Origin of the sequence: Blautia sp. AF17-9LB (genome assembly GCF_003479185.1) — a bacterium.
Taxonomy (GTDB): domain Bacteria; phylum Bacillota; class Clostridia; order Lachnospirales; family Lachnospiraceae; genus Fusicatenibacter; species Fusicatenibacter saccharivorans.
The window spans coordinates 1-57399 of the sequence record NZ_QUGU01000004.1 but is presented as its reverse complement, the minus strand read 5'-3'; the positions used below and the strand labels follow the sequence as shown (position 1 = coordinate 57399).

Annotated in this window: 55 protein-coding genes, 3 tRNA genes and 1 pseudogene (1 of these 59 only partly in view); 13 read left to right on the top strand and 46 right to left on the bottom strand. The window is 48.2% G+C overall.

What is annotated here, in order from left to right; translation table 11 throughout:
- Both essC and DWX00_RS05745 read right to left on the bottom strand, forming a co-directional pair.
- A protein-coding gene (essC, locus tag DWX00_RS05750; RefSeq protein WP_118594808.1) for a type VII secretion protein EssC crosses the window boundary here: on the bottom strand, positions 1–2244 show its beginning. 2274 nt of this gene lie to the left of the window's left edge; 2244 of the gene's 4518 nt are visible here — the first part of the coding sequence; the start codon lies at positions 2242–2244; the stop codon falls past the left edge of the window.
- A 95-nt stretch (positions 2245–2339) separates the two neighbouring features.
- Complete coding sequence (locus DWX00_RS05745; RefSeq protein WP_118594807.1) at positions 2340–3743, bottom strand: WG repeat-containing protein; 1404 nt, start codon at positions 3741–3743, stop codon at positions 2340–2342.
- Positions 3744–3901: 158 nt separating this feature from the next.
- Between DWX00_RS05745 and DWX00_RS05740 the strand changes: the two genes are divergently transcribed.
- On the top strand, positions 3902–4264 hold the full coding sequence (locus tag DWX00_RS05740) for a helix-turn-helix domain-containing protein (RefSeq protein ID WP_227094231.1): 363 nt from the start codon (positions 3902–3904) through the stop codon (positions 4262–4264).
- A 48-nt stretch (positions 4265–4312) separates the two neighbouring features.
- Here DWX00_RS05740 and DWX00_RS20300 read toward each other — a convergent pair whose 3' ends face one another.
- The 12 genes from DWX00_RS20300 to DWX00_RS05685 form a co-directional block, all read right to left on the bottom strand.
- The gene (locus DWX00_RS20300; RefSeq protein ID WP_264466122.1) at positions 4313–4435 is read right to left on the bottom strand and encodes a hypothetical protein; all 123 of its coding nucleotides are present in this window, start codon (positions 4433–4435) and stop codon (positions 4313–4315) included.
- An 84-nt stretch (positions 4436–4519) separates the two neighbouring features.
- On the bottom strand, positions 4520–5236 hold the full coding sequence (locus DWX00_RS05735; protein ID WP_118594806.1) for a LytR/AlgR family response regulator transcription factor: 717 nt from the start codon (positions 5234–5236) through the stop codon (positions 4520–4522).
- A gap of 44 nt (positions 5237–5280) precedes the next feature.
- Positions 5281–6567 carry a hypothetical protein gene (locus DWX00_RS05730; RefSeq protein ID WP_118594805.1) on the bottom strand — a complete coding sequence of 429 codons (1287 nt, stop codon included), beginning with the start codon at positions 6565–6567 and terminating at the stop codon, positions 5281–5283.
- Positions 6564–7325, bottom strand: coding sequence for a GHKL domain-containing protein (locus tag DWX00_RS05725; protein WP_118594804.1), 762 nt, complete (start codon positions 7323–7325; stop codon positions 6564–6566). Before DWX00_RS05725 ends, DWX00_RS05730 begins: the two co-directional genes overlap by 4 nt.
- A 105-nt stretch (positions 7326–7430) precedes the next feature.
- Positions 7431–8840, bottom strand: coding sequence for a Sapep family Mn(2+)-dependent dipeptidase (locus DWX00_RS05720; RefSeq protein WP_118594803.1), 1410 nt, complete (start codon positions 8838–8840; stop codon positions 7431–7433).
- A gap of 101 nt (positions 8841–8941) precedes the next feature.
- Entirely contained in the window at positions 8942–9700 is a 759-nt protein-coding gene (locus DWX00_RS05715; RefSeq protein ID WP_117802335.1) for an ABC transporter ATP-binding protein, read from the bottom strand.
- Positions 9701–10483, bottom strand: a complete 783-nt coding sequence (locus DWX00_RS05710; RefSeq protein ID WP_118594883.1) for an ABC transporter ATP-binding protein — start codon at positions 10481–10483, stop codon at positions 9701–9703.
- Between the two features lie 28 nt (positions 10484–10511).
- Entirely contained in the window at positions 10512–12089 is a 1578-nt protein-coding gene (locus tag DWX00_RS05705) for an ABC transporter substrate-binding protein (RefSeq protein ID WP_118594802.1), read from the bottom strand.
- An 18-nt stretch (positions 12090–12107) separates the two neighbouring features.
- Positions 12108–12971, bottom strand: coding sequence for an ABC transporter permease (locus tag DWX00_RS05700; RefSeq protein ID WP_118594801.1), 864 nt, complete (start codon positions 12969–12971; stop codon positions 12108–12110).
- Positions 12968–13912, bottom strand: coding sequence for a nickel ABC transporter permease (nikB, locus tag DWX00_RS05695; RefSeq protein WP_117802332.1), 945 nt, complete (start codon positions 13910–13912; stop codon positions 12968–12970). Before nikB ends, DWX00_RS05700 begins: the two co-directional genes overlap by 4 nt.
- Entirely contained in the window at positions 13905–14168 is a 264-nt protein-coding gene (locus tag DWX00_RS05690; protein ID WP_118594800.1) for a hypothetical protein, read from the bottom strand. The genes nikB and DWX00_RS05690 overlap by 8 nt, the downstream gene beginning before the upstream one ends.
- A 43-nt stretch (positions 14169–14211) precedes the next feature.
- Complete coding sequence (locus tag DWX00_RS05685) at positions 14212–16680, bottom strand: methyltransferase domain-containing protein (protein WP_118594882.1); 2469 nt, start codon at positions 16678–16680, stop codon at positions 14212–14214.
- Between the two features lie 144 nt (positions 16681–16824).
- On the opposite strand from DWX00_RS05685, the pseudogene DWX00_RS20685 reads away from it, so the two are divergent.
- Positions 16825–16980, top strand: a pseudogene (locus DWX00_RS20685) (electron transfer flavoprotein subunit beta); the annotation flags it as partial.
- 120 nt (positions 16981–17100) lie between these two features.
- Here the strand turns inward: DWX00_RS20685 and DWX00_RS05675 are convergent.
- From DWX00_RS05675 to DWX00_RS05660, 4 genes are all read right to left on the bottom strand, one after another.
- The gene (locus DWX00_RS05675) at positions 17101–18375 is read right to left on the bottom strand and encodes a transglutaminase domain-containing protein (protein ID WP_118594799.1); all 1275 of its coding nucleotides are present in this window, start codon (positions 18373–18375) and stop codon (positions 17101–17103) included.
- Entirely contained in the window at positions 18272–19063 is a 792-nt protein-coding gene (locus DWX00_RS05670; RefSeq protein WP_330410121.1) for an N-acetylmuramoyl-L-alanine amidase, read from the bottom strand. The genes DWX00_RS05675 and DWX00_RS05670 overlap by 104 nt, the downstream gene beginning before the upstream one ends.
- Before the next feature lie 82 nt (positions 19064–19145).
- On the bottom strand, positions 19146–20228 hold the full coding sequence (locus tag DWX00_RS05665; RefSeq protein WP_118594798.1) for a hypothetical protein: 1083 nt from the start codon (positions 20226–20228) through the stop codon (positions 19146–19148).
- Between the two features lie 60 nt (positions 20229–20288).
- Entirely contained in the window at positions 20289–21989 is a 1701-nt protein-coding gene (locus DWX00_RS05660) for a glycosyl hydrolase family 18 protein (RefSeq protein ID WP_158578761.1), read from the bottom strand.
- 695 nt (positions 21990–22684) lie between these two features.
- Between DWX00_RS05660 and DWX00_RS05655 the strand changes: the two genes are divergently transcribed.
- Positions 22685–23434, top strand: a complete 750-nt coding sequence (locus DWX00_RS05655; RefSeq protein WP_022461617.1) for an adaptor protein MecA — start codon at positions 22685–22687, stop codon at positions 23432–23434.
- A gap of 68 nt (positions 23435–23502) precedes the next feature.
- On the opposite strand, the gene DWX00_RS05650 is transcribed toward DWX00_RS05655, so the two are convergent.
- A complete protein-coding gene (locus DWX00_RS05650) occupies positions 23503–23673 on the bottom strand; it encodes a DUF362 domain-containing protein (RefSeq protein WP_022461616.1) in 171 nt (56 codons plus the stop codon).
- 206 nt (positions 23674–23879) lie between these two features.
- On the opposite strand from DWX00_RS05650, the gene DWX00_RS05645 reads away from it, so the two are divergent.
- A complete protein-coding gene (locus DWX00_RS05645) occupies positions 23880–24083 on the top strand; it encodes a DUF1858 domain-containing protein (RefSeq protein ID WP_022461615.1) in 204 nt (67 codons plus the stop codon).
- A 63-nt stretch (positions 24084–24146) separates the two neighbouring features.
- Here the strand turns inward: DWX00_RS05645 and DWX00_RS05640 are convergent, their stop codons facing one another.
- From DWX00_RS05640 to srtB, 10 genes are all read right to left on the bottom strand, one after another.
- The gene (locus DWX00_RS05640; RefSeq protein WP_118594796.1) at positions 24147–24743 is read right to left on the bottom strand and encodes a MerR family transcriptional regulator; all 597 of its coding nucleotides are present in this window, start codon (positions 24741–24743) and stop codon (positions 24147–24149) included.
- Positions 24744–24900: 157 nt separating this feature from the next.
- Positions 24901–26235, bottom strand: coding sequence for a replicative DNA helicase (gene dnaB, locus DWX00_RS05635; protein WP_022461614.1), 1335 nt, complete (start codon positions 26233–26235; stop codon positions 24901–24903).
- Between the two features lie 4 nt (positions 26236–26239).
- The gene (gene rplI, locus DWX00_RS05630) at positions 26240–26686 is read right to left on the bottom strand and encodes a 50S ribosomal protein L9 (RefSeq protein WP_022461613.1); all 447 of its coding nucleotides are present in this window, start codon (positions 26684–26686) and stop codon (positions 26240–26242) included.
- 1 nt (position 26687) lies between these two features.
- Positions 26688–28733 carry a DHH family phosphoesterase gene (locus DWX00_RS05625; protein WP_118594795.1) on the bottom strand — a complete coding sequence of 682 codons (2046 nt, stop codon included), beginning with the start codon at positions 28731–28733 and terminating at the stop codon, positions 26688–26690.
- Positions 28734–28922: 189 nt separating this feature from the next.
- Positions 28923–29171, bottom strand: a complete 249-nt coding sequence (rpsR, locus tag DWX00_RS05620) for a 30S ribosomal protein S18 (RefSeq protein WP_022461611.1) — start codon at positions 29169–29171, stop codon at positions 28923–28925.
- Positions 29172–29191: 20 nt separating this feature from the next.
- The gene (locus tag DWX00_RS05615; RefSeq protein ID WP_055220137.1) at positions 29192–29653 is read right to left on the bottom strand and encodes a single-stranded DNA-binding protein; all 462 of its coding nucleotides are present in this window, start codon (positions 29651–29653) and stop codon (positions 29192–29194) included.
- Between the two features lie 11 nt (positions 29654–29664).
- Complete coding sequence (gene rpsF, locus DWX00_RS05610; protein ID WP_022461610.1) at positions 29665–29952, bottom strand: 30S ribosomal protein S6; 288 nt, start codon at positions 29950–29952, stop codon at positions 29665–29667.
- A 147-nt stretch (positions 29953–30099) separates the two neighbouring features.
- Complete coding sequence (locus tag DWX00_RS05605) at positions 30100–30291, bottom strand: DUF951 domain-containing protein (protein WP_022461609.1); 192 nt, start codon at positions 30289–30291, stop codon at positions 30100–30102.
- 32 nt (positions 30292–30323) lie between these two features.
- Complete coding sequence (locus tag DWX00_RS05600) at positions 30324–31058, bottom strand: NAD-dependent protein deacylase (RefSeq protein ID WP_117761939.1); 735 nt, start codon at positions 31056–31058, stop codon at positions 30324–30326.
- Between the two features lie 26 nt (positions 31059–31084).
- Positions 31085–31936: a class B sortase gene (srtB, locus tag DWX00_RS05595; RefSeq protein ID WP_117802324.1), complete on the bottom strand. Its 852-nt coding sequence runs from the start codon at positions 31934–31936 to the stop codon at positions 31085–31087.
- A gap of 207 nt (positions 31937–32143) precedes the next feature.
- On the opposite strand from srtB, the gene DWX00_RS05590 reads away from it, so the two are divergent.
- On the top strand, positions 32144–33208 hold the full coding sequence (locus DWX00_RS05590) for a PTS transporter subunit IIC (protein ID WP_117509767.1): 1065 nt from the start codon (positions 32144–32146) through the stop codon (positions 33206–33208).
- Positions 33209–33295: 87 nt separating this feature from the next.
- On the opposite strand, the gene DWX00_RS05585 is transcribed toward DWX00_RS05590, so the two are convergent.
- From DWX00_RS05585 to DWX00_RS05570, 4 genes are all read right to left on the bottom strand, one after another.
- Positions 33296–35179, bottom strand: coding sequence for a serine hydrolase domain-containing protein (locus tag DWX00_RS05585; protein ID WP_158578759.1), 1884 nt, complete (start codon positions 35177–35179; stop codon positions 33296–33298).
- Between the two features lie 177 nt (positions 35180–35356).
- Positions 35357–36925: an extracellular solute-binding protein gene (locus DWX00_RS20045; RefSeq protein ID WP_242856747.1), complete on the bottom strand. Its 1569-nt coding sequence runs from the start codon at positions 36923–36925 to the stop codon at positions 35357–35359.
- Complete coding sequence (locus DWX00_RS05575; protein ID WP_117804869.1) at positions 36813–38408, bottom strand: response regulator transcription factor; 1596 nt, start codon at positions 38406–38408, stop codon at positions 36813–36815. Before DWX00_RS05575 ends, DWX00_RS20045 begins: the two co-directional genes overlap by 113 nt.
- Positions 38409–38474: 66 nt before the next feature.
- A complete protein-coding gene (locus DWX00_RS05570) occupies positions 38475–40106 on the bottom strand; it encodes a glycoside hydrolase family 13 protein (RefSeq protein ID WP_118594793.1) in 1632 nt (543 codons plus the stop codon).
- A gap of 101 nt (positions 40107–40207) precedes the next feature.
- Here DWX00_RS05570 and DWX00_RS05565 point away from each other — a divergent pair, with 101 nt between their 5' ends.
- From DWX00_RS05565 to DWX00_RS05555, 3 genes are all read left to right on the top strand, one after another.
- Positions 40208–40630, top strand: a complete 423-nt coding sequence (locus DWX00_RS05565) for a cupin domain-containing protein (RefSeq protein ID WP_117802319.1) — start codon at positions 40208–40210, stop codon at positions 40628–40630.
- A gap of 721 nt (positions 40631–41351) precedes the next feature.
- Positions 41352–41558 (top strand): DUF6199 family natural product biosynthesis protein, encoded by a 207-nt coding sequence (locus tag DWX00_RS20535; RefSeq protein ID WP_334291862.1) that lies wholly within the window; start codon positions 41352–41354, stop codon positions 41556–41558.
- A gap of 17 nt (positions 41559–41575) precedes the next feature.
- On the top strand, positions 41576–42598 hold the full coding sequence (locus DWX00_RS05555) for a hypothetical protein (protein WP_055221986.1): 1023 nt from the start codon (positions 41576–41578) through the stop codon (positions 42596–42598).
- A 198-nt stretch (positions 42599–42796) separates the two neighbouring features.
- Here the strand turns inward: DWX00_RS05555 and DWX00_RS05550 are convergent, their stop codons facing one another.
- The 7 genes from DWX00_RS05550 to DWX00_RS20040 form a co-directional block, all read right to left on the bottom strand.
- The gene (locus DWX00_RS05550; RefSeq protein WP_055221983.1) at positions 42797–44437 is read right to left on the bottom strand and encodes a recombinase family protein; all 1641 of its coding nucleotides are present in this window, start codon (positions 44435–44437) and stop codon (positions 42797–42799) included.
- A 72-nt stretch (positions 44438–44509) separates the two neighbouring features.
- Positions 44510–44677: a hypothetical protein gene (locus DWX00_RS19840; protein ID WP_164468434.1), complete on the bottom strand. Its 168-nt coding sequence runs from the start codon at positions 44675–44677 to the stop codon at positions 44510–44512.
- Between the two features lie 267 nt (positions 44678–44944).
- Positions 44945–46303, bottom strand: a complete 1359-nt coding sequence (locus tag DWX00_RS05540) for a virulence-associated E family protein (protein ID WP_055221981.1) — start codon at positions 46301–46303, stop codon at positions 44945–44947.
- A complete protein-coding gene (locus DWX00_RS05535) occupies positions 46263–46967 on the bottom strand; it encodes a CHC2 zinc finger domain-containing protein (protein WP_055266766.1) in 705 nt (234 codons plus the stop codon). Before DWX00_RS05535 ends, DWX00_RS05540 begins: the two co-directional genes overlap by 41 nt.
- Positions 46964–48208 (bottom strand): hypothetical protein, encoded by a 1245-nt coding sequence (locus DWX00_RS05530; protein WP_055266764.1) that lies wholly within the window; start codon positions 48206–48208, stop codon positions 46964–46966. The genes DWX00_RS05535 and DWX00_RS05530 overlap by 4 nt, the downstream gene beginning before the upstream one ends.
- A gap of 474 nt (positions 48209–48682) precedes the next feature.
- The gene (locus DWX00_RS05525) at positions 48683–48988 is read right to left on the bottom strand and encodes a hypothetical protein (protein WP_055222220.1); all 306 of its coding nucleotides are present in this window, start codon (positions 48986–48988) and stop codon (positions 48683–48685) included.
- Positions 48972–49451, bottom strand: a complete 480-nt coding sequence (locus tag DWX00_RS20040; protein ID WP_226906287.1) for a hypothetical protein — start codon at positions 49449–49451, stop codon at positions 48972–48974. Before DWX00_RS20040 ends, DWX00_RS05525 begins: the two co-directional genes overlap by 17 nt.
- A gap of 175 nt (positions 49452–49626) precedes the next feature.
- Between DWX00_RS20040 and DWX00_RS05515 the strand changes: the two genes are divergently transcribed.
- On the top strand, positions 49627–50475 hold the full coding sequence (locus DWX00_RS05515; protein ID WP_055266762.1) for a helix-turn-helix domain-containing protein: 849 nt from the start codon (positions 49627–49629) through the stop codon (positions 50473–50475).
- A gap of 80 nt (positions 50476–50555) precedes the next feature.
- Here DWX00_RS05515 and DWX00_RS20035 read toward each other — a convergent pair whose 3' ends face one another.
- Genes DWX00_RS20035 through DWX00_RS05500 form a run of 3 tightly spaced genes read right to left on the bottom strand, consistent with a single transcriptional unit; the run spans position 50556 to position 51445 of the window.
- A complete protein-coding gene (locus DWX00_RS20035) occupies positions 50556–50858 on the bottom strand; it encodes a hypothetical protein (RefSeq protein WP_055219875.1) in 303 nt (100 codons plus the stop codon).
- A 12-nt stretch (positions 50859–50870) separates the two neighbouring features.
- Entirely contained in the window at positions 50871–51053 is a 183-nt protein-coding gene (locus DWX00_RS05505; RefSeq protein ID WP_055219873.1) for a hypothetical protein, read from the bottom strand.
- Positions 51054–51067: 14 nt separating this feature from the next.
- Complete coding sequence (locus DWX00_RS05500; protein ID WP_055219871.1) at positions 51068–51445, bottom strand: TnpV protein; 378 nt, start codon at positions 51443–51445, stop codon at positions 51068–51070.
- Between the two features lie 93 nt (positions 51446–51538).
- Here DWX00_RS05500 and DWX00_RS05495 point away from each other — a divergent pair, with 93 nt between their 5' ends.
- From DWX00_RS05495 to DWX00_RS05485, 3 genes are all read left to right on the top strand, one after another.
- Positions 51539–52108 (top strand): helix-turn-helix transcriptional regulator, encoded by a 570-nt coding sequence (locus DWX00_RS05495; RefSeq protein ID WP_158565884.1) that lies wholly within the window; start codon positions 51539–51541, stop codon positions 52106–52108.
- Positions 52109–52322: 214 nt separating this feature from the next.
- Positions 52323–52394, top strand: a tRNA-Glu gene (locus DWX00_RS05490).
- Between the two features lie 3 nt (positions 52395–52397).
- A tRNA-Cys gene (locus DWX00_RS05485) sits at positions 52398–52469 on the top strand.
- A gap of 108 nt (positions 52470–52577) precedes the next feature.
- Here the strand turns inward: DWX00_RS05485 and DWX00_RS05480 are convergent.
- Together DWX00_RS05480 and DWX00_RS05475 are read right to left on the bottom strand one after the other, a co-directional pair.
- Positions 52578–53462, bottom strand: a complete 885-nt coding sequence (locus tag DWX00_RS05480) for an SH3 domain-containing protein (RefSeq protein WP_117802317.1) — start codon at positions 53460–53462, stop codon at positions 52578–52580.
- A 197-nt stretch (positions 53463–53659) separates the two neighbouring features.
- Complete coding sequence (locus DWX00_RS05475; RefSeq protein WP_117804868.1) at positions 53660–55855, bottom strand: alpha-galactosidase; 2196 nt, start codon at positions 55853–55855, stop codon at positions 53660–53662.
- Between the two features lie 245 nt (positions 55856–56100).
- Here DWX00_RS05475 and DWX00_RS05470 point away from each other — a divergent pair, with 245 nt between their 5' ends.
- Positions 56101–56958, top strand: a complete 858-nt coding sequence (locus DWX00_RS05470) for an AraC family transcriptional regulator (protein ID WP_117802316.1) — start codon at positions 56101–56103, stop codon at positions 56956–56958.
- A gap of 158 nt (positions 56959–57116) precedes the next feature.
- On the opposite strand, the gene DWX00_RS05465 is transcribed toward DWX00_RS05470, so the two are convergent.
- A tRNA-Asn gene (locus DWX00_RS05465) sits at positions 57117–57188 on the bottom strand.
- Positions 57189–57399 lie beyond the last annotated feature (211 nt).

Below are 57399 nucleotides of genomic sequence, written 5' to 3'. Positions count from 1 at the left end.
TCCGGAAAGATTGGAAATTGTAGCTGACACATGCGGTGCCTTCAAAAATGGACGCGCCATGTCGCCGCCCTTAAAGTCAATTAAAATAAAAGCAATGTCATCCGGACTGTAATTCAACATCAAAGACAGAATGTATTCCTGTAAAAACTCGCTTTTTCCTGATCCTGTCATTCCCGCAACCAGGCCATGACATCCATGATATTTTTCATGAATATCCAGGTAAAATAGTTCTCCGTCCCGCTTCATTCCAATCGGAGCCGCCATAGAACGACTGATTTTACTTTCTCGCCATCGTCTTTCAATCTCCAGCATGTGAACATTTCCTACCTGATACATGGAAAGGAAAGAAATTCGCTCTGGAATTCCCACTTTATGGTTCCAATGACGGTTTTCTATTTTTTCAAACAACTGCATCATTTTCTGGATCTGCAGGTAATTCAATTCATCAGGAACAAATGGAATCAGCTGATTATCATCTTCATTTTTTCGATAAATACCGCTTTGTTCCGCATCATTTAAAATAATAGCTTCTGCTTCCCTGGGAATTCTGGAGAAAAACTCTGCAGCATACACGATGGTTACCCCTTTAAAGTTCTCCGCAATATAAGAACTCTTTCCCAGAGAAATACTTTCCAGTAATTTTTCATTCAAAACAAATACTACATAATGTGGTATATTTATTTCACTTTTTTCTTTTGCTGTTTCTTCCAAATACAACAGAAATTCTTTCACCTCTTCTGGATCAGAAGCAAAAAACCGTTGTTCTCCGATTTCATTCCAAATATGTGGAAGATTCAAAACCCATTCAAAATCCAGAGCTTGATTTTTATCTGCAACAATCCCAATCTTCACCTCATCCGGCGCATGCATAACGACAATTCCTGTAATCATGCACCAAATCAGTTTATTGATTTTTTCTTTATCGCCGACAATTCCAACCATCTTCCTGTCTCGAAGGGAAAGTGCAATTGGAACTTCTGACAGCCGCTGATTTTCTTTTCCCAGCTGAATTGCCTGTTCCAGCAATGCATCATCTTCTAAACAAAAATGGTCTTCCGGTACTTTTACCAGAAGTTCTGATGATCTTTCTCCTATTCCCAGCCGCACAGAAAGAAAATCCTGATCTGCCGGTGATTTTTCCCAGATTCTTCGGTTTTTCCTCTCTACATATCCAAGCATTTCTTCAATACCTGGATAGTAATCCACATTCCAGATTCTGCGATTATATTCTCTGCAGCCTTCTATTTCTTTTCTTTTTTCTTCAAGATAAGCCGTATACTTCTCTTTTCGATAAGTTTCTTCTTTTTTCTCCTGTTTTTTATAATATTTTCTGGATAAAAACGGCCATAATACAGCGCCAGCCAGCAGACTCACTGTCATGGTTCCGTTGCTGATGATCGATGAAAAGTTTCCGGTTTCTTCCAGCCTCGCCAGTGCCAGTCCCAATTGTGCCATCATAGCCAATGACATTGTAAGTGTTGGACCTGCTGCCAGAATAAACGGCTGTTGTTTTCTTGTCTGACACGCTGGCGGTGCATCGATCCGAATTTCATCCGTTATCAGTGATTTATAAATTCTGGGATTTCTTTCAAATACTACTTCCGCACGGTTCTTTCTGGGGGCCATGTTCTGGGTCTTTTTGCATGGTTCAATCCCTTGTACAGAAATCTGTTTCGGCACCATCATATATTCTTTTAAATATACGATGGTGTATCCCATGATCATGATTTGATCACCGCATTGTAACCGCGATGCGGTGATCTTTTTGCCATTTAAATACACACCTGCTTTTTCGGAGATGTCCTGAATATATCCTTCTCCTGCTTTCATCCGAAGCACAGCATGTTTTCTTGAAATATTTTCATTGATATCCAGAATGATATTTGCATCATCTGCCCGTCCTATCTGTAGTTCCGCTTCTAACGGCAAATGATACTTTTTCATCTCTGCACTTAAATATCGCTCTGCTAAAACCAGAAACTGGTAGGGACATTCTGTATCCTTCACGGAAAAGAAGTCTCCATCCTGCAGCTTTCTCAGTTCAGCCTCTCCAGGGCCAATGATTTCTTCCGTCTTCTGCAGATAATACGTGCCATTCTGTTCATATACTGGAAATTTTAATTCCCGGCGCATATTTAACAATTCTCTGCTGATAAAACCATTTCTGGTTTTGTCCAATACCGTTTCTATTCCTGTCTGCAAATATTGATTTTCCAGAAAAAACAGTATTTTTAGACTTTCCATATGCGCCCTCCTCAAATGTCTCTGCCTGTAAACAAACTCTTCCTTGTTTCTTCTGCCTTTTCTTTCTCAGCAGAACTCAAAATTCTATTGCTTGTTTAAAAAATATGCAGATTCAATAAATCATCACGAGTTTTTTCTGTCACAACATATAACTTTCCTGCAACAGCGCTCATTGCCTTTATCTCTTCACCCTGATATGTCTCATCATAATCCACTTCGTACAAGTCGCCAAAAGGGATCACTACATTTCCTTTTTCATCGATCACGCCGCATTCACCATCCATATTTTTCAATTCTAAAAATTCACCAATGAATCTGACATCTTGAAATCTTTCTCCCATTAAATCATTTCCGTCTTCATCATATACTCGCCAGGTTTCTCCATATTGAACCACAATAAGTGAACTATCATATTCATATTGAATAGATTCATAGTCACTTAAATCAAAAGAGTGTATTTTATTTCCATCTTCGTCATAAATATCAATACCATCTTCTCTTTTCCCTAAAAATTCATGATTCGCAATTCCATAAATAGATGTATACGATGTATCTATTTGTTTTTGTTCTTTTAAATTATAGAAATACGCAGGACCATCTGTGTATAATGAATTATAAAAAAATACACTTCGTGCGATCTTAATCATGTTCTTGCTTAACGACGATATAATATATGCTTTCTCATCACTTTCACGGTTCGTTACTTCATATACGATCTCACCGTTTTCGTCTATTAACTGATATGTTTCCTGCTGCTCAGGATCTTCTGAATATTTTAAGATATTGTAAATTCCTGTTTCCGAATTATACTCTATAGAATCTGCATCCGTTATGTTTTCATTCATATCGAAATACCTTATTCCTTCTGACAAACTAATTTTTTTAAGATACAAATCTCCGATCACACTATCATAGCCATAATCGTTCAATTCTTTTATACAGTTTCCATTAAAATCCCATACACTTTGCGTTTTATCTTTTGTTACCAGATAATTGATCTTACCAGTTCTTATCAAATCGTATTCCATAGGAATCACTTTCTGATTCTTATTATCATATACGCCATATTTTCCTTCCATTTTGACAATAACTTCTATTCGATCTTCTGTCCTTCCTGCAAATTCCATCTCATCATACTCTGCCGGTATCACAAAGTTTCCTTCTGCATCTACCAGTCCATACAAAGACGATTTGCTTGATTCTACAATATAATAACCATTTGCGGCAGCCCCTCCACTCTCATACGTATATCCGCTGATTGAAAAACCTGCCATATTGTTTTCCATCTCTGCTTCCGGCATCTCTTCTATGTTTTCATCTGATACTGTTTCTGTACTTTCCAGGCTGTTATCGACTTCTTCTGTCTGCTCTTTCTCCACGCTTCCACTGTCTGTAGCCTCCACGCTATCGCTCATACTAACTTTTTCTTCCTTGCCACAGCCCATTACAGAAAATGGTATGGTTAAAGCGAGTATCAATACCAGTATTCTTTTTTTCATATTTTTTCTCCTCTCTACAAATAATTCTTATTTTCGATTTTATTTATAAAATTTTAACACATTATATTTATCAATGCAATATGCATCTATAGTTGGTTGTTGTATATTTTTTATACTTTTATAATATATAAATTACATTAATTGTGGAGGTTTTACTCATGCAGCCGGAAATCAACTATAAAACCGTCGGACAACGCATCCGCACCGCACGTCTGCAAAAGAAGCTCAGTCAGGCAGAGCTTGGAGGCTTGGTCGGCTGTTCGAATAACCATATTAGTCACATCGAAACCGCACAGACAAAAGTTTCTCTTTCCATGCTCTCCAAACTGGCGCTTGCTCTGGATCAGGATCTTGATTATTTTCTTCTTGATACCCAATATGCCAAGCGTGATCGCCTGATTGATGAAGAAATTGCGGAAAAACTCAGCCGTTGTAATACCTCCACGCTGTTGACTGTAAATCAAATGCTGGATCTGCTTCTCAAACAGCAGGAGATGAATGATTTGGAGAAAAATTTGTAAATAATTTTGATAGTTCTCTCAATTCTCATGTAATATCTTTTTTGTATATTACATGAGATTTTTTTCGGTTCTCATAAGAAAAATTGTATCATATCTCATATTTTTTCCTATACCCGCTGCACAATCTGCACTTTTTTCGTAATAATCAGCATTTTTCTGCATTTTTTCCATATTCGCTCCCATTTTTCTGCAACAAAAAAAATACCACACCATTCCCGTGCAGTATTTTTCCTCTTTTCTATCCCTATTCTGTTTCTACCTCGCCCACCTCTTCACCCATTCCACATACGCCTCTTCCGTCTTTTTCCAGTAGCTCCTGCTGATATCCACAATTTTCCCGTTCTCCAGCAGCATTTTCTTCTTCGTACATTCCTTCACATAAGAAAAATTAACCAGGAAACTCGTATGGCATCGTACAAAATCATCGCTGGCGATTCTTTCTTCTATCTCCAATATTTTATCATCCACTGTATATTCTTTTTCCGTTGTGGCCACATACGTGACACGCTTATCCCGCTCAAAATACAGAATATCATCCAGCTTCAGATTTGCTTTCACGCCTCCATGACATTGGAGAACAACTCTTCTGTTCTGTTTCCGCAGCTGTTCTATCGCCTTTTCCAGCACTCCCGGTAGTTTTTCCTCGAATTTTTCTTTTACTATATAGTAGACGTGGCGTGTCTCGTAAACTTCCATTGCATAGGACCAGAAATTTGTCAGGTAAACGACCTGACATTTTGGCCATTTCCGATTGACTTCCATCGCCAGGTCAATTCCATTTTCATCCGGCATTTCAATGTCCATAAACAGGATATGCATGGGGGGATGTTCTTCTGACAGCAGTTCGTTTCCATTCTGAAAGGAATAAATTTCTACGCTATTTGCCATCTGGTCTGTACAATGTTTCACAGTTTCTCTCGTTTTTTCCCGCCAGTCCGGCGCGTCATCGCAAATTCCTATTTTTAAATCCATGTTTTTTTCTCCAGTCGTACTTTCTGTTTCTGTCTGTTCTCATATTAAAGACTGACGTACCTGGATAAAATAACAGTCAGACCAAATTTCCCGGTCTTTTCTTTTTTCTCCTGTATTTTTCCATTGTACTTTTTCACGAGTCCGCGAAACAGCTTCCGGCTCATCGGATTCTGGCGTCCGGATGAGGTCTGGCATTCCAGAATCAGCTGATTTTTCACTCCTGTGATCTTCAGCCGGATTTCCCGGTGTTCTTCTTTTTTTACGAGATTTTCTCCCCAGTTTAAGATTCCGATCAGGATTTTTGCCAGATCCTGTTCTTCGATTTCTCCCCGATCGTATCCCTCAATCTCATAATGCAGTTCGATTTTTTTCTTCTCCAGATTTGATTTCCATGCGCACAAAACCGCATCTGTCATTCGATCTTTACAGTAAATCCCCTGCCGCACCTGATGACTGATCGCTTTGAGACTGTCTGCATACTGTTTCAGCGTCTCCCCGGATATCTCGGCAGTTCCGGCCATAATTTTTTCCATCTGCTCCGAAATGGTCTGCTGATATTGTTCCATTTGGGGAATCTGCTCTGTCAGAATCTGGTAATGGTATTCTGCCATTTTCTGCTGTTCGGAAAGAAATTTATAATCCTTCATTACCCGGCGCTGACGCTGCACTATGCTTAAAATGCTGAATACCATAATCAGAATAACCAGAATATCATCCAGAAACATCACCTGTATGTCCGTCAGTCCGTTCGGCACATAATATAGAACCGGAAGAAAATAGACAAAAACCCAGATAATTTTCAGGTACCTGGCCTCAAAATCTCTATATCTTCTCAGAACATGGAGGATTGTTTTTTTCTCCAGCCTGTAAAACAGATATTCCAGAACCGGGATCAGTAAATCCCATGGTTCTACCGGGCATTTCAGGATATAGAGCGGACGCCCTGACAAAAGATCCACAATACAGATTGCCGGATAATGAATCATGGACGTTACGATATCGGCCAGCATCGCGCCCAGCACAACCTTGGGAAGGCTGCCTTCAAAGGTGTAGTAAATGAGAACGGTGTTTGCTATCATGATGACAACCGAACAGAACATCATCAGAATTCCCCACCAGCTCTCATCTCCATAGTATCCCCGCAGAATGATGTCGCTGATGCCACCGATCAAGAATACCCGCAGAAGCTGCCAGATCATCAGAGGCTTTATGCTGTTTTTTCTCCGCATAAACATATCAAACAGGTGAATGCCAAGAAACGCCTGTGGAACCAGATACAGCCAGCAGCGAATACAGGTCCGGACCAGTTCACTAAGGTTAGGATCTTTCATTCTTTTTCCCTCTTTTCTGTCGGATGTTCGATCGAAAAGACAATGGTCTGTTCCAGGCTGTGTCTTTCTTTATCCCAGAAGGTTTTGCTGGTTCCGTGGTATTTTTCAACAATGGCACGAATGATTTTGGTTCCCACGCCGTGTTCTGCTCCATCTGTTTTCCAGGTTGATAAGTTGAAAACCTCTTTGCTTGCAAGCGCATTTCTCAATTTCACCGTACAGAAATCGGAATCTTCTTCTATCCAAAAAGAAAGCTCTTTTCTTTCCTTTTCCGGAATTCTTCCGTTCGCTTCGATTGCATTATCCAGTAAATTATGTAAAAAACCGATTCGTTCTACGGGCATCATCCATTCCATGCAGGTTTTCGATACCTGGATCTGAAAGGGAATCTCTTTTTCTATACAGACCTGTTTCTCCATCATCAGAAATGCATCTGTGATCTCATCCCGGCAGAAGGTTCCTTTCTGAATTTTCCGGTATGTTTCTGTCAGCTGATCCGCATATTTTCGAAGCTCCCCATCCGGATTTTTCTGCTTTTCTATCAGATACTCCAGCGTCTGCACATGGCTCAGAAGATCATGACGGAATTTTCTCGTCACATCCATTCTCTGCCGGATCACTTCATAAATCTCCTGAAGGGAATCCATATAGCTTTCCAGAACTTCTTTCTCCTGTTCCTTCTGCGCGATTTCTGAAATCAGATAGCCAAGTACGGCTGCCAGAAAAAATCCCAGCAAAACTCCCAGTGTTTCCCTCATTTGTCCGCCCTCATCTATTCCTTCTTCTTTGGTAAGAGAGTCCCACACCGCTCAAAATGGTTCACAGCATAAAGACTCTGCTTTCATCTTGTACTGACGGGATTTTTATTCCCCGCAGATCCGCAGAATCGCCTCTGCAAAGATCACAACACACTGTTTCAGGCATTCGATTTCTACAAATTCATCTGCCCCGTGCATGCGATTGTCAATTTCAAGGTCCGCGCAGCCGAACGCAACACCGTTTTTCAGGTGATGGACATACGTTCCGCCGCCGATTGCAAAGGCTTTTCCCGGTTTGCCGGTGACATCGGTATAGCACTGCAGCAGCGTCTGAACGAACGGGCTGTCTGCCGGAACGTGGTGTGGCGGGAACATGGCACTGCCTTCCATGGAAAAGCCGCCTTTTTTCATATTCTGTTCGGCAGTATCATACAGGTTTTCTTTTGTCGCGCAGATCGGGGCGCGGCAGTCGTAGGAACCGGTCAGGGTTTTGCCATCGTAGTTCATGAGGTCGAGGCTTAAGGTGAGCTCGCCGGACTCTTCATCTGACATGGCGACACCGAGGCCTGCGCCTTTGCCGTCGCCGTGCGGGTAAACTTTTGCAAGGAAACTGATGTCGTTTTTCAGTTCACTCTCTTCCATTCCAACGGATGCGAGAAGCTGCAGCAGTGCAGTCAGTGCGTTGTTACCCATTTCCGGGGTGGATGCGTGGGCGAAGGCACCGCAGGCGGTGATTTTTACATTGCCGTTTTCGGTGTCTTCCAGAACGAAGGAAACGCCGGTCTTCTGCTCAGTCTCGTCAGCGCAGGTTTTCAGGTCTTCTTTTGCCATGCCGGCAAGCTCTGCATATGCTTTGCCTGGTACAACGTTCAGTTTGGTGCCGGCCTGTAAGGATACGAGGCGCACGCCTGTCGTTCCGGCATCGGATGTTTTTTCGAAGTGGCCACGCATGCCGCCTTTTTCAATGTTGATGACCGGGAATTCGGCATCCGGTGAGAAGGTGCATGGTGCTTCCACTTCTTTCTTATAATAATATTCGAGGTCAGAGCTTCCACACTCCTCGTCGGAACCGAGGACAAGACGGACATTTTTCTTTAATGGGTAACCGAGTTCTTTGACAGCGCGCATTGCGTAGATAGCTGCGATCGCCGGTCCTTTGTCGTCTGCGGTTCCGCGGCCGAACATTTTTCCTTCTTTGATGAGCGGGGTGAATGGATCGGTCTCCTGCCAGCCTTCGCCTGCCGGTACGACATCGAGATGGGCGAGAATATCAAGGCCCTTTTCTTCCTGATTAAAGTCAGCTGCAATCGCGTAGTTGTCGTAGTTGGTTACGGCAAAGCCATATTTTTCCAGAATTTCGATTCCCTGCGCCAGTGCTTCTGCCGCCGGTGTGCCGAATGGTTTGCCTGGCTCTACCGCCTGTTTTTCGCTTGGAATCCGGATCAGGCTTTTCAGGTCTTCGATCATCTCCGATTCATGGTTTTCGATATATGTTTTTAACTCTTCTTTTCGCATCGCAAGTTTTCTCCTTTTCTTTTCCGGCGCTCTTGCCGCTTTTCTCTATCATAACGCAGAAAGAGCAGAAAATCCACATTTTCTGCTCTTCCTTTCCAAACTTATAACACGGAATCTACCAGTAATTTGGTATACGGATGTTTCGGATGCCAGATCACTTCCTCCGGTGTTCCTTCTTCTACCATTTTTCCCTGCTTCATGACGAGAATCCGATCGCAGAAGGACTGTACCAGTGCCAGATTGTGACAGATAAATAAAATTGTCAGATGTTTTTCCTTCCGCAGCAGATCCAGAAGCTCCATGATCTGTTTCTGCACGGCGACATCCAGTGCAGACGTCGCCTCATCACAGATCAGAATCTGCGGCTCGATCGCCAGTGCTCTTGCAATCGCTGCACGCTGGCACTGACCGCCGCTTACCTCATGCGGATATCGTTTTGCAAACTCTTCCGGAAGACCGCACTGCTCCAGCAGCTGCCTTACCCTCTTCTCTGCTTCTTTCCGGGGAACTCCGGCATTTCTGAGACTTTCCCCGATCCCTTCCCCCAGCGTCCGGCGCGGGTCGAAAGAGCTGACCGGATCCTGAAAAACCATTTGAATTTTCCGGCAGACCTCTCGATTTTTTTTTCGTTTCGTATCTCCGATCTCTTGGCCGCACAGGGAAAGTACGCCGCCGTCCGGCTTTTCAAGACAGCACAAAAGTCTGGCCAGCGTACTTTTCCCGCTTCCGGATTCACCCACAATTCCAAGCGTCTGCCCCGGCATCATCTGAAAGGAAACATGATCTACCGCATAAAATTTTTCCTTTTTTCTGTCTTCAAACGTTTTGGTCAAATCGGAAACTTTCAAAATTGGTTCCATTTATTTCCTCCAAAGTCTGGGAACTGCCGCCAGCAGATTTTTGGTGTACTCCCGGCACGGTTCCTTTAGCACCTGTTCTGCAGTACCATACTCTGCCACGCAGCCGTCTTTTAACACAAGCACGGTATCTGCCATGGCTGATACAACCCCGATATCATGTGTCACCAGAACGATTGCGGTTCCAAATACTTCCCGCAGATGGAGCATCTCCTCTGCCACCTGTTTCTGTACGGCCACATCCAATGCGCTTGTCGGTTCATCGGCCAGCAGAACCGGCGGCTCCATCAGCATGGCAAGGGCAATTCCCACTCTCTGCTTCATGCCTCCCGAAAGTTCAAACGGATAGCTTCTCCAGATTCTTTCCCCGTCTTCCAGGCCAATCTTTTCAAACAGCTGCAGTGCCTGCCTTTTCGCCTCTGCTTTCGTTATTTTTTTATGGACGGCCATGCTCTCCCGGATCTGCGCACCAATGGTACGTATGGGACTTAACGAAGCGCCCGCATCCTGGAAGATCATGCCGATTCCTGCTCCGCAGATGGTCCGTAGCTGTTTTTCCGGCAGATCCGGTATGTCCTGCCCGCGGAAAAAAATATCTCCCCGGGTTACCATTCCGTCCCTTCCAAGCAAACCCATTGCAGCCTTCAGCAAGGTACTTTTTCCGCTTCCGGATTCGCCCACAATGCCAAGAATTTCTCCCGGATGAAGTTCGAAACTGACGTCATGTACCACGGTGTTTCCCCGAAAAGCGATATCGACATGCGAATAAGACAGCAGTTCTTCCATTCTTTCTCCTTTTTGCTCTTCCCACATATTATTCTGCCGGTTTCAGGTCTGCAGTAATCTCATAGAAATCGCAGGGATGCGCCATCAGTCCGGTTACATCTGACCGTGAAATCATGCTCATTTTCAGATGTGAACAGAACACAAAAGCATGATCGTCCAGGATCGTCTGCTGCATCTGGACCGCCAGTTCTCCTCGTTTTTCTGTATCAAAGGTAACTGCCATTTCTTTTTCCAGCTCTTCCAGCCTGTCAGAATGGTAATGTCCGTTGTTGACCGCCGAACTGTCCAGACAGTGTGTCGTAAAGAAATACTCCGGATCTCCCGTCGGCGCCGTTACCATTGCACTTGCATAAACATCCCATGCCGTCGGATCTTTTCGCAGACTGTTATGATTTGCCGTGCTGTTGATGGACACATCGATTCCGATTTCTTTTAAGGTTGCCTGAGCCGATTCTGCAAGAAGCGGCAGTTCCTGACGGCTTGGATACGTCAGCCAGCGGATCGACAGTTTTTCTCCGTCTTTTTCCCGGATTCCATCTCCATCACGGTCCACCCATCCGGCATCCTCCAGCACTTTTTCGGCTCCCGCCGGATCATAGGATTCTGCCTGTACGGCGTCTCCTCCAAAAGAGAAATTATCCGGATACGCACCGACTGCCGCATAACCGTTTCCATCCAGAAGCGTCTCGACAAACCCTTCTTTGTCGATTCCCATTGCAATTGCTTTCCGCACTGCCTCATCCTGGATGATCGGGCTTTCAAAGTTCATATGGGCAAAGAACGCACGGCTTGTGGCACAGCTCGAAAATGTGTAATCATCATTCTCAAACAGCGGGTAGCTTGCATACGGCATTCCATAGGCGCCATCAATCTCTCCGGACTGAAGTGCCATGGTAAGTGTGTCGCCGTCCGAGATGGTGCGAACCGTAATCTGATCAAATCCCGGTTCCCCATCCCAGTAGGTTTCATTTTTTTTAAGCTCCAGTTTTTCCCCGGATGTAAGAGATACGACTTGATACGGTCCGGTTCCTGTTACGATGCCATCCTCTGTAATGCCCGCCTGCATATCAATGATACATCCATACGGGTCGGAAAGATAGTTCAAAAGCGTCGGTTTTGGAACCTGCGTTTTGATTGTGACCGTCTGACCTTCTGCCGTAATGGAGTCAATCATCAGATCTCCTCTGGCACGCTCATGAACCTCGATCAGATGTTCCAGACATTCTTTTACTGCTTCTCCATCCATTTTTCGTCCGCTGGAAAACGAAACATCGTCCCGCAGCGTGATGATCCAGGTCAGATCATCCGGATTTTCATATTCGGTTGCCAGCCATGGCTCAATTTCCATGGCATCGGAATAATGAAACAGCGTTTCCCCAATTCCATATCGGATGCAGGCCCAGCCGGCATAGGTATTATGCGGATTGACATCGGCTTCCTCATTTTCCGGGTTAAAAGTGGTATCACCAAATACAAATGTTTTTTCGCTGTTCTCTGTCTGCGTACTGTCCGCACTTTTCTGACTTCCACATCCGGCAAGCAGACTGCCGCTTAAACAGACTGCCGCTAAAAATGATATCGTTTTTTTCCAGTATTTTGTTTTCATGTTCCTCTCTCCCTTTCTTTATTGTTTCCGCCCATTGTGTGGATCCAGATAATCGCGCATGGCATCACCAAGCAGATTAAAAATAACAACCGCTGTAAAAATAGCAAGTCCCGGGCCAATTACAACCCATGGATACGTCTGCAGCATACTTCTTCCGCCGCTCATCATATTTCCAAGCTCCGCCGTAGGTGGCTGCGCGCCAAGTCCCAGGAATGACAGTCCGGCAAGCTCCATCATCATCGTTCCGATATCGAGCATCGATGTTACCAGAATCGGTCCGGCAATATTCGGCAGGATATGGCGCCAGATCATCTGCGCCGCAGTACATCCGGCAAGCTGGCTGGCCGCCATATAGTTTGTATTTTTTACCGTCAGCGTCTGGCTTCTTGCAATTCGGGCATACTTCGGCCAGCTGATTAACGCCAGCGCCAGAACTGCATTACTGATTCCTCCATTTAAAAGAGCTGCGATTGCCATTGCAAAAACCAGTCCGGGAAACGCAAGACAAATATCGGAAATCCGCATAATAACGGTGTCTGCAATTCCGCCGAAATATCCGCAGATCAGCCCCAGGATACTTCCCGTCACGGTAACGACAACCACCAGAATCAGTGTAGAAGTAACACTGGTTTTTAAACCCACCAGAATTCTGGACAGCATATCCCGCCCGAACCGATCTGTTCCGGCAAGATGTCCCGCTCCCGGCGGCAGTAACGCAGCCCCTGTATCCTGCGCATTGGGATCATAGGGACAGATCTGCTCCGCAAAAACAACTGTCAGCAAAAGCAGTGCCGTCAGAAACACAAAAAAACACAAACGTTTTTTGGTCCGGTCCGGCTGAATTTTCTGTCTGCGCACGGTAATGGTCTTTTCTTTTTTCATCCTTCCATTCCTCCCAGGCGAATTCTCGGATCCAGAAAACGATACGCCAAATCCGTAAGCAGGTTAACCCCGACATAAATGATCGCCATCCACATCACATATGCCTGGATCATCGGATAATCACGCATACTGATAGCATCCACCGCAAGTTTTCCAACTCCGTCCCACAGAAAAATAGATTCTACAATCGCTGTTCCTCCAAGAAGGCTTCCGATGGACAGCGTAAGCAGAGTAAGAATCGTCACAAGCGAAGCGCGGAGCACGCTCTTTACCAGCGTGGTCGAAAATGGAATACCTCTTGCTTTTGCGCCGGTTACATAACTTTGCCCCAGCTCATCCAGAACAGTTGCCCTTACCTGCCGCAGATACTTGGCAGACATGGCGATCGCAAGGGTCAGTGCAGGCAGTGCCACGCTTTGCAGACTGACTCCGTCCGAAATAACCGGAAACCACTTCAGGCGAATCGCAAAGAACAGCATCAAAAGCAGTGCCACGAAAAAATTGGGCATACTGTTTCCCATAAAGCTGCAGAACCGAATCAGGTAGTCGATCATCCGATTCTGTTTTACCGCCGCAAGCACGCCAAGCGGGATGGAAATGACAATCGTCAGTCCAATCGAAACGACGGTCAGAAGCAGGGTCGCCGGAAGTTTTGCCAGAAAGGTATCAAAAATATCTTCTCCTGAGATATAGCTTACGCCCATGTCCCCATGCAGCAGATTTTTCAGCCATACAACGTACTGCACCAGAAACGGCTTGTCCAGTCCAAGCTCCTTTTGTGCCTGTTCGATCACATCCTGTGACATAACCATGCCGGTATTTTCCATCTTCTGAAGTACCGCATCGCTTCCTGCCAGCCGCATCATTCCAAAAGACAAAAAGGTAATCACAAAGAGAATCGGTATCAGCTGAAGAAGCCTTTTCATCACATAGTTACGCATCTTTTTTTACTCCTTCAACCAGGAACATCGGGGTGGAAGCATTATTGATCCGTTCTTCTTTTGTCCAGACCGCTTTCCAGATTTCGGGATCGGCTTTGGCTTCCATGCCCGCCACCCGCAATACGGTAAGATCCCATTCCGGTCTCTGTTTTTCTGACAGCAGTGTCTGCCGTGCAATTGCCTCCATTGCTGCCACATCGGTTCTTCCGGTCCAGTAATGAATATTTTCTTCCTCAAAGTTTTGAAACTGTTTCATATCCTTTTCCTCCGCAAATCATTTCTTTCCGGTATGAAAACCTTCATTTTTTTACTGCACAGATCGAAAACATCGGTGCAGGATTGTAAAATTCATCTTTTTCCAGATAAATCCGTTTTCCAAGATCCGGATCAATGTGAATTTCCCCTCTGGTATTCTCACACAGCACGGCCACATCATATGCCGGCCGGTTTTTCCGGCTGATCGGAAGCTGTGCTTTGATCCGTTCGCACTCTTCAAGCATTTCATTTCCCACTTTAAAATGGGCGTGCTGTTCCGGCAGATCTTTCGTGTCAGAAGCATCGTCTTTTCCGTAATTGGCATCGAAGTTCAGCAGGATACCGCCCGTTTTCAGCACACGCATCCATTCGCTGTAGGCATGCTCCGCATTCGGCAGCGTCCATGTCAGATTTCGGGAAATGACAACGTCAAACGTTTCATCCGCAAATATCGGTTTTTCCGCGTCCATAACCTGGAACCGGCAGTCGGCGTTTTCCTCCTCGGCAAGCTGGATGGCATTCTCAATCATCTCCGGTGTCAGGTCGATGCCGAATACCTCGTGGCCCTCTTTTGCCAGCAGGATCGAGAAAAATCCGGCTCCGCAGCCGACATCAAGGATTTTTAACCGTCTCTTTTCCGGAATCTGTTTTTCGATCTCTTTCATCCAGCGCTTCGCAATCGGGTTGGCAAGCTCCGCGCGTCTCTGCTCCAAAAAGCTCTCACCCCGCTTTTCCCAGTAATGGACAATCTGTTCTTTGCGGTCGTCATATTCCGGCTCGCGCACGATCCGTCCGTAGGCAACAACAGATCCTCCCTCGATTACCTGCAGGCTGCCCGTCTGGTACAGCACAACACCGGTGTATTCGGCGCGGCATGTCTCCCGGAGTTTTCCATTATAATCACGGATGATTCCAAGCAGTGCGCCCTCCGCAACCATGTCTCCCGGTTTCGCCGCCGGATACCACAGGCCGCTTTCCGAAGCCGCCTGATAGCGGACATCCGTCACTTCCATCGGCACGTAGTTCCGCACATCGCGGCGGATCTGATACATCCCGAGACTGCTTAGGATATTGCGCACATCGCGCTTGTCCGAATTGACTTCCTCGGATGTCCATGCGCCCATGCCGCCGCGCTCCAGGAGAATACTTGCAATTCCTCTGGACGCCGCATAGTTGTAAGCTCCGCCCGATGATACCATGGAGCGCACCATGTACGGTACATCCACCTGCTCCGCCATTTTCCGCGAAGTCTCCATCACTTCCTGCGCCGCTTTTCCGGCGTAATAGACGTACGGCGTCAGATCCTCAAAATCGTCGCCGCTGTGGAGGTCGATATAGTAATCTACTTTCGGGAAAACTTCCTTTGTCATCGCCCACGCCAGACGCTCCATCTCGGTTCCGTTTGGGTTGCCCGGGAATACGCGGTTCAGGTTTTTGCCATCGGAAAGTCCGAGACTGCCCGCACGGTTTTCAAAAGCAGGACGGTTTAAGACCTTTAAAATCACGATCGTTCCAACCGTTTTTTCCGGCTGAAGCTCCGCTCCCAGTTCCACACACGCCTGAATGCCGACGTATTCCCCGGAATGAACGCCGCCGGTGATCAGCATTGTTTTTCCCGGAAGTTTTCCACAGATAATCGTTCCCGGAAGCACGATATCCCCATTCGCAAAGGAGATATCCCCCTGATATTTTTCGCCGCGGCGGACGGTCACATCACCAAGCTGGAAGGACTGCTCTGCGCTTTTTTCCGCGCGCACCAGAAACATCGGTGTCGATGCATAGTTCAGTCTCTCTTCCTCGCTCCAGACGCGCTTCCAGATTTCGGAATCGGTCTGGATGGAACAGACGCCGAGGGATTCGAGCAACTTCGTATCCCACGCCGGCCGTTCCATCGCAGAGAGCGGCACCTGGCGCGCAATATTTTCCATGCGGTCAATGTCCGTGCACAGATAATGGTCGTCGAGCTGCTGCTCTTCCACTTTCTTCCGGTCTGCCTCGTACGCTTCTTTTTTCTCCTCGTCATAGAGATAACCGTACCAGTTCGCATCAAAATTGAGCAACACGCCGCCCGGTTTCAGGACACGCATCCACTCTTGGTATGCCTGCTCCGGCTTTTCCAGATTCCAGGTCAGATTTCTGGAAATGACAACATCAAAGGTCTCATCCGCAAACTCCAGATTCTGTGCATCCATCCGCTGCAGCGTCACGCGCTCCAGACCGTATTTCGTATATTTTCCCAGATTCTCTTTCGCCTTTTCCAGCATCTCCTCCGTGTAGTCAACAGCCGCCACCGTATAACCTGCCTCCGACAAAATCATCGGGAAGAATCCCGGGCCGGTTCCGATATCGAGAATCTTCATCTCTTCTTTCTTTTTCTCTGGAAACTGCTCCTCTAATACATGCAGCCACGCTTCTCTCTGGCTTCCCGCCAGTTCTTTTTCATTGACCTCAGAATACCCCTCCGCACGGGTTCCCCAGTAGGAGGCAATTTCCTGTAATAATTCCTGTTCCATATCTTCCGCTTCTTTCTTCTTTTTCTTAACTTTCCCGGCGCGGTCGTTCTCCAACCGCTCAAATATCCCTTTACTCTACCAAAAATCGGCCTTTTTCACAAGCCCCCACGGGGGATATTCTTAACGCCGGCGCAGGGTATTCAGGTGATCGGCGGCGCGGATCTGATTATCTGCGGACGTCAGACAACCGACGGCGATACCGCGCAGGTCGGCCCTTTGATTGCGAAACATCTGACGATCCCGCATGCCGCCTGGGTCGCAGAGGTTACCGATGTCACGGATCATTCCATCACCGTCCGTCAGGATCTTGTGAGTGTTTCCCAGGTTTCCGAACTCCCTTATTCGTGCCTGATTACCATCGAGTTTCTCGAGCGCGAGCTGATCGACATTTTGTTTCCGGATATTTTTAAAGGAGAACCGTCATTCACTCGGTTCTCCTTTATATTGCCAGAATACCATCAGCTTTCTTGTCGCCGTATCCTCACTGTATGTATATTTTACGGACCCGAGTCCGTAATAGCTGCAAAGATAGCCGGAAGCCTTATCGAGAAGCTCCGGTCGGGCTTCCATGACCTGTGCCATCAGATCATCGGTGGCAAATTTAAATTCGGAATACTCTTTCGTCTCTTCAATATCCGTCTCCATTTCCCACAGAATCTGTTTTGCATCAAATGTATCCATGTACCGGCCGATCTGGCGGTAATACTCGAGGTCATCTGCATTGCACGCCGGGAGCGGCAGATTCGCATCCGCCTGATGCGTGTCCGAAAATTCCGCATCGGAAACGCAGAGAAAATCGTAGTAGATCAGGTCGTCCGGCAGATTGTACTCGCCGCTCTCGCCCTCTGCGAATACCGGATCGCCCCAGGTTACATCGACGTTGTAATAATTGTCTCCACACTTTACGATATTCCAGCCGTGCGCCTCGCCGGTGTCTGTCGTTCCCGTCACATAAATGACCGGGATGTCCAGGCGGTTCATCAGATACTGGAACGTTCTGGCATAGCCTGCGCAGACCGTCTGTCTGTTCACAAGTCCGCTGTAGAGTGTCTGATTCTCCGGCGCATCTTTCACATAATCAATCTGCCGGATACATTTTTCAAAGACAGCCTTGATCTTCCCATAGTCATCCATCGAACGGTCGATATCACTTAAGAAATCATTTCCCGCCCCTTTGACCTGGGTCTGGCGTCCTGTAATCTCCTCCGCAGGAATCGTGTATTCTGGAACTACCTCGCAGTAGTTCTTCGGCTCGCCGTATCCCGTGACATGTGATGCTCCGTTGATCCAGCAGTACTCCGGGTAATCCATATAGACCCATCCATAAACCTCCGCCGTCACATCGGGATCGCCGCCTTTTGTGATGATGGTTTCCTGGTGTTCCGCGATTCCCTGCACCAGTTCGCGGTAAATCATCTGTCTGTTTTCATCGAGCTGGCTGTAATAATACCGCTTCGCCAGCTCCTCCTCATCTGTATTTTCCGCCTGAAACTGTGTTGCGCCATTTTCTGACAGACCATTGTTTTCGTCTGCCGTCTGTGAAGCAGTGCTGCTGTCCGCTCCGTTTCCGTTCTGCGCGGGATCGCTCTCATCAAATTCTCCGAATACCAGATAAGCCGCCAGCAGGGCAAGCATAAGCGGAAGCAGCGCCCGCAGCGGTCTCTTCCGTCTTCGTCTGTGTCTTCTCTTTGCCATTCTTCTTTTCTCCCAGATACGTTAAAACGCCGTCACACAGTGCATCCGCCACCTTTTTCTGGTACTCCTTTGTGTTCAGGAGCGCTTCCTCCTCCGGATTTGAGAGGAATCCGCACTCGCAGATCACCAGCACTGCGTCTGTCTTCTTCAGCATGTAATACGTTTTGTTTCCCTTGGCTTTCCTGTGATTCGCCGGATCGAGCCCCGCGACCAGTGCAGCCTGCATGCAGAGCGCCAGTTTTTCGCCTTCTTTTGAATCCGTATAATAAAACACCTGCGCCCCTTTGACCGCCGCATCCGGGTAGCTGTTCTGGTGAATGCTGATCACACAGTCCGGCTTTTTTTTATGAATCAGCTGCACGCGCCGCTGCAGATCCTGCACTTTCGCATTCACGGCTCCCGGATCGGAGAGATCATCCTCCCCTTCCCGCGTCATCACCACAAGGATTCCCTGCTTTTCCAGCTTCTTTTTCAGCAGACGGGCAATCGCAAGGTTGATGTCCTTTTCTTTGACACCGTTTGCCCCGATTTTGCCGGGATCGTCGCCGCCGTGGCCGCTGTCCAGCACCACTACTTTTGTGGCTGCCTTCTGTGCTGCCACCAGCCGTGCGCCCTCGCGGGACAGAACATACGCCGCCGAAAGCAGAATCACCGCCATCAGCCATTCCAGTTTTTTCCCTTTTTCCAAATGAAAAGCCCCCTGCTGCAAATTTCCTTTCTTGGTCATTTTATGCAGCAGCGGGGCAGGTTACAACTCTTATTGCTTCCGGTTACTCTTCCTCATCTTCTTCATCATGCGCGCGATTCGGGATTTCATCCTCTTCTTCGTCGTTGTCATCATCGAGATAATCCGGCTCATTTTCGAAATCGATGACTGCGGAATTTTCGACGATTTCGTCTTCTTCCTCTGCTTCTTCTGCGGTATCTTCACTGCCTGGCTCTGCGGCTGTTTCTTTTGCCTCTCCGGGAAAGATACTTTTTACCGGATCTTTCATGAAGGTTTCCACTTCCGACGCAGAACGTTTCATCTCCTCACGCATTTTTTCGATGCCGGCAAAGGTCTCCTCAAAAATTCTGCGGTTCTTCTCGAGTACACTTGTCATGGTTTCCATCTCGGCGTAAATCTTCTGGTATCTGGTGTTGGCTTTCTGCAGTTCCGCGTCCATATGGCTCTGGATTTCTTCTGCTTCGGCCTGCAGTTTTTCTTCATAAACAGCAGCCAGTTCCTCGCCCTTCTGACGTGCGCTCTCTACCATGTATTCGCACTGTTCCTTCGTCTCGCGGCGCTGCTTTGCACAGGATTCCTTTGTCTCCTCCCTCTGTTTCCGGCAGGACTCGTTTGTCTCCTCTTTCTTTTTGCAGCACGCCTCATCCGTTTCCTCCGTTTTCTCGCGGCAGGACTCGTCCGTTTCTTCGTTTTTCCGGCGGCAGGCTTCCTCGGTCTCTTCTTTTAGCTTTCTGCAGCTCTCCTCCGTTTCCTCCGTCAGCTTTCTGCACGCTGCATCGGTCTCTTCCGTTTTCTCGCGGCAGGCATCTTCTGTTTCCTGTGTCAGTTTTTTCGCTTTCACCTGTGCCTCAAACACAAGGCCGCTGATGCTGTCATAATTGTCGATATAGCTCTGGTATTTCTCATGAATATTTTTTTCGAGCTCCTCGATTTTATCCTCACGCTCGCGGATCTTGCGGTTCAGCTTCTCGATTTCCTGCTCTTTTTCCTCGATCTTCGCTTCCAGTTTCTTCTGAGCGGCATACGCCTGATCTTTCAGGTTCTGCACTTTCGTCATGACATCGTCCTTATCGAAACCGCCCATCAGCGTTGTTTTAAATAATTCTTCGTGATTGTTTTCTGACATGTATACTCCTCCTTCGTGCCCGGGCTTTTATCATTCCCCTTATCCTTCCCGGACTCCTCGTCAACTGTTTGTTTCAATATATTCTGAAATCAGACTCCAGACGTCTGCGCACTCGAATCCGAGCTTCCACTCTGCCACTCCGGCGAGATCAGCGCTTTGGATCACTTTCAGTTTTTCCTCCATGGACTGCTCATCCTCCATCCAGATCGTGTATCTGGCATCGGAAGTTTCTACCGTTGCCACATTCTGGCCAAGGGATGCATCCCAGGTTTCTGTCATCTGATTCTCTTTGGCATAGTTTTTGGCGCCATCCATGCCCAGCACCTCGCTGGTAATGGCGCTCTGTCCGAACTTTTCCGTCCAGACACGGGTATAAAACGGGATTCCGCAGATCACCTGATCGGCAGGCATCACCCGCGTCATCTCCTCCACGGCCTGCTGTACGAACGGGAGGGATGAAACAGAGCCTGCCTCCTCGCTTCCCGCGAAATGCTCGTCATAGGCCATGACAATCATATAGTCCACAAATCTTGCCTGCTCGCCGCGCTGATAATACATCGTGTAAGCCTGCGGTACCGGCGTATCGACCGACACCACAAGATTCTGTGCATGCGCCGCGCTCGTCAGTTCCCGCAGAAACTGCAGGTAATGCGGGATTCCGGCCTCTTTCAGATTCTCGAAATCCACGTTGATGCCGTCCATGCCGCACGATGCTGCCTCGGCGAGCAGCTGCTCAATGATTCTGCTGCGCACGGATGCGTAGGCAAGATCGGTTGTTTCGTCAAATGCTTCATTAAAGTTATCAATCAATCCCCAGACTTCCCGTCCCGCGTCATGCGCCAGTTTCACGTAATCGGCGCTCGCAAGGCTGGAAATCGTACCGGTTTCGTCTGTCACGGAAAACCAGGTCGGTGAAATCACGTTCACGCCGGTCATTTCTGCTGTCATCTCTGCCATCGCGTCGTTCGACTCGGTCGATGTGCTCTGATGCCAGACCAGATTGATTTTGTGATCCCGTGTAATTCTTTCATAGGAATCTTTCTTTGCCGTCCGCGCTTCGATGGTCTCCGGCTCGGAGATATCCTCTGTCTGGATGTAGCCGGTATAGCCGTCCGCCGTCATGACTTTGCACCAGTTGTCCAGATTTTCCAGATACAGCAGGGTGTCTCCCTTCTGTACATCCGCAAGAATCAGACTCTTGATGCCGCCCTTCTGGCGCACCTGCGCGGTGTCTGACTGTACCGTCGCCTGCTCCACGCCGTCCCATTCATTCCGGATTACAACACGGTTGGGATCGCTGTAATATGCATAGTCGAGATCTGTGTATTCTTTTACGACATCCAGCGAAATGTAAACCGTTCCGTCGCTCTCCTGCTGTACGGCAGGCTGTCCGCCCGGTGTTTTGGCAATGGCCGCATCGCCCGGAAGCAGTGTCTGCACGCCGCCGCTCGTTGTAAGCAGGATTCCTTTTGTTTCTTCATCCCAGTAGAAGCAGCTGTTCAGCTGGGATTCTACATATGTGTACGCCGCATACGGCTCTCCTCCGATAAGGACGGCCTGCTCTTCCAGAAGTTCTCCGTTCTGGATCAGCGCAACGCTGTTTTCGTCTGTCAGGTTAAAATATTCGTTCCCGGCCATGTATTCGGTTCCGGGTTTATATCGGTTTATCAAAAATGAAACAACGCCTGCTGCACCGACTAGCACGATCAGAATCAGTACGACCAGTACCGGCGCTGCTTTTTTCTTCTGTTGCTCCTTCATGTGTTCTTTTCCCCTTTTCTTCGCTCTGAAGATCTCCCCACTTGCGCCCATTATAACAAAAAAAATACCCAATAGCAACCGTTATGCGCAAGGGAACCGCATGCGAGTCAGAAAGTATCGTTACAGTTCACTGGTTCCCAGCGAACTGTAACATTCGCAGCCCTCATTTAAAGTTTTGCTTCGCAAAAGGAGGGCTGCTCACACCTGAATCATGTTCTTACGCAGCGAAACAGCAGGTGTTTCACTGCTGATTGAACAGTAACGAACGTATCGTTGCTTTTTGCTATTGGGTATTTTTCAGAAAATCTGTTTAAAAAGTTTTGTCGATTGTTTGTTTCATGGCTTATTTGCAGTTGTGACGTACAAAAAAGAAAGCCCCATAGATCCGTATGAAATACTTTTGTTTTTAGTTTCAATGATCATGTTTCAAGGGGACGCCTTCTTATCCGATCCGTTTTTTCTGTGCCTGCTTCCGGCCGGAGTATGCACCCTCCGGGCAGAAGCAAAGGTTTCCCCAACTCCTATTATACTTCAAACCGGGGGAATTACAAATAAAGTTTGTCCCTTCATTTCTGAAAAAATTATGCGAAATGTAAAAAAAATCTTAAGTTCTTTACTTCTTTCCGTGATGTGTTATACTATATCGTAAGCAGCCCTATTTATATAAGTAAAGAGTAATTAAGGACGTGAGAGTTATGAAAATAGAAAAAATCAATGATAACAAGATCCGCTGCACACTGACCAGCGCCGATCTTGCCGAAAGAAATTTAAAGCTCAGCGAACTGGCTTACGGCACGGAAAAGGCCCGCAGCCTGTTTCAGGATATGATGCTTGAAGCCAACCAGCAGTTCGGCTTCAATGTGGATAATGCCCCGCTCATGGTCGAGGCCGTTCCGGTGGCTCCGGACAGCATTGTCCTCATTATCACCAGAGTCGAGGATCCACAGGAGCTCGACACCCGCTTCGCCAAATTTGCTCCATCCGGCGACGATACGGACGGACCGGAACCGGTACAGTATTCCGGCGCGGACGACATCATCGACCTGTTCCACAAGCTCTGCGATGTGAAGAACAAGGCACAGGAAATCGCAAAGAAAGCGGCACAGAAGGAAAACGAAAAAGAGCCTGCAGCATCCGAGGAAAAGAATGTGGATCTGGTACGCACCTTCCACTTCTCAACCCTCGACGATGTCATCAGCTCCGCAAAAGCGCTGAACCAGTATTTTACCGGCAGCAATTCCCTCTATAAGAACACGGCAGATGCCAACTATCAGCTCGTTCTGCACCAGTCCGGCTGCAAACCGGAGGAATTCAACAAGGTCTGCAACATTCTTTCCGAGTACGGCAGACAGGAATCCTTCTCCCTGGCCGCTGAAGCATTTCTGCTGGAACATGGAAATGCAATGGTAAAAGAGAATGCTCTGCAGGAGCTGGCTTCTCTGTAAGTTTTGAAACGTATGCATAAAAAAAGGAAGTCTGTGAAAGACTTCCTTTTTTGTACGTTCCGTACAAATTACTCTTCTGTGATAGCCTCGGTTGGACATACGCTTGCGCATGTTCCGCACTCAACGCATACATCCGGGTTGATTTCGTAATGGGAATCTCCCTCAGCGATAGCCTCTACTGGACATTCTCCAGCGCAGGTTCCGCAGCTTACACATTCGTCTGTGATTACATATGCCATGATCTTATCCTCCTTGTAGATTTTTTGGCCCTTTCGGTACTATCCACATTGTAAACGATTGCCCCCTGAAATACAAGTACAAAATTATAAACATTCTATAATCTTATGAATTTGTTCTTGCATTCCCCCCGGGGGTACGCTATAATCAAAATAGCCGTCAAAATCGGAACGACGGGTATATACACATTTAAAGGAGGAACTTTAAGATGGCAAAGATCTCGAAAGACATGACAATCGGCGAGTTAATCGCAATGGATACAAATATCATCGGAATCCTGATGGGAGCCGGCATGCACTGCATCGGCTGCCCTTCTGCACAGGGTGAGTCCCTGGAAGAAGCAGCTATGGTTCACGGCCTGGACGCTCAGGTTCTGGAAGACCAGATCAACGATTATCTGGCTGCAAAATAAGCCGGATTTCCGCGTGGATCCAAAAAGAACGCCTCTCACAGGCGTTCTTTTTTTCTGTCCAATTTACCCTTTGGTTCGATGGCTCCGTTTTGCTTTCGTCCGTTTTCCTTTCTGCTCCAGCGTCGCCGCTGCTTCTCTCCGGCTCTGCTGGTGGCGGCGGATCGCCTCGTCCACGCGGCGGCTCCGTTCCTCCTGACGCCTCTTCTGTATCATCTGGTCAAGCAGACGGCCGAGCACGCGGTAAAATTCCGTCTGACGCTCCTCCTCTTCCTGCCGCATCACGGTGTCCGCCAGCTGTTCTGCTTCCCGCTCGGGCAGAAGATCGACAACCACCTCCGGCACTTCGTCCGCTTTTCCCGGTATTGCCGGATCCGGCTTCTCCTTTGCCGTCTCTGCCGCTTCCGCCGGAAACGCTTTGATCTCCGCCGTTGCCTGCACCAGCTTCGGCATCAGCTCGCGGATCGCTTTCAGATGAAGCCCCTTTTTCTTCAGTTCCCGGATTCCCAGAAAAATCTGAATGTCCTGCGCAGTATAGCAGCGGTGTCCCAGCGAATTGCGGTGGATTTCCATGCCGAGCTCGTCCTCCCAGTACCGGAGCACATGCGCTTTCTCCCCGGTCAGCTTCTCCGCCTCCGTGACCAGATACGTTCTATTTTCCATACGGCAGCCACTCCCTTCTTCCCTTTATTATAGGATCTGTTATCCCCTGCCGCAAGAAAATCTCATCGTAATATTCCGACAATTTCATACAATTATACACAAAGAACGTGCCGCAGGACTATCCCACGACACGTTCTGACACATAAAATATTTTCTTTTATCTCTCTGCATTCGCAAATTTCGTATAATCCGGCAGCCAGACCAGATTGACAGTTCCGATCGGGCCGTTTCGCTGTTTGGCGATGATGATTTCCGCGATTCCCTTATTCTCGGAATCCTTATTATAGTAATCATCTCGATAGATAAACATAACAACGTCGGCATCCTGCTCGATCGCTCCCGACTCACGCAGGTCGGAAAGCATCGGACGGTGGTCGGTACGCTGCTCAACAGCCCGGGAAAGCTGGGACAGTGCAACAACCGGCACATTCAGCTCTCTCGCGAGTGCTTTTAAGGAACGGCTGATATCCGAAATCTCCTGCTGACGCGATTCCGAGGAGCTCTTTCCGCTTCCCGACATCAGCTGCAGGTAGTCAATGATGATGATATCAAGACCGTGCTCCAGCTTGTATTTGCGGCATTTCGACCGCATCTCTCCGATCGAGATACCAGGTGTATCGTCAATCATCAGTCGGGATTCACCGATCATGCCGGCGCTCTCGATCAGCTTGCTCCATTCGTCGTCTTTCAGGTTTCCGGTTCTCAGATGCTGGGAATCTACTTTCGACTCCATCGAGAGCAGACGGTTCATCAGCTGCTCCCGCGACATCTCGAGACTGAAAATCGCAACGGCTTTGTCTTTCTTAAACGCCATATACTGCGCAATGTTGAGGACAAACGCCGTTTTACCCATAGACGGACGTGCCGCAATCAGGATAAAGTCAGAGTTCTGCAGACCCGATGTCTTGTAGTCCAGATCCGTGAATCCGGTCGGAATACCCGTGACATTTCCCTTCGTCTTCGATGCACGCTCGATGTTCTCCAGCGTATTGATGACGACCTGGCGGATCGGCATGAAGTCTCCGGAATTCCGCTGGCCCAATAACTGGAACATCTTCTTTTCCGTCTCCTCCATGATGACTTCCACCGGCTCTTTGTTCAGATAGCAGTCATTCTCTATCTCTTCTGTCAGCTTAATGAGACGGCGCAGCACCGCTTTCTCGCTGACGATGTTCGCATAATGGCGCACATTCGCCGAAGTCGGCACCGCATTTAAAAGATCGCGGACAAACTCCATCGAACTGATCTCCGGCGGAACATCCTTTTCACGCAGGCGGTTCTGCAGGGTGACCAGATCGACCGGTTTTCCCTCATTGAACAGCTCCACCATGGCATCAAAAATGACGCCGTACTGGTGCTGGTAAAAATCGTCGCTCGTCAGGATTTCCGATGCCGCCATGATGGCTTCGCGCCCCATCAGCATGGAACCGATGACCGACTGCTCCGCCTCGATGCTGTGCGGAAGGATTCGTTTAATCAGTGCTTCTTCCATAGAATTATGCTTCTTTTACGATAACTTTCAGCTTTGCAGTTACTTTGGTATGCAGGCGGATCGGCACTTCTGTCGTTCCAAGAACCTTGATCGGGTTCGGAAGCTGCATTTTCTTTTTGTCGATGTCGTATCCGAGCTGCTCTTTTGCTGCCTCAGCGATCTCTTTTGCCGATACGCTTCCGAATACTTTTCCGCCCTCGCCGACTTTGATTGCTACGGTAACCTGTTTGTCCTCAATCTCTTTCGCGAAAGCCTGTGCCTCAGCGAGCTGCTCTGCTGCCACTTTGTCCTCGTGTGCTTTCTGGAGTTTCAGCTCATTCAGGTTTTTTGCGGTTGCCTCGATGCCGAGTTTTTTCGGCAGAAGCATGTTTCTTGCATATCCGTCACTTACGTTTACAGTCTGTCCTTTTTTACCAAGTGCTTTTACGTCTTCCAGTAAGATAACTTTCATATCAGATTTCTCCTCCATCCTGCATTTCTGTTAAGGTTGATTTCAGAAGGTTTCTCGCCTCCTCCATGTTGACGGTCTCGAGCTGGCATCCCGCCATATTCAGATGACCGCCGCCGCCCATCCGCTCCATGATGATCTGTACATTGACCTCATCGATCGCGCGGGCGCTGATATAGATCACGCCTTTGTACTCGGTCAGTACAAAGGACGCCTTGACACCGACAATGTTCAGCAGCTCGTTCGCCGCTTGTGCTCCGACCACCGTCGGGCTGTCCACATAGTCGCTCGGGCATTCGGAAATCGCGAACTGGCCGCGGAACAGCTCCGCATTGCGGATCGTCTCTCCTCTTGCCTTGTAATCGTTCATATCCTCACGGAACAGCTTGCGCACACGCGTCACATCCGCACCGCAGCGGCGCAGGAACGCTGCCGCCTCGAACGTGCGGACACCTGTTTTCTGCATAAAGTTGTCGGTATCGATCATGATGCCGGCATAGATGCTGTCCGCCTCCACGTTCCGGATGCGGATTCCCTCGGTAAAATACTGGAGAATCTCGGCAACCATCTCGCTCGCGGATGATGCATACGGCTCAATATAGGAAAGCACCGAGTTGCGGATCGTATCGCTTCCCTGCCGGTGATGATCCAGCACGACGATCATTTTCGCCATGTACAGCAGATCCTCACACTGTGTGATGCTCGGCTTGTTCGTATCGACCACAACGAGCAGCGTGTTGTCGTCCATGATCTCTTTCGCCTCATGGTTGTTGACAAACATGTCCGCCTCATAATCCTGGTTGTCGCTGAACGTATTCATCAGCGGAATGATCGAGCTGGTCGGGTTGTCGATGACGATGTACGCTTTTTTATTCAGCGTTTTCGCCGCACGGTAGATACCGATGGCCGCACCGAACGAATCGGCATCCGGCAGTCGGTGTCCCATGACAACGACCTTCTCTTTCGTGTTCATAAACTCTTTCAGCGCGTGCGCCTTGACGCGGGCTTTGACTCTCGTATTCTTTTCCACAGCCTGCGTTTTTCCGCCGAAATACTGAATCTTCGAACCGTCCTTTAAAACGACCTGATCGCCGCCCCGGCCAAGAGCCAGGTCGATCGCGATTTTCGCATACTCGGAGTTTTTCGCAAACGATCCAGCATCTGCTCCGATACCCATACTGATTGTGACCGCCATCTCGTTTCCGATGTTGATGGTCTTGACGTCCTCGAGGATATCGAACTTTTTCTCTTTCAGTTCATTTAACGAACTCCGGCGCATGACCACGATGTATTTGTCGTTCTCATACCGCTTCACCAGTCCATCGAGATCGTTGAAATATTTGTTGATCTTTCGCTCGACCAGTGCGGTCAGAAGGGAACGGCGGACCTCCTCGACGCTCTCCAGCGCCTCGTCGTAGTTGTCCAGATACAGAAGACCGGTGACCATCGTTTCGTCCTCGAATTTCCGCATATACTCGCGGAGCTCCGTCTCATCGAACAGATACAGTGCCTGAATAAAATAGCCTTTGATATCTGTGTTGATCATCTCCGAATTCTGGATCAGCTCGTCGATGCAGACGCTTTTTACATGGGCACGGAAATTCTTTTCGCCGTAAGCCACGTTGATGTCGGTCTCCTCCTCATTTTTCGGCAGCCGCTCGACCGTCAGCTCCGGAAAAATGGTGGCGATACATTTATGATACTGTGTATCCTTCCCTGTGATTTTTGTAAACTCTTTGTTGACCCAGAGAAGTTTTCCCTGCGAATCCATAACGGCATAGGGCAGCGCCAGTTCCTGGATCAGATGCTTCTGAACCTGGCCGTATTCGGTCGCAAAGGTAATCAGCTCGTTGATCACCTGCGGACGCTGTCTGTAATAGAGAACTGCGGCTGCGATCACATAGACTGCAAAAAACAGCGTGAACCACATTCCTGCCATCACATCCACAAAATACATGCCGATATTCATCACAAGCATCAGGATGGACAAAATCAGCGGCCATCGAAGATAGCTCCGCAATTGGCCGCTCAACTTCATTTTGCTTTTCATTTCCTAACACCTTTCCAACGTTGCGTGTTGTATTTCGCTCCTGTCCTTCCGATTATACCACTTTGACCTGTACTTTGGCAACAAGATACTTCTGGATACAAAAAAGGTACCCGCCCTTTTCGGGCAGATACCTCCATTTATTTACCGATTCAAAATGAACGTTCGGACAGTGCTTAGCGCAAGTCAGAATCAATCATCTACGTACGGCATAATAGCCATATGTCTTGCTCTCTTAACGGCTACTGTTACTGCTCTCTGATGTTTTGCGCAGGTTCCAGTTACACGTCTCGGCAGGATTTTACCACGCTCGGATACATATTTTTTCAGTTTAGCTGCATCCTTGTAGCTGATCTCTTCTCCACCACAGAAAACACAAACTTTTCTTCTTCTGCGGGCCGGTCTTCTGGAAGCTGGTCTTTCACTATTATTATAAGCCATGATCAATCTCTCCTTTTCTATCAATTAAATGGCAATTCTTCGTCAATGCCATCGGGAATATTCATAAAACCATCGGCGCTGCCCAGGTCAGATGTATTCGCGGACGGAGCCGGATTGTTATGCTGCGGTGCGGAGTATCCTCCGTTGTTTCCACCTGCATTTTTGCTCTCTGCAAACTCCTGCTCTTCTACAACTACGTCTGTCGTGTAGACCTTCTGGCCTTCACGGTTGGTGTAGCTTCCGGTCTGAATGCGGCCGGTGATGGCGATCTTCGTTCCCTGACGCAGGTATTTCTCTGCAAATTCTGCCTGGCGGCCGAAAGCAACGCATCCGATAAAGTCTGCGGTTGCGGAATCGCCGTCTCTGCGGAATCTGCGGTCAACAGCCAGTGTATAACGGGCTACCGCTGTGGAGTTCTCTCCAGCAGAGTATCTGACATCGGGATCTCTGGTCAATCTTCCCATCAATATAACTTTATTCATTCGCTTACCTCTTAAGCTTCCTTTTTAACGACTAAGTATCTCAGTACGTTATCCATAATACGCATATGGCTCTCGATCTCTGCCGGAGCTGTTGCGTCTGCTTCAAACTGAATAAAGTAGTAATATGCTTCACGCATATGCTGAATTTCGTATGCAAGGCGTTTTTTGCCCCACTCTTCTACTTCGCCAACTGTTCCGCCGTAACGGGTTACATAACCTTTGGCTTTCTCAACTACAGCTGCGCGTTCCTCTTCTTCAAGTTTTGCATTCACAACCAGTGCTAATTCGTACTTGTTCATGCTTTACCTCCTTTTGGACTTTTTGGCACCCCATTTTCATTATGGGGAGCAAGGAATTATTTTTATACGTCACAATTTGTTATTTTAACATAAAAAAGGGCTTATAGCAAGCCCTTTTTCGCGTGTTTTCTTGTTTTTTTCACGATATTACGCATCTTTTTTTCGTAATCCGCGGGTGTTTTTCTCGACCAGCTTGCGTGCTACCATGATCTGGTGGCCGCAGCCGGTGCATTTGAGACGGAAATCTGCGCCGACACGCAGGATTTCCCACTCGCTGCTGCCGCACGGATGCGGCTTTTTCAGTTTTACAATATCGCCTACTTCGTAATGTTCTGCCATGTTTCTTCCGCCTTATATTTTCTAATTAAAATCTATCTTACTTTGATGCTGCCGAGCACCTGCCCGATCGGCTGCTGGATCAGAAGATCCGCGTTTTTATCCATCGGCGTTGCGCCCTTGTTGATGAGAACCAGCGCATCGCCCTCAAAATACTGGAGAAGGCCTGCCGCCGGATAAACCGCAAGTGACGTTCCGCCGACAATCAGAAGATCTGCCGCCGCAATCGAGCGGATCGCACCGTCGAGCACTTTCTCATTCAGACTCTCCTCGTAGAGTACGACATCCGGTTTGATCATGCCTCCGCATTTTTCACATCTTGGAACGCCGCTGCTCCTTCTCACCAGCTCTGTATCGCAGAATGCCCCGCATTTCATACAGTAATTGCGGTGTGTGCTTCCATGCAGTTCATACACTACTTTACTTCCCGCCGCCTGATGCAGTCCGTCAATGTTCTGCGTCACAATCGCTTTTAATTTTCCCGCCGCTTCGAGCTCTGCAAGTTTCTTATGCGCCGCGTTCGGTTCTGCGCCGACCGGAAGCATTTTGTCGCGGTAAAAAGCATAAAACTTTTCCGGGTACCGCAGGAAATAGCTGTGGCTTAAAATTGTCTCCGGCGGAACGTCATACTTCTGATGATAAAGGCCATCCACGCTCCGGAAATCCGGAATCCCGCTCTCCGTGGACACGCCCGCGCCGCCGAAGAATACGATATTTTCATGCGTATCAATCAATCTCTGCAGTTCTTCGATTTTTCTTTCCTCTTCCATCTGTCATTCCTCCTCCTGACCAATCATTACCGGTTCCGCCGCACGCCCAGAACGACGAACCGTCCAGTCGTATCGCTCGCCGCACAGGTGGACAGCACAATAATATGGCTGTTTTCATCCATCTCCGGCTGCTCCACCGGGATCTCTGACCGCGCCGCCATGGTATTCAGATACTGTACAAACGCTTCACCCCCGCCGGAATACAGCGTGTAGACATCACTGTCTGCCTCCGTATAAAAAGCAGAAAAAATCTGGTACACATCGTTTGATTCCGGCGTCAGCATCCAGAAATAGACGCTGTCCCTATATTTTTCCTGCTCCTTCATCTGTTTCAATTTTCCGAACATGGAGAGATTCTTCATATTATGACCGTAAACGATTGTGTTTCCATCACTGAAATCATCCTGATTCTGGTAATCGAGGAAAATGGAACCCGCAAAGTTGCTCGTTCCCTCATACGTCGTATGAAGATACGCAACATTGTCCGGCCCCTGTACGACCGGGTAACTGATGTCGAGAGCTTCGATATAAAGCCATCCCTTCACATCCGGGTTAATCGCTTTTAAGGATTCAAAATCGACGGCAAGCGGCGGTTCTGTCGGATACGACAGTGGTTCCGGCTCCGGTTCGGAAGGCTCCGCCGGTTCGGATTCCGCCTGTGGCTCCTCTGTTTTCGTCGTTGCCGGTGTCTCTGGTGTTTTTGTAATTTCCGTCGTATACTGCTGCAGATCCCGGTATTCATCCGTGCCGGTCTTGTAATCCAGGTAAATGCCGATCAGCTTGTACCCGGAAAAGCAGAAAACAGCAAGTGCCGCTAAAAATACCAGAGTCCAAAGCGGATTGCCGCGTTTTTTCTGTTTCTTTTTCTGTTTTCCCATGCGTCTCCTTTATCACTTTTTTACTGTCTGAGCTGTTTTCTCGAAGCGCTCTGAATTTGTCTCAATTATAAGCGTGCCCCTTTCTTTTGTCAACTTATGCCCCCGGAAAAGGATTGCACCCGCCCCCATCTTATGATAGACTAAAAGTCGACTGACAAGTCACTTGTGAATACAGTAACACACCACATACATGAGGAGGAATTCCATATGCGAACAATCAAAAAAGTCGCCTCGCACATCTTCATTGATGGCTTCGGCGGCATGACGCAGGGTCTTTTTGCAACCCTGATTATTGGTACGATGATTCAGCAGATCGGTCTTCTGATCGGCGGTTCGACCGGAAATGTGATCTATCTGCTTGGAAAAGCTGCCGCAGCCCTGACAAGTGCCGGTATCGGTGTCGGCGTGGCAGTGAAATATGGGGAAAGCCCGCTTGTCACGGTTTCTGCAGCCGTCGCCGCCATGGTCGGCGGTTATGCCGGCAAGATCACCGGCGGCACATTCTTTGTGGACGGAAATGCCGTTCTGGCAGGACCTGGCGAACCGCTCGGCGCTTTCATCGCAGCTTTCGCAGGCATCACCTGCGGCCATCTGGTTTCCGGCAAGACCAAGGTTGATATCATCGTGACACCGGTCATCACCATCGGAGCCGGTTCCGTTGTCGGACTGCTCGTCGGACCGCCGATCTCCCAGATGATGACAGGCCTTGGAAGCATCATCAACTGGGCAACGGAACAGCGGCCGTTCATCATGGGCATCGTTGTTTCGGTCGTCATGGGTATGGTTCTGACACTGCCGATCAGCTCCGCTGCACTCGGCATCATTCTGAATCTTTCCGGTCTTGCCGCCGGTGCCGCAACGATCGGCTGCTGCTGCAACATGGTCGGATTCGCGGTTGCAAGTTATCGGGAAAACAAATTCGGCGGCCTTGTCGCACAGGGTCTTGGAACCTCGATGCTCCAGGTGCCGAACATCATGCGTCATCCACTGATCTGGCTGCCCGTCATCTTCTCGAGTGCGATTTTAGGACCCGTCTCCACAATCCTCGCCAATATGCAGAATAATGCAACGGGAAGCGGCATGGGTTCCGCAGGTCTTGTCGGACAGATCACAACGTATCAGACGATGATCGCTTACGATGATCCGAAGCTCGTCATCATCAAAATCATTCTGCTCCACTTCGTGCTTCCGGCTGTGATCACCTTGTTCTTCTCAGAGGTATTCCGCAAGGCAAACCTGATCAAATCCGGCGATATGGCTTTGAATCTGTAATCTGTATTTTTAAAAGGGAATGGAACTGCGCATCCGGCAGCTCCATTCCCTTTTTTATCCACATTTCTCTTCTGATTTTTTCTGTTTTTACACCGTTTCTTCTGCGTTTTCCGCATTTTCCACTGCCGCGGCCGATTCAGCTTCCGCTGCCGCTTCTTCTGTCTCCGTTTCTTCCCCCGGCCGCACGCGGTGTGCCTCTACCATTGGCTCAATGGTCTGTGCCATCAGCAGATGGATCATGTCAAGGCTCCGCTCGCGGAACCGCGACGGCAGAAGCGGTGCGATCGCCACATCCGTCACGAGGGATTCAAGGCCCTCGATAATCAGATCCTTGCCCGGCGTCTCATTCCACTCCAGTCTGATCCGCTCGAAATCACGCTGGAAAATGATTTTGACCCTCCGTCTTGCGGCCTCTTCCAGAAATGCAAACTCAAGCTTCAGCACCAGTTCGCCGTCTTCATTCTCCGCAAACTGTCCCGTCGTTCCGAGCAGATACGATTCCTCGTTTTCCACCCATTCTACAACTTTGGACCCCGTAAGACCGATCTCAATGCGCTGTGTTTTTTCTCCCTCGGTCAGCGCTACAAAGAAACGGCCTTTTTCATAGAAGAAACCGATGCGGCGGATGCCGTCGGAAAAGTTGTTGTGGAAGACCTGCAGCGTCAGCGGAAACATGCCGACATGCGTGTCTTCCATTTTATATTCTTTTCCGTGCAGAAGCTGCGCCATGTCGATCTGACGCGGTGTTCCGCTGTTCCGCGGCCCCGGTGTTCTCCGCTTCCAGCCGCCGCGCAGGATTCTTCCCGGTGTCTCTTTCGCGCCCTCCAGATCACGGCAGGTCTGCACCAGCTTCTGATATGCCATCGGGCTTTCCGCCTCGCCGGATTTCAGCTCTGCACCAAATTCCGCGCCGAAATACTTCCGCACAATGTCGAGCATCTCACACGTCTGGAACAGCTCGTTGCTGCCCGCATTCGTCACAATCACCACGCCGGTATCCGGATAACCGAGCACGTTCTGCCCCAGCATGCCATTGAACGCAAAGCTGCCCGGCCGCTCCTCCATCCAGACCTGGTAACCATAGCCATATTTTCCCATCTTTTCCGGCGGTGTCGCATGAACGGAGGTGGACGCTGCGACCCATTCCGCCGGGACGATCTGTTTTCCTTCGAATTTTCCGCCGTTCACGTACATCACCCCGAGCTTGGCCGCGTCCTCCGGGCACAGGAAGAGGCCCCAGCCGCCTTTCGTAATCCCTGCCGGGCAGCTCTCCCAGAAAACTTTCCGGATGCCGAGAGGCTCAAACAGACGCGACCGCAGGTAATCTACCATTTTCATGCCGGTGCGCTCCTGTATGATTGCAGACAGCAGATACGTGTTCATACTGTTGTACTCAAACGCTTCGCCCGGCGTTCCCTTGACCGGCGCATTTAAGAAGCTGTCCACCCAGTCGTTGCCGGAAACAACGCCCATCTCGTTGAACTGTACGCCGCTCTTCATCGTCAGAAGATGCTTCACGGTCAGATTCGGGCGCAGGATCTTCTGCAGCAGACCGTTTCGTTTTTCAAAAATATCATAGACGTTCTCGTCCAGGGAAAGTTTTCCTTCACTGATCAGAAAACCAGCCGCCATGCCAGTGATGCTCTTACACATAGAATACGTCGCATGCCAGATGCCGCTGCGGTATGGGGCGAAATTGCATTCGCAGATGACATGTCCGTTCCGCAGGACCAGCAGATGATGCATGTCCGTATGGCGCGCAGCGGCGAGCTCACGAAGCATCTGCGTCAGCTTTTCCGATGAGATGCTCTCGCTCTCCGGCACCACGCGCGGAAAATACGTTTCCGGAGATGCAAAATCCCCGAACGCTTCCTTCTGCGGCGCAAAGTCCGTCTTTCCCATATGTCCTGTCGTCCCACTCATAAATCCCCAGATCATTTCCATTGCGGTTAACTGTTCTTTCGCTGCCATGTACGATGCCTCCTGTCTCATGCGGTTGGATTTCCCTGTTTTTCCAGTTTTCCTCATTATATCCAGATTCCTTGAAAATCGCAATGCTTCTTCTGATAAAAAAGAACCGACATAGAAATCTGTATTTCAATTTCTGCCGGTTCTTTTCCGTGTGTGATTTTTTTATTTTACTTTAGCTTACTCATTCCAGAGTTTCATACGCTCCTGATAATTCTGCGTGATAACTTTTTCTACATCTTCCAGTCCTGCGTCATTCATTTCGGAAATCATCTTGTCGTACTCTTCCATTGCCGCATCGTGGCTGTCTGCATTCACAATCTTCGGATATTCCTGATCGTAGATATCCTGAATTTTCTGCCATTTCAAGCCATCCGGAGTGCTTCCTGCCGGGGTAAGGCCTGCAAATTCTGCGGTATCCCATCTGTCGTTCTCACCAAAGTGATTCATAGCCACCTGCCGGGTCTCTTTTACTTTATACTGTGATACATCGTATGGAGTTCCGTCTGTACCATTTCCGTTCTTTACAAACCAGGTCCATTTGCGGACGCCGGTATCCAGTTTTGTTTTGTCAAAATCCGTCTGGAATCCTTCAATCAGATCATCGTTCGGAACGTGTTTTCCATCTTCCATATTCCAGTTGGTTCCCTCAATACCCCACATCAGAAGATACTGTCCTTCTTCGCTTGCAAGGTAGTTGATCATCTTCATGGCTGCTTCCGGATTTTTACAATTCTTGGTGATCGCGATTGCATCCCAGCCAAGTGTACTTCTTCCGGAGTAAGTAGTTTCATCTGCACTGATTCCGTTTCCAAGGATTTTATAGGAATAGAATTTTGCATCTTCTCCTACAGAAGAAGCAAGTGCTGTATTTGCTGCATCGGTATCCCAGTAGGAAGCAAAGGTACTGAATACGTTGCCTGCAGACAGTTTCTGCGTCCACTGATTTTTCTTGTTGACAACCCACTCTTTGTCCAGAAGGCCTTCGGTATACAGTTCATTGGCAAAGGACATCATCTCTTTGAAGTTTGGTGCTTTGGCAACATGTTCCAGATTGTCCCCATCCTGATAATATGTTTTCAGACCATACATTCCTTTTAATGTTCCATCGTAGTTTTTGGATTCTGCATCAAAGGTAATGGCAATACTCTCTTTTCCGTCAATGGTCGGATGAAGTTCTTTGAATTTCTTACAAATGTCAATATACTCTTCCTGTGTAAATGGCTCATCGCTGTCTGCGCGGTCTTTTCCAACGATTTCGCACAGATAATCATAGCGCATCAGAACACCGGCTACCGGATCCGGATCTTCTCCGTACCAGTTATTCAGATAGTAATTTTTTCCATCGGTATAACGACTCTTGTTTAAGGTTTCCCCGTACATCTCTTTTACATCCGGGCCGTACTCATCGATCAGATCATTCAACGGAAGCAGTGCGCCTGCCTCAATGTAACGGTTTACAATATCATTTCCACGATCCATCAGGACGATATCCGGGTAATTCTGACCGGTCAGCATCAGGTTCAATTTTTCCAGCGGATCTCCGGTTGGATTTTCTACCTGAATTTTGACACCTGTTTTTTCCTCAATTGCTTTTGCAACTGGATCATCAAAGGTATTGCTTCCGGAGTTTTTGTCAAAGATAGAAATCGTAACTCCGTCTGTTGATACCTCGCCCGATGCAGATGATGCACTGCCGGATGCAGTACTTGATGATGTACTGCCATTTGATCCGCATCCTGCAAGCATTCCCGCTGCCATCAGGACACTCATCGCCATTGCGATACACAACGCCAAAGTAAGAAACATTTTCATATCCAACCGCCAGACTCACTTCCCGTACTTTATTTTTCTTATTCTTTAACAGTTCCGCCGCCCTCTGCAGACGCATTTCCGTATTGTATTCCAAAATCGTTTTTCCTGTTGCCTCTTTAAACAGGCTCCTCAGATAATTCGGAGACAAACCGACCTCCGCGGCCAGCTTCTCGATATCTGCGCTTTCCGAGCAGTGCTCCTGAAGATATGTTTTTACCTGATAAACGGCATAGTAATTTGGATTTTGATTCTGTTCTTCAAAAAATGCCAACATCCGTTCCAGATACTGCTTCATCTTTTCCCGCATCTGATAACTGTTGTTTGCTTCAAAAATTTCATTTTCTCTCAAAATTTTTTCTGCTTCCATCCAGTTTTCCAGCAGTTCATCGCTCAAAACAAGACGGTTCCATAGATACATATAGAGATTATAAACTTCTCCCGCAAATGTTTTCGGCGCAAGCCCCTTTAGCTGTTGAAAATAATCTTTCATGGTCTGCAGCGTTTCCTGCTTTTTCCCGCTGCTGACCAGACGACAGATTTCTTCTCTCCGCTCCTTCTGTTCCCGGAAATGATATGCTTTTTCCTCTTCCGTTTCTTTTTCATCTGCACAGAAAAGTTCCGGTGGATCCATATGAAATGCCAGAACACAACAGTTCCGAAGTTTTTCCGCCTTTTCGTACAGGCAGTCAGCTGTCCATGCTCCACTGCACCATCCAACGGCTCTCGGTGCGTCTTCTTTCAAATCATTCCAGATCTGAAATGCCGTATCTTTCACCGACAGATACCCCGCCAGCAGCAGAATGCTGATCCGTTCCGTTTTGCTGATGTAACGGATGCCCTTGTATTTTTCCTGAATTTGGCTACAGATGTTTTCTTCCGTTTTTCCATAAACCGCTATGATTCCAAACCTGCACTCTTCCAGTTCTTCTCCAAATACACCACGGAAATTTTTCCGTAAAAGCTCTGTTTCCTGTTTTTCCCGCAAAGCCATTTCCAGCAACTGCTTCGCCGCCGTTTTCCGCGACCAGTCTGCTATCTCACTTTTCTCCAATTCACTTCTCACTTTTTTCAGACATGCTTCTACTTCTTCAATCGTAAATGGCTTTAAAAGGTAATCCACGGCATTCACCTGAAAAGCGGAATGGATATAGGAAAAATCATCATATCCTGTCAGAAAAACAATTTTGCATGGATACCCCCGGCGTACGATCGTCTCTGCCAGTTCAATTCCACTCATTCCTGGCATCTGAATATCCGTAATCACAATATCTGCCATATTTTCTTCCAGGCACTCCAGTGCCCTTCTGCCATTGCGCGCGGTAAATACTCTGGAAATCCCGTTCTTTTTCCAGTCAATATAATCCCGCAATGTCTCCAGTTCAATTTCTTCATCTTCTACAAGAAGAACGCGATACATTTTCTCCCTCCTGTTTCCAGTTGCTCCTGCAGTTTTCTTCTCCTGCTGCTTTTCATTTCTGTCTTTTTACTGCAGAAGTTCAATCATATACGCCTCATACGGCTGTAACTTCCACACTTCTTTTGTGAGACTTTCTGTATCATTATGAATCAGAACCGTTCCTTTTGTCAAATCATATCGGGCTTTCATCTCTGCCGCGGTATCCCGGAAATTGCAGAGCACAATCAGCTTTTTCTCTCCCAGATTTCTCTCATAAGCAAAAATATCCGGATTTTCTTCCTCAATCAGACGGAAATCCCCATAAACAAGAGTGTCATTTTTCCTACGCAGCGCAATTAGTTTTTGATAGAAATAGAAGAGGGAATCCGGATTTTTTCTGCTGTTTTCCACATTGATCTCCTCGTAATTCTGATTTTCCGCCATCCACGGTGTTCCCGCTGTAAATCCGGCGTGTTTTTCCGCATTCCACTGCATTGGCGTCCGCGCATGGTCCCGGCTGTTCCGTGCAAGATAGGTACGAATTTTTTCTTCCTCCCAGCCTTCTTTTTTACGGTCTTCGGCAAAATTTACAGACTCGATATCCTGATAGTCCTCGATCCGAAGCCCTGACACATTTGTCATACCGATTTCTTCCCCCTGGTAAATATAAGGAGTTCCTTTCATCCCATGGAGAAGGACAGCCAACATTTTTGCTGATTTTTCCCGATACGGTTCCCTGTCATTTCCAAAGCGCGATATGACACGCGGAAAATCATGGTTTCCCCAGAACAGACTGTTCCATCCTTTTTCTTCCAGTCCCGTCTGCCATTTTTCAAAGAGCTGCTTCAGTTGCGGCAGCGTATACGGTTTCGGATCCCAGTTTCCACTTCGGATGCCGTCGATTCCCATCAGTTCAAACTGAAAAATCATACTGAGCTCCTGGCTTTCCGGATCAGAATACTGCTGTGCCATTTCTACCGTAGCACCTCCGGTTTCCCCCACTGTCAGGATCTGTTCTGATTTTCCATACGTATTCTGATTCATTTCCATTAAGTATGTATGAATCTGCTCTGAATGAGTATCATTTCCTCCATGTCCATCTTTTACAATATTGTCAATTGCATCCAGCCGGAAACCACGGATCCCTTTATCCATCCAGAACTGGATCATCCGGTACAGCTCTTTCCGAAGCGACGGATTTTTCCAGTTCAGATCCGGCTGCATTACACTGAAACTGTGATAATAATATTCCTGAACCTCCGGCACCCATTCCCAGGTGCTTCCTCCAAAGAATGCTCCGCCGCCTTCTGGCGGCTGCTCCTTCGTTCCTTCCTTCCAGATGTAAAAATCATGGTATTTACTGTTTCGATCCTTTCTGGCTTCCAGGAACCATGGGTGCAGATGGGAACTATGATTTAAAACAAGATCCATCATGACCACAATTTCCCGCTTTTCACAGGCTGCGATCAGTTCTTCCAGCTCTTCCATTGTGCCCGCTTCTTCCATTACTTTATAATAGTCACTGACATCATATCCATTGTCGTAATTAGGAGAATCGTTAAAAGGCGAAAGCCAGATGGCTCCAACACCAAGCTCCTGCAGATAGTCCAGCTTCTGCAGAATCCCTCCAAAATCGCCGATGCCGTCTCCGTTGCTGTCACAGAAGCTTCTGGTGTAAATCTGATATACGGTTAAGCTATGCCACCACTCTCTTTTCATTTTCTGTCCTCTCTTTCTTTTTTCCTATAAGAGCAGTATAATGATATTATCTTATATTTTCTAACCTGATTTTCGTATTTAATGAAAGGATTTTGACTTTTATGAAAAAAGAACGTTCAAAAGAGCTCTTTTCTCCTGAATCTTGTTCCCCTGTTCTTTCTGGCGGAATCCGGGATTTTACCGTGCATGGAACCGAACCTGTTCCGCTCCATATCTATCATCAGGATTATGCGCATGGCGGGCTCTCTGTTCCTTTTCACTGGCATAAAGAATTAGAATGGATCTGGGTTGAAAAAGGTACTCTCACTCTGACACTGAAAACTGAAACCCGGACAATTTCCGAAGGTACTTTTCTTTTCATCAACAGTCACGAACTGCATCAGCTCTGCAGCATTGGAACTACCCCTTCGATTCACCATGCCCTTGTATTTCTTCCAGAAATTCTCTCATGTGCCTATCTGGATTCCTGTGAAGCAGACTGGATTCGTCCGCTGCTCTCTCATCTTTGCCACATTGTCAAGTGATGAATTCAAGAAAACGGCAGCCGCAAAGAAAAATCTTTGTGGCTGCCGTTCTAATTGGCGGCTTGAAGCAAAAAAATCCCCGGTTGTACCAGGGAAATAAAAACTTTAGTATAGCCTAAAAGAGAAAGCTAGCGCCTTGAGGCGCGGCCAAGTAGAGTGGGCTTAAAGCCTGCGTCCCGAGCCACCCGTTTTACGGGTGGCAGCGACTCCTTGTCTGTTTATCTTATACTTGTCAATTTATATTATCCAATAATGTGAATTATAATATGACAGTACGGATGCATATTATAGAAACATAACTTTGAAAGAATCAAGCATAACCTGTGGAGTGACTCTTCAACGGATAAACTATTTTCACTTCATACAGTTCCGACATATGGAATAAGGAACACCAATCGCCCTCAATACAACTTTCTTTCTATTAGTTAAAAATGCACATAATCAAAAAAGAAAATCGACTTATTTTAGACAAATTCATTGACAAGTTCTGCTTTAGGTGATAAAATAAAAGTGAAAAGTCGAAATTTATATTGTTGGGAGGTAAGACCGATGATTTGTTTTAAGGTTAAGTTGCCTAACTTAATAATGGAGCATTTTTACCGGCGCTGCCAGCTTTGGAGGCTTAGAATTAAAATTGTTTCTATTTGCGCATAAGTTAGGCATGATTATTTGTCTACTTATGCGCTTTTTTATTTGAATTTTCAGTATTAGCAGAAAGGAAGTGTTATACATAGATAACATATGGCTTATCCTTTTGCTTCTATTAAGTTTTTTTATGATTTTTAAGCCGGAACTTTTATGGAAAATTGAACACTTCTTTTCTGTAAAAGGCGGTGAACCTACAGATTTATATCTTGGTTTGATGCGGGTTGCTGGAGTATTCTTTTTTATTGCATCCATCATTTGCATTATTGTTTTGGTTTTATAAGAGAAGGGGGGCTTTTAATGAAAAAGCTAACACGTAAGATTGTTGCACTTACTCTTTCCTTGGTTATGTGCATAAGTTTTTCTAACACTACTTTTGCTTATGCCGACAACGAGAATATCAGTTCTTCTGCTGAAGCAAGCAAAGTGAATTGGTGGAAGATTGGCTGGATTATCCTTTCAGATTATGTGGAAAAGCTTATCGATCTCGATGGACAGAGTGAAAAGGATAGTAGTTGGGCCTATCTTGTTTCACCTAGCATAGAATATAACACGGGTGATATGGGGCCTGAGGTTTATTTTCGTCCAGAAGTAGATAACAGCGTTGGTTCTATCCGTATGCATGGACATAGGATTATCTTTGTCGATATTTTTACACAGATTGCACTCATCTTGTCAGATGCCTCTGGTGATACGGTAAGTCAAGCAACTACTGGTACAAATCAGTATATGTTTTATACAAAGAAAGCAGGAGACAGTTCTGGTACATGGAAAGCACAGTTTGTTTCAACTGAGACATACAAATGGCAGTTGTATTATGCCCATTATTACAATGCCAATGCTCGTTCAAGTGTTCCTATGACGGAAGATGGATTTTACTTTGGGGATAATAACAGAGTTTATCAATTCTCTGTTGCAGAATCTTACAGACTTAATTCTCTTCCTCCAGAGGTTGTTGATATGACACAACTTAATGCTCAATTTATTAATCCTGCTGATGGAAAAACTGTAGATTATCTCAAAGACTTTAATGCTGGAGATCAAGTTCATTTCTCTGATATAATTATTGACATTAGTTATGATGCGACTGAGGATGCGACTACATTTTATTTTACCGAGGATACTTATGAGGAAAACATAGGATGGAAATTTGCAGGAAATCTTCTTGACCAATATTCCGCTGGTGATGTTCTGAATCTAACTTTTGATGTGTTGAATGTCGGAAACTATCAGGGCATTACTTTTGAAAGCCTCGACTACTTTGAAGCAGCTTACGCGCATAATAACGGTGCCGCTTATCCCAATATTCAAGATTACCAATAATTTGATTTTGACATAAGGACTTATAGAAGAGGGCGTGTTGCGGATAATTTTCTGCAACGCGCCCTTTTTAGTATGCTTTAGCAAAATAAAGTTATCCCTTTTACTCTGGCCAAAGGAATAACTTTATTGCCTGATAGCATTAAAAGAAAATTGTTGTATCACTTTTGATATAAATTAAAAGTATTTAGCGTCTAAATTCTACCTTGACATTTCCCCAACAAAATTGTAAATAATCTTAACCTCCTGTGTCCTCTGACCATCAATCTTCTTGATTTCTCCAATCAGAATCCGGCTAATGAGCCGGTTCAGCACCGCCTCGTCCAGTTCCTCGATGGCGGCATAGCGCCGGATTTCCTTGATAAAAGTGCGGACTTCGCTTTCTTGCGCATCGGCACGACCTTGCATCATTGCCAGGTCATGCAGGCGTTTCTGGTTGGATTCCTGCTCCTGTTCCAGCGCCGCCGTCAGCTTCACAAACCGCTGCTCGGTCAGGATGCCTTTGGCCTTATCGGTGTACAGGCTCAGGAACATCCCGTCAATTTCCTGATTTCGGGCTTCCAGCCGCAGGCGTTCCTTTTCTGTCTGGGAGGCGTCCACCAGATACCGGTGCTCCATCCGGCGGCTGAGCCGCTGGTAGAACGCATCGGCATCCTTCATAGCCTGCGCCGCCAGTTCCTGAATGTCTTTCAGCACCAGATTGTATAAATCCCTGGCCTCGATCTTGTGGCTGGAACAGACCTTGCAGCCCATGCGGTTGTAGGTCTGGCAGATATAGTACGCCTTGTCAATCGGCTCCCGCATTTCGCCGGTGAAGCGGTTCTTCCCGGTTCGGCCCACTTTCTCATACCGCACCTGCATGGACTTCCCGCAGGTGGCGCAGTAGACCAGACCGTGGAACAGATTATAAAAGGGGCAGGAATTCCCCTGAATGGTCGGCCTGCGGTCAATGAGTTCCTGCACCTGTTCCCATTCCTCCGGCGTCACAATGGCCTCATGGCAGCCCTCGATCACTTCCCACTGGTCACGGGGAATAATGTCATAGGTGTTGGAGCGGATGCCTTTCTGATGCGTCCGAAAGACCAAATGTGCGCCCTTATAGAATGGATTTCTCAGGATGTGACTGATTCTGGCTCCGCCCCAGAAATAATAGTTGGCGTCAAACTCCGTGTTGGCTTTGACATGGGTGATTGGGATTTTTTCTTCCATCAGACGTTTGGAAATCCTCATGCAGCCCAGCCCGTCAAGGGCATAGTCATAGATTTTGCGGATGATTGGCGCTGTCTCAGGGTCAATGATGAGATGCCCCTTGTCCTCCGGGTCACGCATCAGGCCGAAGGGCGGCGTCCCTCCGCAGAACTTCCCCTGCCGGGAGCGGGTGGTGATGCCTGCCAGCACCTTTTTAGAAATATCCCGGCTGTACATATCGTTCAGGATATTCTTAAAGGGCGTAATGTCCATCTCCTGACGGGTCAGGCTGTCCACGCCGTCCGTGATGGCGATATAGCGTACATTGTGTTTGGGGAAAAAGATTTCGATATAGCTGCCAGCTTCAATATAGTTCCTACCAAGCCTGGATAGGTCTTTGGTGATGACGCAGCCGATCTTCCCCGCCTCAATGTCAGCGATCATGCGCTGGAAGGCAGGGCGGTTGAAATTGCGGCCCGTATAGCCGTCATCCACATAATATTCATACTGGAACATTCCATGCTTTTCAGCAAAGTCCCGAAGCATGATTTTCTGGTTGCTGATGCTCATACTCTCGTTGTCGCCGCCGTCATCCAGAGAGATGCGGCAGTAGAGAGCGGTGATTTTCTCATAGACTTGTTTTTTCCTGCTCATAGCGTTCTCCTTCTATGAACAGGGACACGATACCATTATAGTACCATGTCCCTGCCCCTGAATCAACCGTTTTTACGCAGCGTTTTCGGCCATTTCCCGCTGTTCCAGCCATTCCTCGAAGTGTTCGCAGGTCTGGCGCTCGATCAGCTGCTCAAAGGCTTCCCGCATGGACTTCTCCCCGGAGAACTCCCGCACCACCACAAAACGGACTTTATTTTTCTGCTGTTTGCTTTTTTCCATAGGCTACCTCCATAGAGTAGCAGGCCAGACGGCAGCACTGGCAACGAAGTCCGGCAACGAACCTCTGAAAACCTGTAAACTACCGTCTGACCTGCAAATCTTACTTTATCAATTTTCTTGAAAAATCTCGTTGTTTTCGTTGCCGGAGATAGAGATAGATATTAGAAAATACCTTATTTACAGGCTTTTTCCGTATCCAGACCGGAGAATCCCCGGCAACAAACCCGGCAACCAAGTGGCAACCATCCCGGCAACAGACCGCTAATTTTATGCGATCCACTCCTTCGGCAGTTCCAGCTGGCAGCATTCTTCCTCGGTCAGCTCCACAAATCCATCTTCGTTGCCGGGCAGTTCGTTGCCGGAAACGTCCCGTTCCCAGCCCCTCTGCCTGCCATATCCGGTGAACATCCGGGGATTGGAGAATGGTTTCCAGCCCGTCACCACCGTGTTCATGATCTCGTTGATATTGTGCAGCTGCCACCGCTTCGGCTCATCGTAGGTGTGGCCCAGCGCCTCCTTGAACAGCTGTTTGGAGCAGACCATGCTGCCGGTGTAGTGTTCCAGAAAGCCCTGTATCTGTCCGGCCTCGGTGTCCTCCGGCATGAAATCCTTCTGCACCTCCACCAGCTGGCGCTGGATGGACTTGCTGAACTTCATAGAGTAGTGGCCGCTGCGGTAAATCGTCATGGCCTCCGCCCAGACCTGTAAAAGATAGGCTCTGGAGGCGTCCTCGTCCTCCAAAATGTGAACCTCTGCATTCTCCGGGTAAATCATGATCGGCAAAAAGCGCCGATTTCCGGCCCGGTCAAGGGGCAGGAAGTCCAGTGTGTTGGACGAACCGCCGAACACACACTGCCGCAGCCGGTCTTTGGGCTGGGCCTCGTAGGGCGTCCGGTAGGTTTCCTTCTGGCGGCTGATAAAGGAGCGGATTTCTTCAATGCTTTTGGCGCTGCTGGTAGCCAGCATCTCCGACATTTCGATAATCCAGTGTCCTTGCAGCTTCAGATACACCCTGTCATCGTCCAGTTTTTTCAGGTCGTCACTGAACCACTCGTCCCGGATCGCCAGCAAGCGGAAGAAGCTGGACTTGCCAGCCCCCTGACCGCCCACCAGACAGAGCATTTCCTCATATTTGGAGCCGGGGCGGAATACCCGCCGGATAGCCCCCAGCAAAAAGTGTTTCAGCATTTCCTCCACATAGTCGCTCTCGTCCGCACCTAAGAAATGATGGAGACAGGAGCGGATGCGGGGCGTCCCGTCCCAGACAAGGCCGTTTAGCACGTCCTGTATGGGATGGTAGCAGTTCTCATTCGCCACGATGGAGAGCGCCGCCGTCATCTTTTTCTCACTGGTCAGGCCATAGGTCTGCTCAAAATAGAGAAGCAGATATTTCACGTCCGTATCCGTCAGGGCACTGGTATTCCTGCGCCAGCCTAAATCCTGTACAATGTCCACCCGGTCAGTCAAAAGGTTCAGGCGGATCGCCCCACGCAGGAGAGGGTCATGGCAGAACACCGTCCGGCAGTTGCCGATGGTGTTGGCGGGCTGGCCCTTCTCGGTGACGGACAGGCTTTCCCGCACCTCATCAACGCTCCGCTCCGGCGCTAAGGCTTCGGCTGCGCTCATGGCGGCCTGCCGGGTGGCTAGCGGTAAACTCTGATATTCGCTGCTCAATCTTCCTCACCTCTTTTCCATACTCAGCGACCACGGAAGCACGTTCCTCCATGCTGCCGGACAAGAGAATATCCAGCAGATATTCCGTGTACGGTTTCTTTTGCAGGGCCTCCACGAACAGCGGATTCCACGCTTCATCCGGCGTCTGCGGGGCGTATTCCTTCTCCCAGCGTTCCAGCAGATGCAGGTAATTGCACAGCACCCGGAAACATTTCTGCTCCGCCTGCCGGTAACGCAGTTCCTCGCTGATTTTTCGCTTGACCGGCCTCCTGCGGGGCGGGTCATGGCCTTTGGCGTCATAGTGGACAGAGAAATCCTCCGCCAGCTTCAGCGCCGCCTCCTTACTGCTCAGACTAAACAGACGGGCGGTAAAATCAATCACATCCCCATCTGCCTGACAGCCAAAGCAGTGGAACCGATGGTCAATCTTCATACTGGGATGTTTGTCATCATGGAAGGGACAGCAGGCCATGCCATTCCTGCCAACCTGCACCCCGTAATATTCCGCAGCCTGCCTTGTGGTGACAGACTCCTTCACCGCTTCAAATATATTCGATTTTCTCACCTCCAGGCAGAGAAAAAAGCACCCGTTTCCGCAGAAAATCAGGTGCCTCATAACTCCATATCGTGTTTCTTTTTCGGAGCAATCCGCCCCTCACGTTCCCAGCGTTCCCGGTTATCTCGGTCAGCGTTCAGCCTGCCTTTCGCCAGCTTCTCCCGGATGGATTCTCTGGCCTTCTCCTTAATCTGCTCCTTACCGGCCTTCTTGACCTCCGGCTGCATGAGAGTTTTCTGGATTTTTGCCAGGGCGTTCTGCATGACCCGTTTGATTTTGGTAATCACTCCATCCAGACGGGCGGCAGCGTAGTCACGCTCCTTCTTCGGGGCCTTCCGCTCCGGCGAAAGCACCCACTTTTTCGTTTCCTCGATCAGACGAATATCTTCTTTGTGTGTCTCCTGCCGGACGGTATCGGTCACCACCTCCACCGCCTTGTCATAGGCCGCATCGGAAACATCATCTAACAGCGTCTCCACGTCCTCGATTTTGAGCGTCAGTTCTTCCAGCTTCTGCTCCTGCGCCGCAAGCTGCTCCTTCTGCTTCATCAGGATATAATCCTGTTTTTCCAGATAGTCCCGCCCGCCGTAGGACGGCTCCTGATCCAGATGCAGCCCATGCCGTCTGGCGATGTCAAACAGGATCGTCCGGCAGACCGCATCAAAGGTCTGCTTGCGGTTGTTGTTCCGGCCTTTGGGCTTCTCCGGGTTGGGGAGAGGGATGCCAAGTTCTTCCAGCGCCTTTTCCTGCTGGGGGCACAGTTCCCCATAGCGGTTCTCACAGTCAAAGACGTGCCGCTCATGGATGTGGGGCGTCCCCTCGTCCAGATGGAGCGCCCAGTCCAGGATGTGGATATGGGAACCGAAGCGGCGCTCAAATTCCTGATAAAACTCATTGACGATGGAAAAGAGCGTATCCGGCGAGACGGATTCTCCCATCGTGCCGATCTGGTAGATACTTTCCTCCGGGCAGGTCTTGTTGTTTTTCAGCAAGTCCTCCACAGTGCGGTTGCGCTCGGTGTGCCGGGTTTTCTCATTCCGGGCGTTCTGAGCTTCCACATAGCCGCCGTAATGCTCGTAGTAATACATCCGCTCGATTTCCTCAAAGCTGAAATCCGGCTGCTCCGGGTTCTCCCGGAACTCATGGGTGGTAAAGCCCCGGTAGCAGTCCCAGTAGACATTTTGCCTTGCCCGTTCTGCGTCAATGTGTTCGCTGTTCTCCACATCGAACCGGCGGTCATTGTGGCGGGGATTATAGGTGCCATGCTTGCCGGAGCGTCCATTGTGTCGTGTCAGTTTCAAACAGATTTCCTCCTTCCTGCGAAGATGTTCTGGGGCCGGGGAAGGGGCGGCGAAGCCGCAAATCCTGCGAATTTTGCGTCAGGTAATACCCAATACAAGTTGACGCAGGCATCAACTTTCCCTGGGCAAGGCGTTTCACCCTTGACCCGATGGGGCGGCTGCCCTCAACCTGCCAAGGCACTTCGTCCTTGACCCGATAATGGCTGCCGCCCTTACCCTGCCAATGGGCGTTGCCCCTTGACCCCAGCAGTGCGCTGCCGCCCCTGCACCCCGCCACAAAGGGCTGGCCGCCCTCTGTACTTCCGCACCGGCGAAGCTGGCTTCCACCGCAGGAACGGTGTTTGCCAGTTTCACCGGCTCCGTATCCACACATTTGCGCCCATAGGCGGGGAGTGGATACGGAATACGCCTGCGGGGATTGCCGGTCAAAACATCGGGTGCAGACCCGTCATTTTTCCCGTAAACACCCCGATTTTAGGCGATTTTTTCTTCCGTTACCACCACCTGAAAGCCATGCTCCTTTGCGTACTCCCTTGCGGCGGCTTTCCGTTCTTCGCTGTACGGAGGCACCAGCCGGATCGACAGCCGGGACTTGTCCAGCACATAGGTCACGCTGCCCTCCGGCGTGCTGCGCTCCAACCGGCACAACAGTGGGTACTTCCGGCTGAAATCAGCCAGCCTGCGCTTCAAGCTGGCGTTGAAGGTGTAGACGCTGGCAAGGTTCTCCGCCTCGTTCCAGTTGATGATGGTTTCTTTCTCATACTTAGACAGCTTCTTCATACAGATCCTCCTCATAATCGGTGTAAGATTTCAGCACACGCAGGTTGCGCTTGAGACGGCGGTACTCGTCCATCTCCATGCGCAGATGGTGATAAAAATCCTCGTACCAGCTTTCGTTCATCTCCGTCTCCACCTTCCGGGCCAGCCCCAGCATCCGGCGTTTGGCCTCCGGGTCAACCGTCAGAGCCGTCAGCCATTTCAGCCGTGTCACCGTATTGTGGTGGCTGAGACAGCCGTAAGCGTAGAGAATCTTCTTTTCTTTCATACTCAGTGTCATAATGATTTCCTCCATTTCTTTGCTGCGGAGCCATGCGCCCCGCATGATAAACTTGTTTCCTGTCCGCCGGTCTGCCTGCAAGCCGCTCCTGCCCGGAATTTCTCCCGGCGTATCGGCCTCTTTGGTGTGCTCGATTTCTGTCCTGGCGTCACTTCCCCGGAGGCCATACCCCTTGCAGCCGGTCATTCGATTTTCAAGGTTCTGTGCCTGTCTGCAAGAACCAGTTTACCGAAAAAAGAGGCCCTTTCCCGTATATCCAAAACGTCGGAAAAACGCTCGAAATCCGCATATTTCCACGCTTATGGAATCGTGCTATAATGGGTGTAATCACTGAAAAAGATAACGAGAGAGGGGGCTTTGGATGTACGCAAAGCTGACAATCCCGGAGCGGCTCAAAGACCTGCGGGTGGTGGACAAGCACCTGACGCTGGAACAACTGGCGGAGCAGACCGGCCTGTCTAAATCCGCGCTGGGAAAATACGAAACCGATGACTACAAGGACATCAGCCCGTTTGCGATTGCAACGCTGGCGGACTTTTACGGCGTGTCCACCGACTATCTGATGGGGCTGACGGAAAATAAAAATCACCCAAACACAGAACTTCAATCTCTGCATCTGAGTGATGATATGGTGGAACTTTTGAGCAGCGGCAAAATCAACAACCGGCTTCTCTGCGAACTGGCTGCCCACCCGAATTTCCGGCGGCTGATGATAGATATGGAAATCTGCATCGACCAGATCGCCAATATGCGGGTGGAGCAGATGAATCTGGTGTTGGAGGCCACCCGGCAGACCGTCATGAGCAAGTATGCGCCCGGAGAAGATGACCTCTATATGCGGACGCTGGAACTGGGGCAGGTGCAGGAAAGCGATTTTTACAGCCATGTCATGCACGATGATCTGGACAGCATCGTCCGGGACATCCGGGAAGCACACCGCAAGGACAAGACCACCGCCGACCCGCAGCCCACGCTGGATGACGTCAAGGAAAAGTTTGAACAGGCGCTCGAACAGGGCAGCCAAGAGGAAGTGGTAATCCACGAATTTTGCGACAGAATGCAGATACCCTTCGAGAAGATTTCCTCAGAGGACTTCTCTGCATTTTTGCGGATACTGAGCCTGTCCAAAATGCTCAAAAATCCCAACAACATGAGAGGAAAGGCCAAGCCGCAGCCGTACTATGCGCCCAAGCGGAAGAAACGCAGATAACAGGAAAGCCGCCCAATCTGTACCGTTGGACGGCTTTCGACCCGTTTGTGGGCGGAATAAAATATGTGGTTATACATCCGTTAGCTGACCGTTTTCATCAGCTTTTTCATAAACTTCCAGAGACGGATGCCATCTTTGAGGCCCAGCCGGTAAAAGAAGCACTCGCTTTCTGCACCAGAATCGAAAATAGAATCACAGTAGTGTCTTACAGCGTCCTTCTGTTCCTCAGACAATGCGCTGATTGCTTTTTCATACTCGTTTTCCAAGCGAAGGCAGTCCTCTTTTTTCTCCGTGCCGGTTTCTGCCTCCCGCCACTTAGCAAACTGGCTCTGCATCCGCTCCTGAATCATCAAATCAACCAATTTTTCTATATCTGTACCCATAAGCGCCCCTCCTTATGCTGGGCGGATATAATTCCGGTATGTTTCCAGGACGGAATCTGACACACCGCTTTTATATACTTTGCGGATGTCGGAGATTTCCTCTTGCTTCAGCAGTTTCAGCCATTTCAGCAGCTCAGCCCTGCCGTTGGCAAAGTTACAATAACGCCCATCGGCGTATTCGATACGGTATCTCATAGACAGGCACCTCCTTAAACAAAAATCATCTCAGAGAGGATGATTTCCTCTGCTCGGCTGCGAATGCTGTTCATGCCCCCGACCCACGCAAGCTGGTCACGGGCTTTCAGTTCCTCGGTGACACCCTCCGCCTCCTGCATCTGCGAGACGATACACGCCAGCCGGTCAGCGGCCTGTTCGTTCAGGTCAGCAAGATATGTCCAGAGTTTTCCCGACAGAAGCAGGGCATTGTACTGGCCGGGCCGGTGTTCTTGCAGAAACGCTTTGTGCATCCGGCCCCACCGCCCAATGGGGCGGCTTTCCTCCGGTAGCTCCAGATCGGGGATGTAGTAGTCTCCCACCAGCGTGTAGCTGATTCCGTTTTGATGGATTTTCTTTGGTAAATGCTCCATGTTCGACCTCCTGTATTCAGTTATTTCAGAATCCAGTTGATCGTGTCCCTGTTCATGATAAATTCAAGGCAACTGAACTCTTCACGAACAAGTATGGCATATCAACTGCTTCTTCCGGCTTTTCCATTGGAAGAGCTTTCTGCTGCTGAAGCCTCCTCTCAGACACAGAAAACATTTGTACTGACATTATCTGAGCTTTTCCAGGAAATCCTGTATGCATACGATACCAAACCCATCGGCTGGTTTCTTCTGATCAAAAGTGACATGTATCGGATTCTTGCACTTCTGGCGCAATACCAGCTTTTTCTTCATCCGGAACCCCTCTGCACTCGTAAAAAAGAAAGATCTGATCAGTGTAAAAAACTCTTACGTTATATTCAGGATAACTATGATTCTAAAATCCGTCTTTCAGATCTTGCTGCTATACTCAATATGAATCCACAATATTTTTGTCGTTTCTTCAAAACGCACTTTCACACAACGCCTATTTCCTATATCAACCAGTACCGCGTAACCCAAGCCGCAGATCTTCTTACCGGCAGCTCGCTTTCTATCTTGGAAATTGCTCTGCATACCGGATTTGAAAGCCCCAGCTATTTTGCCAGCATTTTCCGCCGGACTTTTGGTATGTCACCGGAAGAATATCGAAAGGCCATGCCCTGACCCGGCAAATTTTTCTGTTTCCTTTTTATATCTACGCAAAGATAAATCACTTTCTTACACAGCGAAACTCAAATTTTTTCCTTCTGAATGCACGGCAACACAAATCTCAAAAATTTTTGATTTTTTTTCAAAAAACACTTGCCAAACTCGTTTTCTTATGATAATATACTACTTGTCGCTGAGCAAAAATCACGGCAGACAAAACAAAAACTTCGGCTCCGTGGTCAAGCGGTTAAGACATCGCCCTTTCACGGCGGTAACACGGGTTCGATTCCCGTCGGAGTCATATGGCGTCGTAGCCAAGTGGTAAGGCAATGGTCTGCAACACCAGTATCCACCGGTTCAAATCCGGTCGACGCCTCTTCTTTCCCGGAAACAGATAGTTTCCGGGATTTTTCTTTTTCAAAATTATTTCAAAAAAGCTGCCGGTTCTGTTTGCTTCGGCAGCTTTTTTGAAAATATGATTTTTTTAATTTTCTTTTTCTTTCACATAGTCTTCGTACACATACGCCGTTTTTCCCTCATACGAAATCTTGTACCATCCGTTTTCTTTTCCGAGCATTTCCACTTCTTCCCCTGTCGTCAGAGCTCCGATGACCTGGCTTGTGCTGACGTTGGGTTCTGTACGTACATTGACCGGTGAGATACAGGTGACGGTTTTCTTACCCTTCTGCTTTTTCACGCCATCCGAATTATTTTCTGCTTCCAGAGCTCTTTTCTGCTCCTTGCAGGCCGTCTGAAATGTTTCTGTCAGCAGCTCATTGTCCGGGAACTGCAGAGACTCCAGTATTTCCGGCACGATTTGCTGTGTATCGTTGCTGCCGCTTCCTTTTTTCCATATGATCTGATACCCTTCATTCTCCGTTTTCACCCCGCAGAAAAATGCAATCGGAATCTGCTGGGAATTTTTTACCTGGAAACGATAAAAGGAACTCTCGTTATCTTTTCCTTCGTTAGCTGTTTTCACCATAAAATCACTGATGCTGTTTTCCCCTGTTATTTCATTCGGATAGAGCAAATTTTCAGCGCTCTCTTCGTCCTCCGGAAAATCCATAAGTATCACTTTTGCCATTCCTTCCCGATACGATATCTCAAGACTTTCCCCATCTTCCGATATGAAACTGCATTGGATTTTTTCATCTCTCATTACATTCCAGCCTTCTGGAAGTGTGATTATAATATTCTGGTATGTAGAAAGAAACTCTTTTTCACCATCTTCTGACTCATCCTGGACACTGGATGCTCTTTCGGAGACAGCCGATGGATTCTCCTTTTTCACCTGCTGATTTCCACATCCCATTACCACAATAGTTGTCATCAGAAGAACCGCTAAACAGTTTTTTCTGTTTCTCATGTACAATTTCCTTTCTTGACAGTTCCGTCTTTATTTTCTGTCAGAAAATTTCTTTTGCTTATTGTATCACAACTATTTTTGCACTGTAAAGAGTACGTTCCTTCCCTCCTGCCTTGATTTTCTTTATGCAAAAAAATCTCCAACCAGATTGAGGTTCCCTCCCCCTCAAATCCAGTTGAAGATTTTTCTTATCTTTTTTATTTTACTTCTGTAAATTCGACCCGGATACTCTCATACTCTCCCAGCACCTGATGCAGGGTCAGCCCCGCACGGTTCCAGGTACGGCCAAGGCGGACTTCCTGGTCCAGGCTGCAGCGGTACAGCTTATCCTCTGCAAGACCGCACACTTTCGTGTGAACCGGAAGCATATTTCCTTCTGCGTCAGTCTTTACGATCGTAAGCAGTGCGCGGCTCTGATCCTCTGCCACGAACTCCCATGCCATGAAATCCTGTTTTTTCAGTCCGGTCAGACGGTAATACAGGCCTTCGTGTGTGAGCTCGTAATATTCATGCATCGCAGCAACCTGCTCTTTTACCATCTCTTTTTCTTCCTCTGAAATCTTATTCAGATCCATCTCATATCCAAAGCTTCCTGCCAGCGCCACATCGCCTCTTGTCCGGAACGGTGTCACACGGCCGGTCTGATGGTTCGGGCATACAGAAACGTGGGAACCAACGGTACTGATCGGATAGAAGAACGAGCTTCCGTACTGGATAGACAGGCGGTTGATCGCATCGGTATTATCGCTGCACCAGATCTGCGGAGAGTAATACATCATACCGGCATCATATCTTCCGCCTCCTCCGCTGCAGCCCTCGAGCAGCAGATTCGGGCATGCGGCAAGGAATTTTTCCATCAAATCGTAAACACCGAGCACATAGCGGTGATACAGCTCTCCGTTTCGGCTCTGTGCTGCCACATGGCTGTAAACATCGCAGACACTGCGGTTCATATCCCATTTGACATAATCAATCTTTGCATCATGAACGATGGTTGTCAGACGCTCCAGCAGATACTCACGCACATCCTCACGCGTCATATCAAGTACAAGCTGATTTCTGCTGTGGTTCGGCACACGGCCAGGAATTGCAAATGCCCAGTCCGGATGTGCACGGTAAAGATCACTGTCCTCGGAAATCATCTCCGGCTCAAACCAGAGACCGAATTTCATGCCCATCTTGTGAATTTTTTCTGCAAGCTGCGCCATGGAGCCGTTCATCTTTTTCTCGTTGACGAACCAGTCACCGAGACCACTGTTATCATCCTCTCGTTTTCCAAACCAGCCATCGTCAAGCACCAGCATCTCAATGCCAAGCTTTTGCGCCTGTTCTGCAATTTTCAGGATTTTTTCTTCGTTGAAATTAAAATAGGTTGCTTCCCAGTTGTTGATCAGAATCGGTCGTTTGGCATGCTTGTATGCGCCACGGCAGATATGCTCGCGGATGATCTCATGATACTGCTGTGACAGTTTGGTAAGGCCGGTTCCGGAATAGCTTAAGATTGCCTGCGGGGTATCGAACGCCTCTCCTTTTTCCAGATGGAAGCAGAAATTGGTCGGATGAATACCCATCTGAAAACGGGTCTGATTTTTCTGATCCTTCTGTGCTGCCGCAACAAAGTTTCCGCTGTAAACGAGGCATGCGCCGATGCAGGAACCGTGTGTCTCACCCGCACCCTCCTCGCAGAGGATCACAGCCGGATTGTAATGATGGCTCGATGTACCGCGGGTGCTTCCGATCTCGACTTTTGCATGCTGCACCGGAATCCGCTCCGCCGTACGCTCCATCGCATGACGACCCGAGAAATAGATCATCTCATAATTTTCATACATCAGATCCATGCTGAATGACAGCATTTTTTCCAGCTCAATTGCCGTTTCTCCGTGATTTTCGAGTCTTGCCGCTCTCGTAATCACATTTTCCTTTTCAAATACACCGTAAAACAGCTTCAGCACAATGTCGGAAGCCTTCTCCGTCATTGTAATAACAAGAGTCTCACCTTTTTCTTCCTCTGTATCGTACAGCGCCGGCATTCCGGGAATAGCATAGGAATGATCCAGAATTTCGAACGAATCGAAACGAAAATCTGCTGCAAAGCTGCCGTCCGCGTGGCGGATCTCAATCATATCATCACGGAAATCACCGACACCACTTCCCGGAATTTCCTGCGGAAGTGCATCAAGAGAATATTTCCGGTTAGGGCCTGCCTCCTCCGGATTTCCTGCAAATCCCATATCTGTACAGAAAATCAGACCGGAAAGATTTTCCTCACCGATTTTTTCTCCATAGTAGAGATGCAGAAGCACATTTTTGTCATCTGCGAACATCTGGTAACTGCTGTCTTTTGTCTGGAGGGTAAATAACCGTCCATTTTCACTTACTTTGATTGCCATAGTTTTTTCTCCTTTATCTTATCGCATTTTTTCGGGCTGCTCACACCAAAATCACTTTCTTACATACCCGAACAGCAAGTGTTCCGGTGCTGCGTGAACCGCAACGGCTGCTACTCCGGGCCTTTGATCTTCTACAGCGGCTTGCAGTATCCTGCAAAACACGATATAATTTTACTGACATTTCGGAATCTCATCCTTTTGTGACATTCCGGCTTTTCTGATGATTCATTTTGTGAGGTATACTTATGGAAACTTCCTGGACACTTCCCGTCCCAAAGCATAAATTTTCGGATCTTTATCTCTGCTTCTGCGGCTACGAAGCCTGCCAGCCGTTCCACAGCTACGGCCCGGCTGTCCGCCCCAATTACGTGATCCACTATATTATTTCCGGGAAAGGCATTTTTACCATCGGAAACCGCACTTACCGCTTAACCGCCGGACAGGGCTTTTTCCTGATGCCAAATGTCCGCACCTACTATGAAGCCGATGCGGATGATCCCTGGACCTATCTCTGGATCGGTTTTGACGGCGAAAAAGCTGCCTCTTATGTACAGGAACTCGGTCTTTCCGAGGAGCACCCTGTCTACCAGTGCAACTTTTCCGGTGAACTGCAGTCCCTCCTGTTTCAGATGCAGAAGCACAATACCTATGACACCTCTGACCAGTATCTTCTGGAAGGCTGTCTATACCAGTTTTTCTCAATTCTTTCCCGCGAAATCACGCTTGCCGACCCTTTTGCACGGGAGAGTGGCAATCTTTACGTGGAAAAAGCCGTTGAGTTTATCCGAAATAATTATTCCAATGAAATCCTTGTCTCGGATATTGCCAGATATGTCTGCATCAACCGAAGTTACCTTTATACCCTGTTTCAAAAATATCTCCATACCTCACCGCAGGACTATCTTTCTTCCTGCCGGATCACGCGTGCGCTCGAGCTTTTATCGTATACGGATCTCTCCATCGAAACGGTCGCTTTTTCCTGTGGTTACCGGAATGCCGAAGTTTTTACCAAAGCCTTCCGCCAGAAGCAGGGCATGACGCCAAGCGCCTATCGGAAAAAGTTCCGCCTGGACACGACTCCGGACTCTGCACATGTTCCGTGATCTGTCTGATTTTATTATAACGAAATCTTTTTTCCATGAACAGGAAGAAATGTTATGGAAAACCGTCAAAATGTTAGATGGCATTTCTTAATGGCTACAGACAGCAAAAAAGCGATACAGCTATGATTTCTCATTTCTGTATCGCTTCTTCATCTTAGCTCCCCGAGTTGGGCTCGAACCAACAACCCTTCGGTTAACAGCCGAATGCTCTACCATTGAGCTATCGAGGAATACCTCAGGAATCTTTTCCTAACAATCGTTACTATAACACAATCTTTTTCGAAAAACAAGTATTTTGCGGAAAATAATTACAAAAAGCCACCGGATTTCTCCGATGGCCTTTCCGATATACCTTCAAAACCGCATACACATTACATCTATCATTCCATTTTGTGAACACAACCATTCAGGTCAAGCCCTCGACCGATTAGTAACAGTCAG

Bases quoted from the DNA above. Each gene is read 5' to 3' on its own strand.
- DWX00_RS05745 (WP_118594807.1), bottom strand. From the start codon at position 3,743: ATGAAAAAAAGAATACTGGTATTGATACTCGCTTTAACCATACCATTT.
- DWX00_RS05740 (WP_227094231.1), top strand. From the start codon at position 3,902: ATGCAGCCGGAAATCAACTATAAAACCGTCGGACAACGCATCCGCACC.
- DWX00_RS20300 (WP_264466122.1), bottom strand. From the start codon at position 4,435: ATGGAAAAAATGCAGAAAAATGCTGATTATTACGAAAAAAGTGCAGAT.
- DWX00_RS05735 (WP_118594806.1), bottom strand. From the start codon at position 5,236: ATGGATTTAAAAATAGGAATTTGCGATGACGCGCCGGACTGGCGGGAA.
- DWX00_RS05730 (WP_118594805.1), bottom strand. From the start codon at position 6,567: ATGAAAGATCCTAACCTTAGTGAACTGGTCCGGACCTGTATTCGCTGC.
- DWX00_RS05725 (WP_118594804.1), bottom strand. From the start codon at position 7,325: ATGAGGGAAACACTGGGAGTTTTGCTGGGATTTTTTCTGGCAGCCGTA.
- DWX00_RS05720 (WP_118594803.1), bottom strand. From the start codon at position 8,840: ATGCGAAAAGAAGAGTTAAAAACATATATCGAAAACCATGAATCGGAG.
- DWX00_RS05715 (WP_117802335.1), bottom strand. From the start codon at position 9,700: ATGGAACCAATTTTGAAAGTTTCCGATTTGACCAAAACGTTTGAAGAC.
- DWX00_RS05710 (WP_118594883.1), bottom strand. From the start codon at position 10,483: ATGGAAGAACTGCTGTCTTATTCGCATGTCGATATCGCTTTTCGGGGA.
- DWX00_RS05705 (WP_118594802.1), bottom strand. From the start codon at position 12,089: ATGAAAACAAAATACTGGAAAAAAACGATATCATTTTTAGCGGCAGTC.
- DWX00_RS05700 (WP_118594801.1), bottom strand. From the start codon at position 12,971: ATGAAAAAAGAAAAGACCATTACCGTGCGCAGACAGAAAATTCAGCCG.
- nikB (WP_117802332.1), bottom strand. From the start codon at position 13,912: ATGCGTAACTATGTGATGAAAAGGCTTCTTCAGCTGATACCGATTCTC.
- DWX00_RS05690 (WP_118594800.1), bottom strand. From the start codon at position 14,168: ATGAAACAGTTTCAAAACTTTGAGGAAGAAAATATTCATTACTGGACC.
- DWX00_RS05685 (WP_118594882.1), bottom strand. From the start codon at position 16,680: ATGGAACAGGAATTATTACAGGAAATTGCCTCCTACTGGGGAACCCGT.
- DWX00_RS05675 (WP_118594799.1), bottom strand. From the start codon at position 18,375: ATGGCAAAGAGAAGACACAGACGAAGACGGAAGAGACCGCTGCGGGCG.
- DWX00_RS05665 (WP_118594798.1), bottom strand. From the start codon at position 20,228: ATGTCAGAAAACAATCACGAAGAATTATTTAAAACAACGCTGATGGGC.
- DWX00_RS05660 (WP_158578761.1), bottom strand. From the start codon at position 21,989: ATGAAGGAGCAACAGAAGAAAAAAGCAGCGCCGGTACTGGTCGTACTG.
- DWX00_RS05655 (WP_022461617.1), top strand. From the start codon at position 22,685: ATGAAAATAGAAAAAATCAATGATAACAAGATCCGCTGCACACTGACC.
- DWX00_RS05650 (WP_022461616.1), bottom strand. From the start codon at position 23,673: ATGGCATATGTAATCACAGACGAATGTGTAAGCTGCGGAACCTGCGCT.
- DWX00_RS05645 (WP_022461615.1), top strand. From the start codon at position 23,880: ATGGCAAAGATCTCGAAAGACATGACAATCGGCGAGTTAATCGCAATG.
- DWX00_RS05640 (WP_118594796.1), bottom strand. From the start codon at position 24,743: ATGGAAAATAGAACGTATCTGGTCACGGAGGCGGAGAAGCTGACCGGG.
- dnaB (WP_022461614.1), bottom strand. From the start codon at position 26,235: ATGGAAGAAGCACTGATTAAACGAATCCTTCCGCACAGCATCGAGGCG.
- rplI (WP_022461613.1), bottom strand. From the start codon at position 26,686: ATGAAAGTTATCTTACTGGAAGACGTAAAAGCACTTGGTAAAAAAGGA.
- DWX00_RS05625 (WP_118594795.1), bottom strand. From the start codon at position 28,733: ATGAAAAGCAAAATGAAGTTGAGCGGCCAATTGCGGAGCTATCTTCGA.
- rpsR (WP_022461611.1), bottom strand. From the start codon at position 29,171: ATGGCTTATAATAATAGTGAAAGACCAGCTTCCAGAAGACCGGCCCGC.
- DWX00_RS05615 (WP_055220137.1), bottom strand. From the start codon at position 29,653: ATGAATAAAGTTATATTGATGGGAAGATTGACCAGAGATCCCGATGTC.
- rpsF (WP_022461610.1), bottom strand. From the start codon at position 29,952: ATGAACAAGTACGAATTAGCACTGGTTGTGAATGCAAAACTTGAAGAA.
- DWX00_RS05605 (WP_022461609.1), bottom strand. From the start codon at position 30,291: ATGGCAGAACATTACGAAGTAGGCGATATTGTAAAACTGAAAAAGCCG.
- DWX00_RS05600 (WP_117761939.1), bottom strand. From the start codon at position 31,058: ATGGAAGAGGAAAGAAAAATCGAAGAACTGCAGAGATTGATTGATACG.
- srtB (WP_117802324.1), bottom strand. From the start codon at position 31,936: ATGGGAAAACAGAAAAAGAAACAGAAAAAACGCGGCAATCCGCTTTGG.
- DWX00_RS05590 (WP_117509767.1), top strand. From the start codon at position 32,144: ATGCGAACAATCAAAAAAGTCGCCTCGCACATCTTCATTGATGGCTTC.
- DWX00_RS05585 (WP_158578759.1), bottom strand. From the start codon at position 35,179: ATGGCAGCGAAAGAACAGTTAACCGCAATGGAAATGATCTGGGGATTT.
- DWX00_RS20045 (WP_242856747.1), bottom strand. From the start codon at position 36,925: ATGCTTGCAGGATGCGGATCAAATGGCAGTACATCATCAAGTACTGCA.
- DWX00_RS05575 (WP_117804869.1), bottom strand. From the start codon at position 38,408: ATGTATCGCGTTCTTCTTGTAGAAGATGAAGAAATTGAACTGGAGACA.
- DWX00_RS05570 (WP_118594793.1), bottom strand. From the start codon at position 40,106: ATGAAAAGAGAGTGGTGGCATAGCTTAACCGTATATCAGATTTACACC.
- DWX00_RS05565 (WP_117802319.1), top strand. From the start codon at position 40,208: ATGAAAAAAGAACGTTCAAAAGAGCTCTTTTCTCCTGAATCTTGTTCC.
- DWX00_RS05555 (WP_055221986.1), top strand. From the start codon at position 41,576: ATGAAAAAGCTAACACGTAAGATTGTTGCACTTACTCTTTCCTTGGTT.
- DWX00_RS05550 (WP_055221983.1), bottom strand. From the start codon at position 44,437: ATGAGCAGGAAAAAACAAGTCTATGAGAAAATCACCGCTCTCTACTGC.
- DWX00_RS19840 (WP_164468434.1), bottom strand. From the start codon at position 44,677: ATGGAAAAAAGCAAACAGCAGAAAAATAAAGTCCGTTTTGTGGTGGTG.
- DWX00_RS05540 (WP_055221981.1), bottom strand. From the start codon at position 46,303: ATGAGCGCAGCCGAAGCCTTAGCGCCGGAGCGGAGCGTTGATGAGGTG.
- DWX00_RS05535 (WP_055266766.1), bottom strand. From the start codon at position 46,967: ATGAGGCACCTGATTTTCTGCGGAAACGGGTGCTTTTTTCTCTGCCTG.
- DWX00_RS05525 (WP_055222220.1), bottom strand. From the start codon at position 48,988: ATGAAGAAGCTGTCTAAGTATGAGAAAGAAACCATCATCAACTGGAAC.
- DWX00_RS20040 (WP_226906287.1), bottom strand. From the start codon at position 49,451: ATGACCGGCTGCAAGGGGTATGGCCTCCGGGGAAGTGACGCCAGGACA.
- DWX00_RS05515 (WP_055266762.1), top strand. From the start codon at position 49,627: ATGTACGCAAAGCTGACAATCCCGGAGCGGCTCAAAGACCTGCGGGTG.
- DWX00_RS20035 (WP_055219875.1), bottom strand. From the start codon at position 50,858: ATGGGTACAGATATAGAAAAATTGGTTGATTTGATGATTCAGGAGCGG.
- DWX00_RS05505 (WP_055219873.1), bottom strand. From the start codon at position 51,053: ATGAGATACCGTATCGAATACGCCGATGGGCGTTATTGTAACTTTGCC.
- DWX00_RS05500 (WP_055219871.1), bottom strand. From the start codon at position 51,445: ATGGAGCATTTACCAAAGAAAATCCATCAAAACGGAATCAGCTACACG.
- DWX00_RS05495 (WP_158565884.1), top strand. From the start codon at position 51,539: ATGGCATATCAACTGCTTCTTCCGGCTTTTCCATTGGAAGAGCTTTCT.
- DWX00_RS05480 (WP_117802317.1), bottom strand. From the start codon at position 53,462: ATGAGAAACAGAAAAAACTGTTTAGCGGTTCTTCTGATGACAACTATT.
- DWX00_RS05475 (WP_117804868.1), bottom strand. From the start codon at position 55,855: ATGGCAATCAAAGTAAGTGAAAATGGACGGTTATTTACCCTCCAGACA.
- DWX00_RS05470 (WP_117802316.1), top strand. From the start codon at position 56,101: ATGGAAACTTCCTGGACACTTCCCGTCCCAAAGCATAAATTTTCGGAT.